The following is a 53075-nucleotide window of genomic DNA, read 5'->3' as shown; positions in this document are numbered from 1 at the left end:
GGTCGCGCTGGCCCTGGCGATGAACAGCATCATCTCCCTCAAGGTCCGCTCCACGTTCCAGTCCATCGTGTACCTCCCCCACTTCTTCTCGTGGGTCCTCGTCGTCACCGTGTTCGTGCAGGTTCTCGGCGCGGACGGCCTCGTCTCGAACTGGATCATGGACGGCGGCGGGGAACGGCTCGACTTCACGTCCAACCCCGACACCTTCACCTTCCTGGTGTGGATGCAGTGGGCGTGGAAGGACGCCGGCTGGGGCATGATCATCTTCCTGGCCGCCTTGGCGTCGATCAACCCGAGCCTCTACGAGGCCGCGGCCTCCGACGGCGCGAACCGCTGGCGCAGGATGTGGCACATCACCCTGCCCGGTATCCGGCCGGTCATCATCCTGCTGCTCATCCTCCAGATCGGCGGCATCCTCTCGGTCGGCTTCGAGCAGTACCAGCTGCAGCGCCAGGCCGTGGGCTACCAGGCCACGGAAGTGCTCGACACCTACGTGTACTACCAGTCGATCATCGGCAACCAGGGCGAGTCCTTCGGCACCGCCGCGGGCCTGTTCAAGGGCGTGATCGGACTGATCCTCATCCTCGTCGCCAACAACATCGCGCACCGCCTCGGAGAGCAAGGGATCTACCAGAAGTCATGACCGCCATCGACACCAAGCTCGAGCACAAGCCGCGCCGCAATAGCAACCGCCCCGTCTGGGACGAGGAGCCCTCCGCCGCCGGCAAAGCCGTCAAAGCCCTGTTCCTCATCTGCTACGGCGCAGCGATCGTCCTGCCGCTGTGGGCGGTCCTCGCCACCAGCCTGGCCAGCGAGGAGGCGCTGGCACGCGCCGGCGGCAACCTCCTGCTCCTGCCCACCGACGTCAGCTTCCAGGCCTACCAGGAGATCTTCTCCGGCGGCGCGCTCACCGACTCGCTGGTCCTGACCACGGTCCTCACCATCGGCGGCACCGCCATCAGCATGGTCCTCACCATCTGCGGGGCGTACGCGCTGTCGCGGACCGGCTCGCTGCTGCACCGCCCGATCCTGTGGACCATCCTGCTCACGTTCCTGTTCGGACCCGGCATGTACCCGAGCTTCCTGGTGGTGCAGAAACTCGGCCTGTTCAACTCGTACTGGTCGCTCATCCTGCCCGGGGCCGTGGGCACCTTCAACATCATCATCCTGCGCGCGTTCTTCATGAACTCGATCCCCGGCGAACTCATCGACGCCGCCAAGATCGACGGCGCCGGCGAGTTCCGGACCCTGCTCACCATCGTGCTGCCCATGTCCAAGGCCATCCTCGCCGTCATCGCCCTGTTCTACGCCGTCGGCAACTGGAACATCTACTTCTCGGCCGTGCTCTACACCCCGGGGCTGGACACCCAGCCGATCCAGGTCGTGCTCCAAAGAATGCTCATGTCCACACAAGGCCTTCCAGAGGGTGCACAGGCCGCCGCCCAGTACCAGAACCAGGGCGCGGCCGCCCCGACCGCCGCACTCAAGATGGCGGTCGTGGTCTGCACGATCATCCCGATCGTGATCATGTACCCGTTCATCCAGAAGCACTTCACGAAGGCCGTCATCACCGGCGCCATCAAGGGTTGACCCGGTCCGTGTGAGAGCGGATCGAGGGAACCGACATTTCCGCAGGCCCGACCAGGGGCAGGGACCGAGACCTGCCCACCCCGGGTCGGAGCCTTTGCAAACTCAGTACACGCGAATCTCCTCCACCCGGAGGTCCACGCGCCTGGACCGATAGCCGGCTCGCAGTGCCACCAGCTCTCGCGAGAAACAACCGGTCCCGAGTTTATTTATACATATATAACTATTTACATACTCAACTTGATTTTCACGGCGAAACACCTGCTGAGAGTTCCGGTGCAGACCCCCCGACCCTCGTACCACCACCAACCCTTTAGGAGTGACATGCAATTCATCCGACATCGAGCCCGACGGCGGATCGTCGCGATCACCGTCGCGGTCGCCACCCTGGCGGCCGGGCTCGGCGCCATCCTGCCGGCGGTCGCCCAATCGGCCGCGGGCTGCGAGGTCGACTACCAGGTCAAGAGCGAGTGGCCAGGCGGCTTCGTCGCCAACGTCGAAGTGACCAACCGAGGCGAGGCCCGCAGCGGTTGGGAGCTCAAGTGGGACTTCCCCTCCGGGCAGACCGTCACCCAGGCCTGGAACGCCGACGTCGCCTCCTCCGGCGACACGGTCACCGCCAAGCACGCGAGTTACAACAAGGCCCTCGGCGCCGACGAGTCGGTGGCCTTCGGATTCGTCGGCTCGTTCGGTGAGGCCAACGAGGCCCCGACCTCGTTCACCCTCAACGGAACCGCCTGCACCCTCCCCGGCGGCGAACCGACCGGAGAGCCGACCGAGGACCTGACGGCGATGGAGACCGTCGCCGCGATGCAGCCGGGCTTCAACCTCGGCAACTCGCTCGACGCGATCCCCGACGAGACCTCGTGGGGCAACTACCCGATCAACCAGGCTCTCGTCCAGGACGTCAAGGACGAGGGTTTCAACAGCCTCCGCCTCCCCGTCACATGGGACGAACACCAGGGCGAAGGCCCGGACTACGCCATTGACCCGGCATACCTCGACCGCGTCGAGGAAGTGGTGAACTGGGCGCTCGAAGCGGACCTGTACGTCATGCTGGACACCCACCACGACTCGTGGATCTGGTTGGCGGACATGAAGACCAACCGGGAGGAGATCCTCGCCCGCAATGAGGCCCTGTGGACCGCGATCGCCGAGCGCTTCAAGGACTACCCGGACGAGCTCCTGTTCGAGAGCATCAACGAGCCGCAGTTCAACGACACCACCGACGCCGAGAAGTACCAGTACCTCGACGAGCTGAACCAGCAGTTCCACGAGGTCGTGCGCGGCACGGGCGGCGGCAATGCCGACCGCGTGCTGGTCATGCCGACGCTGCACACCAGCGGCGACCAGACCCCCGTCGACGAGCTGGTCAGCACCTTCACCGATCTGAACGACCCGAACGTGGCCGCGACCATCCACTTCTACGGATACTGGCCGTTCGCGATGAACCTCGCCGGGAGCCCCACGTTCGACCAGGTCACGAAGGACAACATCACGGACTCGTTCGACAACGTGTACGACGCGTTCGTCGCCAACGACATCCCCGTGATCATCGGCGAGTACAGCCTGCTCGGCGGCAATGTCGAAGGCAAGGTCGAACGCGGCGAGATCCTGAAGTTCCTGGAGTTCGCGGGCAACTACGCCCGGGAGAAGAACCTCACGACCATGCTGTGGGACTGCGTCCCCGGCTACGACCGCGACAACCTGCAGTTCCGCGACGCCGAATACTGGGGCATGTACCAGGCGGCCTGGACCACGCGTTCGGGCGTCGCCGAGACCGACCAGCTGTTCATCCCGAAGGCCGAACCGATCTCGGACACGACGGTCACGCTCGAGCCGAACGACCTCGAATTCGAAGGCCTGCGACACGGCGACACGCAGCTGACCGAGGGCACCGACTACACGCTGTCCGGCAACGAACTCACCATCAAGGCCTCGCTGCTCACCCAGCTGCTCGGCGACCGGGAGTACGGCAAGAAGGCCGACCTGCACGCCGACTTCTCGGCGGGACAGCCGTGGCGGATCAGCCTGATCAGCTACGACAAGCCCACGATCGCCAACGCGACCGGGGCCGCGGACTCGTTCGCGATCCCGACTGAGTGGAAGGGCGACACGATGAAGACCATGCAGGCGGTCTACAGCGACGACGGCAGCAACGCCGGCCCGATCGAGTGGACCTCCTGGAAGGAGTGGGGCGAGGGCTTCAAGCCGGACTACGCGGCGAACGAGCTCGACCTCGGCAGCAAGTTCTTCAACGACGTCCAAGACGACCGAGAGGTCAAGCTCACGCTCTACTTCTGGAGCGGAGCGACCATGACCTACTACGTCACCGAATCCGGCGGCACCGTCACCGGCACCACCGGCTGACTACCAACACCATGAACGCGGTCCCGGCCCATCAGGGCCGGGACCGCTTCTAGAAGGGACAGATCCGTTGCGATATCAACCATCAAGGCTGCTGCTCGCAGTACCGCTCGCGCTCACCCTGCTCATCCCCACCACCGCCGCACAGGCCGAGCGGCCCGAACCGGCGTCGCTCACGGCGGTCGAGACCGTCGCGGCGATGCAGCCGGGATGGAACCTCGGCAACACCCTCGACTCCATGTGCTGCGGCGAGGACGAGACCAGCTGGGGCAACCCGATGGTCACCGAGGAACTGATGGAGGGCATCCGGGACCAGGGCTTCAACAGCATCCGCATCCCGGTCAGCTGGAGCTACAACACCGGACCGGCCCCCGACTACACCATCGAGCCGCAGGTTCTTGACCGCGTCGAGGAAGTCGTCCAAATGGCGCTGGACGAGGACATGTACGTCATGATCAACATCCACCACGACTCGTGGCAGTGGCTGCACGAGATGCCGACCGACCACGACAATGTGCTCGCCCGCTTCGACTCCATCTGGTCCCAGGTGGCCGATAGGTTCAAGGACTACCCGCCGGAGTTGGTGTTCGAGAGCATCAACGAGCCGTTCTTCGAAGGCGCCAGCGGCCCGGAACAGGAGAACGAGCTGATCGCCGAGCTGAACGCCTCCTTCCACGAGATCGTGCGCGGCTCCGGCGGCGGCAACGAGGACCGGCTGCTGGTCCTGCCGACACTCCACACCAGCAGCGACCAGGACCACTTGGACGCACTGGCCGCCGAGATCGAGGCGCTCGACGACCCGATGCTGGCGGCGACCACGCACAACTACTCATACTGGCCGTTCTCGGTGAACATCGCCGGCAAGACCACGTACGACGAAGAAGTCCAGGGCTACCTGGAAGGCGACTTCGCCCGCTTGCACGACACCTTCGTGTCGAAGGGCATCCCCATGATCATCGGCGAGTTCGGACTGCTGAACGGCGGCTTCGTCGCGGTGGAGTACGGGGAGGCGATGAAGTTCTTCGAGCACTTCGGCTACCTCGCGCGCACCAACGACATCACCACCATGTTCTGGGACAACGGGCAGTACTTCGACCGGAAGGAGTTCGACTGGCAGGTCGAGGGTCTGTACGACTACCTCTCGGAGAGCTGGACCAACCGATCGGGCACCGCGGAGTCCGACCTGCTCTTCGTCGATCCCTCAGAAGCCGGTGCCGACCAGGCGATCACGTTGAACCCCAACGGGCTGCAGTTCAAGAGCCTCTACCACGGGGACCGCAAATTGAAGCCCGGCCGCGACTACGTCGTGGAGGGCGACACGCTGACGCTCAAGGCGAGCCTGGTGGACCTCCTGCTCGGCGACGGCGCGCCCGGTACCCGGGAACAGCTCTCGGTGCGGTACTCCGACGGCGTCCCGTGGACCCTGAACGTGATCGCCTCCGACACGCCCGTGCTGGAGGACGCCACCGGCACCACCGACGCGTTCGCGATTCCGACGGAGTACAACGGCGACATGGTCGCGACCTTGGAGGCCACCTACGAGGACGGGACCGGTGCCGGTCCCCACGACTGGACCGTCTACAAGGAGTACGGGGTGGCCTACGATCCCGACTACGCGAACGGCGTCTTCAAGCTGACCCCGACGTTCTTCGACGCGGTCACCGACGGCGCCGCAGTGAACCTGACGGTCCACTTCCGCAGCGGCAAGACCGTCGCCTACACCGTGACCAAGAACGGCACCGCCGTGACCGGCACGGCCTGACCGGACGGCTTCGGCTGCATGACAAAGCGGTCCCGGCCCATCAGGGCCGGGACCGCTGTCGTTGTGCCGCCGGAGCGGTGTGGGGTCGAGGCCGGTGGCGGCGGGCCCCCCGGTCAGAGCCCGCCGCCGGTCGTCTACAGGGCCGTGCCGGTCAGACTCGAGCCGCTGCGGGTGATCTGGTAGGTGATCTCGCCACCGCCCCAGAAGTGGAAGGTCAACGTGGCGGTCCTGCCGTCCTCGATGCCGTTGAGCATGTCGGGCTTGAGGATGACGGAGCCTGCGTCGTAGTCGGGCTGGAAGGCCGTCCAGTACTCCTTGAAGGGCGTCCAGTCTCCCCCGGTCGGGGTCCCGTCGTCGCTGTAGACCGACTCCATGGTTGCGATCCGGTCTCCGGTGAACTGGGTCGGCACGGCGAACGACTCGATCGTGCCGGTGGTGTCGGACAGGACCGGGCGATCGTAGGTGATGATGTGAATCTGCCACGGCAGGCCCGCGGAGAAACGGGCCTCGATGGTGCTGTTCACCCCGTACGAGCGGTCGCCGGAGAGACGGGTCAGTGCCGACGCGGTGAGGGTGAGGGTATCGCCCTCGACGGTGTAGTCGGTGCCTTCGGCCAGCTCGGTGTCGCCGTCCCACAGCCCTTCGAATTCGAGGCCGTTGCGGTTGAGGGTGAGTGACTCGGCGCCGATGGCCTCGCTCTTGTCGAGGTAGATCGAGTCGAACGAAGTGGTGCCCGAGCGCGTAGTCCAACCGGACTTGAAGTAGTCGAAGATGGTCTGGTCGCGCCACTCCAGCGTTTCGCGGTTGAGGAACTGGCCCGCGTCCCAGATCTGCATGGCGATGCCGCCGGTGTCCCTGGCGTGCCACTCGACGGACTCGTAGAACTTCAGCAGCTCGCCGTACTGGTGGACGCCGGGCCGGTTGTGGTCGTAGTTGAGGACGCCCCACTCGCCGATGATGACCGGGATCTCGTTGTCCACGAAGGTGGCGCCGACCCGGTCGAAGGTGCCGACGATGTCGGCCTCCACATTCTCGTCGTAGGTGGTGCCGCCGGCGTTGTTGACGCTGAAGGGCCACCAGCCGTAGAAGTGGACGGTCGCGGCGATCATGTCATCGTCGAGCGCTGCGATCGTGGCGTCCAATGCGTCCAGTCGGGCCTGGTCGGCGTTGGTGTGGAGGGTGGGGAGCACCAGGAGCCGGTCGGCGTTCTTGCCTCCGGTCCCACGCACGATCTCGTGGAACAGACGGTTGAGCTCGTCGTTGTAGGCGTCGCCTTCCTCTACCGTGGTGCCTTCGAACTGCGGTTCGTTGTTGCTCTCGAGCACCAGCAGCTCGGAGTGGTCCTTGAAGTTCTCCGCGATCTGGGTCCAGACCGCGTCGAACTTGGCCACGACCCCGTCGTGGTCGGTGGGCATGTACCTGATCCACTGCCACGAGTCGTGGTGCACGTTCAGCAGGACGTAGAGGCCGCGCTCGATCGCCATGTCGACCACTTCGGTGACGCGGTCGAGCCGGGCCTGGTCGATCGTGTAGTCAGGTCCTTCGCCGATGTAGTCGGACCAGGAGACGGGGAGGCGGATCGACTTGTAGCCCTCGGCCTTGATGGTGTCGAGGAGTTCCGCGGAGATCAGCGGGTTGCCCCAAGAAGTCTCGTCGGGGATCGCGTCGAGGGTGTTGCCGACGTTCCAGCCCGGTTCCATCGCCTCGACGGTCTCGATCGCAGTGAGGTTCTCCGGGTCGCTGACGGTGCCGTCGCAGGTGACGCCGTTGAGCTTGAACGCCTCGGGTGCCTCGTTCGCACCGGACCAGGAGCCGGCGAACCCGAACGAGGTCTTCTTGTCGGTCCCGATCCTGGAGTTGTAGCTGTAGCTCTTCGCGGTGACGTCAGCACCGGAGGAGGTGATGTTCGCGAGCCAGCCGTGGCTGACCTTCTGGCCCGACGAGAAGGCCCATTCGAGCTCCCAGCCGTCGATGGGGGCGCCGAGGTTGGTCACTCTCACGTCGGCGACGAAGCCGCCGTTCCACTCGGACGTGACCTTATAGTCGACGAGGCAGCCCTGAGGGCTGGCGCTGGCGCCGACTGCGCCGATCACGCTGACAGTCAAGGCGGTGAGCAGCGCAGCGCCGATCGCCGCGAGACGGGCTCTGGTACTGCGCAGGGAAATCTGTCTCATGTGGTCTCTCTTGTTCGCAGGTAGGCGGGTCACCAGTGATATGCGGCGACCACGTGGGATCGACTGAGGCGCCAGCGTCGAGTCACAGCTGGCGCAGGGAGGCGATCTCCCACGGCCGCAAGGCGACCGTGAACTGCAGGCGCCCTTCGGCATCCGCCTTGCAGACCTCTTGCGGCCTGGCCGCGGCGCGCAGCGCTGCCGACTCTTCACGGCTCTGCGGTTCCGGTTCGCCGATCGAGCGCCATGCCGCGAGCGCGTCGCCCCGGGACAGACCCACCATCTCGGCCAGCAGTCGACAACCGGGTTCGCGGCCGCTGGGCTCGATCTCGAGAGTCCGCTGTCCGCCGACCGCGAGGGTCGCCTCGGCCCCGTACCGGGCAGCCCCCAACATCCGGTCGAGGACCTCGTCGATGTACTGGAAGTTGTGCTCCGGCCCGTCTTCGCCCGCCGTGCGCCCGGCTCCCACGACGAGGTCCCGGTGATGGTGCAGCGGTTCGCCATGTGAGCAGGCGTCCGCTTCAATGCGGACGGGCTTCGAGGGGTGACACGGTGCGGTCATACGCCGACCTTAGAAAACGATCCAGACGGGATGCTTGGCGAAATCCACGGACTTGTGGATCATTTCCACGATCATCATGAAACCAACCGGCAAATTCAGAACCATCACTGGACTATTTCGCCGAATCATGGTTGATTTCCAGGATGCGCGACGTGACCGTCTGCCTCGACGAACCGCCAGAGGTGGTGAACGCCGGCTTCGCCATCCACGGCATAAACGGCCCCGACGGCCCCTTCCGGCTCCCTGACCTGTGGCAGTTCCACCTCTACGAGTACGAGGCCGACCTGGTGGTCGACGGCACCGCTCATCGCATCAAACCCGGACGCGTCAGCCTCATCCCCGCCGGGACCAATGTCGAGTACCACCACCGCGGCCGCTCCGAGCACCTCTACGTGCACCTTCGACCCTCACCAAGGGGAACACCGCACACCCTGCCGCTCATCCAGGACGCCGGCCCCGCCGGCCCAGCCCTCGCCGAGATGCTGTGGCAGACCATCGCCACCGTCGCAGACTCCCCCACCCAGGCCGCTTCCGAGGTGTGGACCGCCTTGTGGCGGACGGTCCGACTGCAGTCGAAAGAACCTGGCAACAACGAACACCCCGCCGTGGCCGCGACCTTCGCCTACATCGAGCAGCGCCTGCCGCGATCAGTCAAGGTCCCCGAAGTAGCCGCCGCCGTGGGCATCTCACCCAACCACCTCACGAAACTCGTTAAGGACGCCACCGGATCCACACTGGTCGCCTACATTCGCCATCGCAGAATGGTGCGAGCCGAGCACTTGCTGCGCGAGTCGACCCTCTCCATCCCTGCAATTGCCGCGTCGGTCGGCATACCCGACCTCCAGACGTTCAACAAGGCCTGCCACCGCGAATTCGGCGCCTCACCCCGCACCCTCCGCGGCAGCTCCCGTCACTGACCATGCACATCGCACGGATTCGAACTTGCCCTCGCGTTCCCCGGACGATCTTCTGAAAACACCGGAAGCGCATCTTGAAGTCGGCGTTGGCTTTCTCGGGCAGAGCGCTAGACCGGCTCTCGCCCATCGAGGCTGGCATCGCCAGACACCGCCGAACCTCGTCCATCCGGTAGGCGATGTGCCCGGCGGTATCGAGCTCTGGGCTGTCGTCGCTGTGCACCGACGGAACCGATCCTAGGTGGCCGAGCAGAATCTTCCAATTCTGCCCGGCCACCGCCGTTCACATCTATTCACAACCGTTCACACGCGTTCACACGCGGTCACAAGTCGGGACGACAGGATTTGAACCTGCGACCCCCCGCTCCCAAAGCGGGTGCGCTACCAAGCTGCGCCACGTCCCGATGGCCGCTGAGCGGCCTCAGCCAGGGTACAGCACTACCGCCTCAGAACGCCGCCAGGTATTTCCGACGTTGAAGACCTCGCTCAAGGTTTGGACCGCCAACTGACCTGCGCGAACCTGATCATCCTGGCACTTGCTACGAGGAGGTGCAGGCAATGGACGAGGGCACTGCCCGCAGGTCGAGTCTTACTCCGTCGCAGCGTGGGCGGCGTCGTACTGAGGACCCGTCACGGGCCCTCCCGATCGTGGGCATCACCGAACAACCAGGCTCTTGAACAAGCCCTGTGCCGCGGGGGCTCGCAAGCATTCGGTCGATTCCGAGATAGCGGTGGCCGCCTCGGGACTGTGAGGTACGTCTCGGACGGTCGGGTCGTCAGAGGGGGCCCGATTGCGTGATTATCGAAAGGAAGTCATTTCGTTTCGATAGGAGGCCATCCGTGGAACGTCGTTCACGGCTCTCACCTGAGCGCGAGGCCGAGATATTCGCAACCGTCGAGCGCCTGGTCAGGGAGCACGGCTACGAGAAGATCACCATGCAGCAGGTCGCGACCGAGGCGCACACCAGCACCGCCACCCTGTACCGGCACTGGAACGGCAAGCCGCGACTCGTCGTCGAGGCCATCCGGCACCGCAAGCCCCACCCGCTCGACACCGTCGACACCGGCTCTCTTCGCGGAGACCTCCTCGCCGGCGTCGGTCCGATGGCCTCGACCGCGCCCGGCGACCACGAGCTCATGGCCGGTATCCACAATGCCGCCCGCAACGACGAGGAACTGGCCCAGGCCCTGCGCGAGGTCCTCGCCGCGCCACTGGAACAGGCCGTCCAAGCGATCATCGACCGCGCCGCTGCTCGCGGCGAGATCGACTCCGACGCGCCCGGCCGCCGCTTCATCCACGAACTGCTCCTCGCACCCATCGCCGTGCGCCCCATGATCACCGGGGTCCACCCCGACGAGGCGTACCTGACCGCCTACATCGACGCCGTGATCCTGCCCTCCCTGGGAGTCCGCCGATGACCACCGAAACCCTCGAGCCTCCGACTGCACCCGCCGGGTCGAAGCTCCCGTCCCACTTCGGGTGGATCTACGCCGCCCTCATGGTCTCGATGCTCCTGTCGGCACTCGACCAGACCATCGTCTCGACCGCGCTCCCGACGATCGTCGGCGAGCTCGACGGCCTGTCCCACATGGCATGGGTGACCACCGCATACATCCTCGCCGCGACCGTCGGCATGCCCGTCTACGGCAAGCTCGGCGACCTCATCGGACGCCGCCGGCTCTTCCTCGCCGCCCTCGCCGTCTTCGTCCTCGGCTCCGGCCTCGCCGGATTCGCGCAGGACATGCCGCAGCTCATCGCCTTCCGCGCCCTCCAGGGCCTGGGCGGCGGCGGGCTCATGATCATGTCCCAGGCGATCATCGCCGACCTCGTCCCCGTCCGCCAGCGCGCCAAGTTCATGGGCCCCATGGGCGCCGTGTTCGGCCTGGCCGCCGTCGCCGGGCCGCTCCTGGGCGGCTGGATCACCGACAACACCGACTGGCGCTGGGCGTTCTGGATCAACCTGCCGCTCGGCGCCCTCGCCATCGCCATCTCGGCCGCCGCGATCAAGCTCCCCCGCAAGCGGGTCAAGGTCCGATTCGACTACCTCGGCACCGCGCTCATGGCCGTCGCCGTGACCTCGCTGATCCTGGTGTGCACGTGGGGCGGCACCGAATACGACTGGACCTCGCCTCAGATCCTTTGGCTCGGCGCCCTCACGATCGTGTCCGCGGTCCTGTTCTGCATTGTGGAGCGCCGCGTCGCCGAACCGCTCATCCCGCTGCGGATGCTGCGCAACCCGGTCTTCAGCATCGCCACGCTCATCGGCATGATCGCGATCGGCCTGGGCATGTTCGCCGTCATCTCCTACCTGCCGACGTACCTCCAGATGGTGTACGGCTACTCGGCGACCGAGTCGGGGCTGCTGCTCATCCCGATGGTCGCGGGGATGATGCTCACCGCCGTGACCTCGGGTGCGCTGGTGTCGAAGCTGGGCCGCTACAAGGGCTTCGTGATCGCCGGCATGGTCGTGATGCCCGCGGGCATCTGGCTCATGTCCACACTCGAACCTTCGACTCCCGTATGGCGGCTGTGCACCTATATCGCGGTCCTCGGCGCGGGCATGGGCCTGGTCATGCAGAACCTCGTGCTCGCAGTCCAGAACGCGTTCCCGCAGAACGAGGTCGGCACCGCGACCTCGTCGAACAACTTCTTCCGCGAGATCGGCGCGACCGTCGGCGTCGCGGTGGTCGGCGCGATCTTCACCAACCGGCTCACCGACGCCCTCGCCGGGATCGGCACCGACTTCGGCGGCGCCGGGGCCGAGTCGATCACGCCCGCAATCGTCAGGTCCCTGCCCGATACCTTGCGCGACCAGGTCATCGACGCCTACGCAAACTCGCTCACCCCGATCTTCCTCGGACTCGTTCCAGTGATCTTGCTGGGAACAGCACTCGCGGTCTTCCTGCCCAACCGGAAGCTCCGCGACAACGACGATCAGGCCCGCGGCGACGAAACGCTCGCGGCCGGAGCCGCGTAGCTCGGCTTCGCAACGGGCGCTCTCGGAGCAGTACGGCTACATCGTCATCTACCCGTCGATGACGGGCGACTACAAGTGCTTCGACGTCGACGGCACCCCGCTCGTCCTGTGGGCCTGCAGCGGCACCACCAACCAGAACTGGAGCCTGCGCTAACAGCCCGTGAGCGACTGGGGCGCCGATCCAACGGTTCGGCGCCCCAGTTCTCGACCTTCGCCATACGCGGACCTGTGGACGAATTGATTCCATCATGTAACGAACTGAAGCTCAGACTCGCCATGATCGGCCAACCAGCTGGGAGGCAACTGCCTCGCTGCAGCGGATTTCATAGGTCATTTGCGACAAATTTGGCGTAACGACGATTGTGCAGAGCTAGTTAATTTCTTTATTTGACAAACACGAGGCGGTTGCATACTGTGCTGCACAGGCGTGCAGAGATCTGCATTCCTCGATGCATTGACCTCTCTGTCTCCAACAGCACCAAGGAAGTGGACCTGCGGGGCCGCACCGCCTCGCCGGGCGAATTCAACCTCTCGTATTCATGGCATAAGGAGCACCCGTGCGACGACGCACCTTCACCGCCACCGCTTCGATCGGCGCGGCAGCGGCCGCCGCTGCGGTCGCGGCCGGTCCACTGCCCGCTTGGGCGGCCGGCGACGACAAGTCGAGGCAGAACGACACCTATAGCTGGAAGAACGTCGTGGTCAACTGCGGCGGCTTCGTGCCCGGGATCATCTTCAACGAGACCGAGCCGAATCTCATATTCGCCCGCACGGACGTCGGCGGTGCCTACCGCTGGCAGGAGGAGACGCGGACTTGGAAATCGTTGACCGACTGGGTGCCGCTCGCGAAGTGGGGTTACCAGTACGTGGTCTCGATGGCCTCGGACCCGGTCGAGACGAACCGCGTCTACGCGGCGGTCGGCGCGTACACGATCTCGTGGGACGGGAACAACGGCGCGATCCTGTACTCCGACGACAAGGGCGAGACCTGGGGCATCGCCGAGCTGCCGTTCAAGCAGGGCGGCAACATGCCCGGCCGCGGCATGGGCGAGCGCCTCGCGGTCAACCCGGCCGACAACGCCGAAATCTACTTGGGCGCCCCCAGCGGGAACGGCCTGTGGCGCTCGAAGGACTACGGCCGCACCTGGGCCGAGGTCGAGAACTTCCCCAACCCGGGGAACTTCGTCGTCAACCCCGACAACGAGTACCTCTCTGACAACCAGGGCATCATCTGGATCGACTTCGACCAGATCGGCGGCAAGATCTATGTGGGCGTGGCCGACCCGGACGACCCGCTCTACGTCTCCGCAGACGGCGGGGCGACCTGGCAACCGGTGCCTGGCGCGGCGGCGGCGCTCGGCGATGCCGACGGCAACCGCACCATCCCCAAGCAGTCCGCTGTGGACAACGCGAACGGGTACCTGTACGTCATCACCAGCCACGACCCCGGCCCGTACAACGGCGGTCCCGCCTCGGGTCGCGGCGGCAAGCTCATGAGGCTGTCGACCCAGACCGGCGAGTGGACCGATGTCACGCCGCCCTACAACCCGGGCCGCCCGATCCCCGGCTTCGGCGGGCTCACGGTCGACCTCCAGAACCCCGGCACTCTGATGGCGTCCACGTGCAACAACTGGGGTCCCGACGAGATCCTGTTCCGCTCCACCGACTCCGGCGCGACCTGGTCGATCAGTTGGGACCTGGTGAGCGAGAACGTGCGCACCGACCGGTTCGTCATGGACAGCACCGGCTCCCCGTGGCTCTCCTGGCTCGGCACCGACAACGGCGCCTCGTACGCGGTCAAGCACGGGTGGATGATCGAAGCGCTCGCCATCGACCCGCACAACTCCGACCGGATCATGTGGGGCACCGGCGCGACCGTCTGGGGCACCGAGAACCTGACGCAGTGGGACTCCCAGGGCGAGCTTATCGGTGAGAACGAGGCCGGGGAGCGCGTCGCGCTGCCGATCGAGAAATTCACTGTGGGCGTGCGGGCCGAAGGCATCGAGATGACCGCGGTGCGCGACCTCGCCGCGCTCGGCGGCACCCTCGTGTCGGCCAAGGGCGACGTCAACGGCTTCGTCCACACCGACCTCGGCCGAGCCGAGCCGATGTTCCGCAAGGACTGGAGCGGCTTCAGCCTCGACTACGCCGCCACCAACCGGAACATCGTCGTCGGCACCGGCGACGTGGGCAGCGAGACCGCCGGCCACGTCACCTACTCCACCGACCGGGGACAGACCTGGCAGGACACGACCCGGCTCGCAGGCACCCCGAACGGGTCCGGCGGCATCGTCACGATAACCGCCGACGCCGGAGCGATCGTGTGGTCCCCGAACGCCACCATCACCCCGGTCTACAGCACCGACCTCGGCAAGACCTGGAACCCGGTCCAGGGACTCCCCGCACGGGCGAGGGTCCGGTCCGACCGCGTCGACGGCTCGGTCGTGTACGCCTACTCCGGCGGGAAGTTCTATCGCAGCACCGACGCGGGCAAGACCTTCACCGACACGGGAGCGACCGGCCTGCCCGCCGAAGGCGTCGACGACTTCCGGGTCGCCCCCGGCAAGAAGGGCCACGTCTGGCTCTGCGGCCGCAGCGACAAGGCCGCGGTCGCGAAGGGCCTGTGGCGTTCCAAGGACGGTGGCACGACCTGGGAGCGCATCGCCTCGATCGACCTGGCGATCGGTGTGGGCTTCGGCAAGGCCGCCAAGCGGAACGGCTATCCCGCGATCTACATCACGGCCACCGTCGGCGGTCAGGAGGGCTTCTTCCGCTCGACCGACGGCGGCAGCTCGTGGTACCGCATCAACGACGACGCCCACCAGTGGGGCTTCGCCGGGTCCGTGATCACCGGCGACCCGGAGATCTACGGCCGCGTCTACATCAGCGCACGCGGCATCGTCTACGGCGACATCGCCTGAGCGAGCGGGCCGCCCCGCTCGGCGGGGCGGCCCGCGCAGGTTCGCCACCTGCACCGCGTTCCCCTCCAGAGTTAGGATCAAGCCTTTGTCCACAGTCATGCAATGGCGCCGCAACGCAGCGGCGGTCTTCGCGATCACGCTCGCGATCGCGTCCGCTCTCGCGGTCTTCACGGCCCCGAAAGCGGCCCACGCCGCGGCGCAGTTCACGCAGATCACCGAGTTCGGGGACAACCCCGGCGGCCTCGAGATGTACGTGTACGTGCCCGACAACCTCGCGCCGAACCCGCCGATCGTCGTCGCCAACCACTGGTGCACCGGGTCCGCGACCAACCTCTACGACTGGCTCCAGTTCGACGAACTCGCCGAGCAGTACGGCTACATCGTCGTCTACCCGAACGTGGCCCGCGAGTACAAGTGCTTCGACGTCTCCTCGCCGGAGTCGCTCTCGGGCACCGGCGGCGACTCGGTCAGCATCAAGTCCATGGTGGACTACGCCATCGCCGAATTCGGCGCCGACCCGGACCGGGTCTTCGCCACCGGCATCTCCTCGGGCGCGATGATGACCAACGTCCTGCTCGGGGTCTACCCCGAGGTCTTCAAGGCCGGATCGGTCTACGCCGGCGTGCCGTACACCTGCTTCGCGACCGACGACGGCTCGATGTGGAACAGCACCTGCGCGACCGGGATGATCGACCGCACCCCGCAGGAATGGGGCGACGCGGTCCGCACTGTCAACTCCGGCTACGACGGGCCGTGGCCGCGCATGCAGATCTTCCACGGCACCGAGGACCAGGCGCTCTACTACCCGAACTTCGGGGAGCAGATCGAGCAGTGGACCAACGTCAACGGCACCGACCTGACACCGGAGTTCACCGACCACCCGGAGCCGAACTGGACCCGCACCCGCTACGGCGCCACCGACGGCCAGGCCCTGGTCGAAGCGGTCAGCATGGAAGGCGTCGACCACGGCGTCCCGCACCAGCCCCTGGAGACGCTCCGCTTCTTCGGCATCGCGTCCACCGACCAGGCCGCCGGCGAGATCGTCGGAGCGGCCTCGAACCGCTGCGTGAACATCCCCGGCTCGGGGACCGCGAACGGGACACGAGCGGTGCTGGCGGACTGCAACGCCAGCGCCGCCCAGTCGTTCACCCACACCGCGGAGGGCGAGCTGCGCGTGAACGGCAAATGCCTCGGAGCGGCGAACGCGGGCACGGCAGACGGCACGAAAGCGGTGATCGGGGACTGCGCCGGCGGCGCCAACCAGCGCTGGAACGTCAACACCGACGGCACCATCACCAACGTCCACAACGGCCTCTGCCTGGGCACCCCCGGCGGCCGCACCGCGAACGGCACCAAGATCGCGCTCTGGACCTGCAGCGGCACCTCGAGCCAGCAATGGACCATCCAATAACCGATTCTCATGAGTGGGAGGAGCGCCGGACCGAAGGCTCGGCGCTCCAACCGGTTATGGACGGTCCAAAGGAACCAGCCGAGGAGAGCGCAATGGATCAGACATCGGCGGCCAAGGGGCGGGCGCCCGCGGTCCCGCTGAGCGGGCTGGAGCGCAGCACCCTGCGGGAGCTGCTGATTCACGGGCCGAAGTCGCGCGCGGAGATAGCCCGGGAGCTCGGCATGTCGCGCGCGAGCCTTACTCGCGTCACGCGCGCGCTCATCGAGCAGGGCCTGGTCGCCGACGGCCCCGTCAAGTTGCGCGGGGCCACCGGCCGGCCCAGCGAGGTCCTGCGCATCAGGCCCGAAGGACGACAATTCCTCGGCGTCAAGCTGACCGGCGACCGGCTCTACGCCGTCGTCACCGACCTCGCCGCGCAGGCCCTGGTCGAGTACGACGAACCCCTCACCTCACGATCGGTGGAGGACGCCGTCGCGCAGATCGGCGGCGTCTGCGAGCGCCTGTCTGCCGAGTACCCCGGGATCGAAGGGGCGGGTATCGGCCTCGCCGGGGACGTGGTGTCCAAGGGCGACCGCCAGATCGTGCTCGAATCGCCGTTCCTCGGCTGGAGCGAGGTGCCGCTGGCCGATCTCGTCGGCGAGCGGCTGGGGCTGCGCGCCGCCGCCGAGAACGACGTGCGCGCCCTGACCGCGGCCGAGCACTGGTTCGGCGTCGGCGCCGGGTACGAGTCGATGGTGCTCATCGCCATCGGTTCCGGCATCGGCGTGGGGATCGTCGTGGACGGGAAGGTCGTGACCGGCGCCAACGGGCGGGCCGGGAACCTGGAGCACCTGCCGGTCGACCCGAGCGGTCCGCGGTGCGAGCGCGGGCACCGCGGCTGCTTGGTCTCGTACCTCGCGAACGCGGCGATCGTCGGCGCGCTGCGCGCCCCAGGCCTGGACTACGCCGGCGTCGTCGAGCTCGCGCGCGGCGGCGACCCCGCCGCCCGGCAGGCCTTCCGCGACGCCGGGCACGCGCTCGGCGTCCTGGTCGCGACACTGGCGAACACTATGAACCCCGAGAAGATCGTCATCACCGGCGACGGCATCGCGGTGACCGAGCTGGCCCGCGACGAATTCGACGCCGCGATCGCAGCCGGCCGCCAGCCCGGCGAAGCGCCGATCGCCCTCGACATCCAGCCGTTCGAGTTCTCGGAATGGGCCCGGGCCGGGGCCGTGCTCGCCATCCGGGACTTCCTCCGGTTCTAACTCGGGACCCATCGACTCGGGCACGAATGAAGATTCACATTTGAGGCTGACTTCGACGATGCCCAGGACCGCGAACGGTCAGGCCGCCGAGAAGACGGTGGCGGTCAGGCGCTCCGATGCCTCCCAGACGCGCGCGGCCTCCTCGGTGCTGCGCAGCGGTGCGTACAAGCGCTGCTCGGCGGGCGGCCCGCCGAGGTTGCCGGGACCCTTCGGGCCGTAGAGCGCCCCGGGCCTGCCGCTGGCGGCAGCCGTGAGCGCGGGGAGTTTCGCGGACTCGACGGTGCCGAGGAGGATGCCGCGGGCCGAGAGCGCGCGGATGACGCGCACGCCCACGGTGTCCCTGCTGCGGCCGAGCTCGGGGCGGGCCGCGAGGAGGCTCGTGGGGGCGACCCCGGGGTGGGAGAGGTTGCTGGTGATCCCCCAGCCGTGCGCTCTGCTGCGGCGGTCGAGTTCGAGGCCGAAGAGGCCGAACGCGATCTTCGACTGCTCGTACGCGCGCATGCCGTCGTAGCTCCGCTCCCAGTTCAGGTCGTCCCAGTTGATGCGGCCGCGGCGCGCGGCGATGCTGACCTGTGACGTCACGCGGGCGCGCCCGGCGCGCAGGAGCGGGAGCAGCCGGCCGACGAGCGCGAAGTGGCCGAGGTGGTTGGTGCCGAACTGGAGCTCGAAGCCGTCCGCGGTCGTCTGGCGGTCGGGCGGGGTCATCACCCCGGCGTTGTTGATGAGGAGGTCGATCGGGCGGCCCTCAGACAGGAGGGTGTCGGCGAGCGCGGCGACGGATTCGAGCGAGGACAGGTCGAGGACGCGCAGCGACACGTCGGCTCCCGGCACGCGCTCGCGGATGCTCAGGACCGCGGCCTCGCCCTTGCGGGAGTTGCGCACCGGCATGACGACCTCGGCGCCGGCCGCGGCGAGGCGCTCGGCCATGCCCAGGCCCATCCCGTCGCTTGCGCCGGTGACGAGGGCGCGCTTGCCGGCCAGGTCGGGGAGGGTGATGTCGATCGGTCGACGTGCCATGGCGGTGCTCCTTGCTTCGGGTCTCGCCTTGGACCGTAGATCGGTGCCGGGGCCGTATCCAGGACTTCCCGATCCCCGGCTCCCGCGGGCGCCCCGTGCGGGCGTGAGGGTGGGATCGACGATCCGTGGATGCGGCCGGGCGGAGGCGGTAGAAACGAGGCAGCACCGAGAGAAGAGGGCACACCGTGATCGACCGCGCCGGACTGGCCGAGTTCCTCCGCAGGCGCCGCGAGGCGCTCCAACCCGAGGACGTCGGCCTCCCCCGCGGTCCGCGCCGCCGCACGAACGGGCTCCGCCGCGAGGAGGTCGCGGCCCTGTGCCACATGTCGACCGACTACTACTCGCGGCTCGAACGCGAGCGCGGCCCGCAGCCGTCGGCGCAGATGCTCGCCTCGATCGCGCAGGGCCTGCACCTGTCACTGGACGAACGCGACCACCTGTTCCGCCTCGCCGGCCAGAACCCGCCCGCCCGCAGCGGATCGGGCGAGCACATCGGCCCCGGGCTCCTGCGCGTCCTCGACCGCCTCGGCGACACGCCCGCCGAGATCGTGACGGAACTCGGGGAGACGCTGCGGCAGAACGCACTCGGCGTCGCGTTGCACGGCGATCTGACCCGCTACACCGGGCCCTCCCGCAGCCTGGGCTACCGCTGGTTCACCGACCCGGCGACCCGGGCCCGGTACGCGAAGGAGGAGCACGCGTTCATGACCCGCATGTACGCCTCGGGCCTCCGCGAGATCGCGACCCTCCGCGGGCCCGGCTCGCGCGCCGCCGGGATGGTCGAACTGCTCCTGGACGAGAGCGAGGAGTTCGCGCGCGCCTGGAACGCGCACGAGATCGGGATCAAGCCGCACGACACCAAGCACTTCGTGCACCCCGAGGTCGGGGCCCTGGAGCTGGCGTGCCAGCGCCTGGTCGACCCCGGCCAGGCGCACGCGCTCCTGGTCTACACCGCGACGCCCGGCACGGAGAGCGCCGAGAAGCTGCACCTGCTGTCGGTCATCGGCGCGACGGGACGCCGAGTAGCGTCCACGACCGGCCGGGACGCCAGGGAGCGCTCGCCCGAGGCCGCTAGCCAGCCTGGGGTGAGGGCGGCGTTAGAGGTCGAGCGGCCATCCTTCCGGGCCACTGGGGTGCAGCTGTACAACCTCATCGCCCGCCTTCACCGCGGCACCGATGACGAGCGCTTCCGGGCCGATCTCGATCTCCGTGTCCCCGTGCAGCAACGTCAAGGTCATACCGCCGGCGTTGACGGTCGTCGCTTGTTCTTGTGTGAGGGGTTCCGTGTGAAATTCGGCGCCCTGATCGTTCGGAATGCGGAAGTGCACTCGCCCGTCGATCGGGTGTTCGCCGTCCACGTGAAGCGTGCCGGCGTCAAGGTGTGCGTAGTCGCTGAGCATGGCGCTGATCGTATGGCGCGGTGAGAGGCCGCGATGCGAAATCGCGAACGAGGACTGAACGGTCCGCAGCGGACTGCTACCTAGGCGCACGGCGAAAGGCCCCCTGCCGGTCCCGGCAGGGGGCCTTTCGTGCGGCGGCGTTGGCGGCCTCCGCGGCTTACGCTGTACGGTACGTTCGCCGGGAGGGGGTGGCGATGGCTGCGGAGGCCGGGTTGAGCCGGGAGCGGGTGCTGCGGGCCGCGGTGGCGATCGCGGACGAGCGCGGGACGGCGGGCCTGACGATGCGGAGCCTGGCGGCGTCGCTCGGGGTGGAGGCGATGTCGCTCTACCACCATGTGGCGAACAAGGAGGCGGTGCTCGACGGGCTGGTCGAGGTCGTCATGGGCGAGATCGAGGAGGCCGTGGCCGGTCTCGATGCGCCTGCGCCGGAAGAGGACTGGCGCACGGCCATGCGGATGCGGGTGCTGGCGGCGCGGGAGGTGCTGGTGCGGCATCCGTGGGCGCCGGGGGTGTTCGAGTCGCGGACCGGGACGAGCCTGGCGGTGGCGCGGTACTACGACGGGGTGCTGGGCCTGATGGTGCGCGGCGGGTTCAGCTACGAGCTGGGCCATCGCGCTTTGCACGCCTTGGGAAGTCGGGCGCTGGGGTTCTCGCAGGAGCTGTTCGAGCCGGACGGGATGGAGGCTCCCGAGGAGGCGTTGGCGGCGATGGCCGAGGCGGTGCCGCATCTGGTGGCGATGATCGCGGACGCCTCGCACGGCGGGGCGCTGCTCGGCTGGTGCGACTACCAGGCCGAGTTCGAGTTCGGGCTGGATCTGATCCTGGACGGCCTGGAGCGGTTGCGGGGCAAGGTCTAAGACCTGTTTGATCCCTGTTTGCGCTGGTGGGGACACTCGCGTGCTTGACAGACTTACAATGTAAGCCTATGGTGTCTTACAAGGTAAGGTTACTGAGGAGGATCCATGAGAGCCATCGTCCAGGAGCGCTACGGGCCGCCCGAGGAAGTGCTCGCGCTCAAGGAGATCGACCGGCCGGCGCCCGGTCCGGACCAGGTGCTCGTCCGCGTGCGGGCCAGCAGCGTCAACACCCCCGACTGGATCGCGATCGCCGGCGTCCCGTACGTGCTGCGGCTCCAGGGCGGCGTGCGGCGGCACCCGAACGTGGTGCGCGGCAGCGATGTCGCCGGGGTCGTCGCCGAAGTCGGCAGCGGGGTGACGGGGCTGAGCGTCGGCGACGCCGTGTTCGGATCGCTGTGGACGAGTTCGATGGTGACGGCGGGCGCATTCGCCGAGTACACGGCCGTACCCGCGGATCAGCTCGTGCCGATTCCGGCCGGAGTCGGATTCGAGGACGCGGCCGCTTCGGTCATGTCGGGCGTGACCGCGCTGTGCGCGATGCGGGACACCGCGAATATCCGAAAAGGAATGAAGGTGCTCGTGAACGGCGCTTCCGGCGGCGTCGGGACTTTCGCCGTGCAGATCGCCGCGAACCTCGGCGCGGAGGTCACCGGAGTGTGCGGGAACGCGAATGCCGATCTGGTGCGCGGGCTCGGTGCGCAGCACGTCATCGATTACACGCGAACCGATTTCACCCGGGAGGGTGAACGGTACGACGTCATTCTCGACAACGTCCTGAATCATCCGCCGAGCCGCACGGCCCGGGCGCTCGCGCCCGGCGGGGTGCTCATCCCCAACAGCGTCGGGAACTCGGGGGGCCTGCTCGCCGGACTGGGCCGCATGGCCCGCGCCAAGCTCCTCGGGCTGACCAGACGGGCCGATGTGCGCTTCTCCCCCTCGATCGCGGACCGCGAGAACCTCACGGCCGTCGGCGGGATGCTCGCCTCGGGCGAGATCAGGGCGGTCGTGGACCGGACCTACCCCTTGGAGGAGACGCCGCAGGCGGTGGCGCACATGCTGGGCCACCACGCCCGCGGCAACATCGTGATCTCCGTGGCCGAATGACCCCCGGACACCATGAAAGCCGCTGTCCTTCGATGAAGGGCAGCGGCTTCGTGTTTAAGAGCTGTGGAGGCTAGAGCGCGCGCAGGTTAGCGGCCTGCGGACCCTTGTTGCCCTGCTCGATGTCGAACTCAACGCGCTGGTTCTCTTCGAGCGACTTGTAGCCGTTGCCGGTGATCGCGGAGAAGTGAACGAAGATGTCGGGGCCGTCGCCCTCCGGAGCGATGAAGCCGAAGCCCTTCTCCGAGTTGAACCACTTAACGGTGCCTTGCGCCATGCTGAAATATCCTTGGTGTTGATGCTCAGACCGACGGCCGTGAAACCGGGATTCGCATCCCTTCGCACTTCGCCGTCACGCGGTCTGATATTGCCGCCATTGCTGGCGCTTCACCACTCCGGTTCGCATTGCTTTGAACCGAGGTGGCCTCTGGACCTTACAGCACTCCCGCCCCATTGCACCCGGCCAGCGCGGAAATTATTCTCGCATCTGACTGTTTGTCCGAGAATGTCCCAGGTTTTTGTGCAGATTGGTGCCGAAGGTCATGTGAGGCGGGGCCGGTTCGAGGTCCCGGCGGAGGCCGCTGTCAGGCGGCCAGTATCGCCTCGATCGCGCGGGCCACGCCGTCGTCGTCGCACGGGCCGCAGCGGTCCGAGGCGGCCGCGGCCGCTTCGGGGTGGGCGCCGGCGACGGCGAAGGAGCGGCCGGCCCAGCGCAGCATCGGCACGTCGTTCGGCATGTCCCCGAACGCCACCACCTCGGCGGCGGCGATGCCGCGCGCGGCGCACCACGCGGCGAGCGTGGTGGCCTTGGAGACGTCGGCGGCCGTGATCTCCAGCAGGCCTTCGCCTCCCGCGTGGGTGAGGTGCACGCCGGGGAGGGCGGTGGCGCGGGCGGCGGCGAGCATCGCGTCGGCGCTGCCGCGGGCGTCGTGGACGAGGAGTTTGACGATCGGGTCGGCGGTGAAGACCTCGTCGAAGGTGCCCGTGAAGAGGCGCCTGTCGCCGACCGTGTCCACTTTGGCGTATCCGGGTTCGGCGACGACGGTGAAGCCGGTCTCGACGGCGATCCTGACCCCGGGGAGGGCGGCGCGGAGCGTCTTCGCCACGGCCGCAGCGGTTTCGGGGGCGAGGGTGCGGGAGGTCTCGATCTCCCGGCGGGCCGGGGCGTAGACGAGGGCGCCGTTGGAGCAGATCGCGGCGTCGATCGAGGCGGCGAGGGCGGGCCATTCGTCGAAGACGCGGGGCGGGCGGGCGGTGACCGCGATGACGGCGATGCCGTGGGCGCGGGCGGCCTGCAGCGCGAGGCGGGAGCGTTCGGTGAGGACGCGGCCGGGGGCGAGGAGGGTGCCGTCGAGGTCCGTGGCGATCGCGCGGGTGTTCACGGGGCCAGTCTCGCAGGGGGCGTGCGGGGGCCGGGCCCGATCGCCTGCGGCGGCGATCGGGCCCACTCGCGGCTACGGGCGGTTGTCGTCCGGGCGGGCGCGGTCGTTGTCGCGAGGCGCCTTGAGCGGCAAGGGCTCTGACGTGCCGAGGCGCTGGCGGAGCTCGGCGAGGCCCTTGAGGGTGATGCGCAGCTGCGGGGCGTCCAGGAGGAGCTCGCCGGTGCGCGGGTGGTGGTGGGACTGCGGGATCTCGGTGAGCCAGCCGGCGTCGACGGCGGACTGGCGGGCGCGCCAGGCCCGGTCGCGCCGTTGGCGGTACGCCCAGTGGAGGTCCTCGAGCGTCCTGAAGAGACGGTTCTGGCCGAGGGCGATGGCCGGGTCGCGGGAGAGGATCTTCGCCGCGTCCGCGGCGGAGAACGTGCCGCGCGCGGACGCGAGGCGGTGCCAGGACTCGGCGGCGGGCGCGAGCGCCTCGACGTGCGATTCGGCGGTGTCGGCCCGGTCGGCCTCCTCCAGCACCATCAGGGCGAGGTCGCGGTTGGTGAGGCCGCGGGGGTAGCGGCGGTCGGTGCGCGGGTTTGGGGTGACGTTCATGCATCCACTCCGTTCGTCGTGCTCTACAACGACTCTACGCCCGGGGTACGACATTCTCTCCGCTGCGAGAACCCGCGGATGCACTGGTCAACGGCGGAATTTTCGCTCCGTCAGAGGGTGGCCAGATAGGACTCCAGGGTCGCTTCGTAGCGGTCCGGGTCCTCGTTCCAGGACGCGGTGTGGCCCGACGCGGTCTCCATGACGGTGGTCTGCGCGGGGTCGAGCATTCCGGCGAAGTCGAGGGTCGCGGTGTGATCGACCGTGGCGTCCGCGGTGTCGACGTACAGGAGGATCGGCAGGTCGAAGTCGGCGGCGAAGTTGCGCTGGTCGAGGTCGTCGAAGTCGATGTCCGCGCGGAACTCGACGATCCGCTTGGCGGCCCACGTGATCGGGTCGATGACGTCGCGGTCGGCGGCCTGCATGTCGAGGGTCGAGTTCCAGTCCATGACGGGCGAGTCGAAGACGAGGCCCTTGACGACGGACGGGTCATCCATGTGGCGGTAGGCGGTGGCGATGATCGCGCCGCCCATGGACCAGCCGTGGAGGATCACGTCCTTGGCGCCGTTGGCCAGCGCGTAGTCGACGGCGGCGAGCACGTCGTCGCTCTCGTACTCGCCGAGGCTGTGCCTGCCGCTGGGGGCCTTGGGGGCGCCTTCGTCGTTGCGGTAGGTGACGGCGAGGACGGGGTAGCCGCGCTCGGCGTAGAGGCCGACGCCGCGCAGGGTCTCGCGCGGAGCGGCGTTGCGGCCGTGGACGGTGATGACCCAGGTGTCCGCGTTCTCGTTCACCACGGTGCTCGGGACGAACCAGGCGGGCATGTCGCCGAGGCCGGTCGGGACGTCGACGTCGGTGAAGTCGAGGCCGAGGCCGGTCTTCGGGTCCTCGCCGTAGGTCCACTTGTCGATGCGGGCGGCGGTGCCTTCGGCGAGGTCGCCGTAGAGGACCTGGACTTCGCGGGTCACGGTCTCGGCGTCCTCGCTGACGGTGTCGCCGAGGACGGCCCGGCCGTCCTCCCAGGCGAGGCCCCAGGTGCCGGGGAGCGCGCTGGCCTTCGTGTTCGGGAGGGTGACGGTGGCGTCGTCCGCGGCCACGACGGTGAGGTCGTACGGGTCGTCGTCGTGGTTGACATCGATGACCTCGCCGGAGAAGTACCAGCCGGCCGCGCCGAGGCCGCCGAGGGCGAGCACGAGGAGCACGCTGAGGGTGATGACGACCGGGCGCAGCCAGCGCCGCCGCGAGCGGGCCGGGGCCTCGGTATCCACGGGAGTCTGCAAAGCGCGTCCTTGGGGATCGGCACGGAGGGGGTGACGGCTCGATCTTAATGCGGGGCGTCGCGGGCCGCCTGGGTTGAGGGGGCTGGGTCGAGGGACTCGGTCGAGGGGGCTGGGTCGAGGGAGCTCTGCCAAGGGAGCTAAGTCCCCCAGGGCGAGAAGGCGTTCGCGGGCGTCGGCGGCGGAGGCGGCGTGATCGTCGATGCCGGTCCAGGGGTCGGTCTTGCGGGCGAGGCGCCGGCGCACGGACGCGGGGCTGAAGCCGTTCGGGGTGGCGCGGCCGAGCTCGGCCCAGTCGAGGGGCGTGGCGACGGACGCGCCGGGGCGGGCGCGCATCGAGTACGGGCAGACGAACGTCTGGCCGTAGGCGTTCCGGTTGCAGTCCAGGAAGATCCGGTCGCCGCGCCGCTGCTTGCGCTGCGCCGTCGTCAGGTGGTCGGGGTCGGCGGCGGCGAGGCGGTCGGCGAGGTCGGTGGCGAAGTCGCGCACGAAGTCGAAGTCGGCGGAGCGGTCGAGCGGGGCGACGACGTGGAAGCCGCGGCCGCCCGTGGCCTGCAGGAACGGCGTCAGGCCGACCTCGGTGTAGAGGTCGCGGGCGCGGCGGGCGACGTCGCGCAGAACCGCGACCGGGGTGCCGTCGGGCGGGTCGAGGTCGATCACGAGCCGGTCCGGGTGATCCGGTTTGTCGATAGTGGACAGCCAGACGTGGAACTCGATGGCGGCCTGGTTCGCGAGGTAGACGAGGGTCGCCTCGTCGTCGCACACGGTGTAGTCCACCGTGCCCTCGTCGGCGCGCATGGTCTCGGTGCGGACCCAGTCGGGGAAGTAGTCCGAGGCGTGCTTCTGGAAGAACCCGGACTCGTCGATCCCGTCCGGGAAGCGGCGCAGCGTGAGCGGCCGGTCGGCCAGGTGCGGGAGCATCGCGGACGCGACCGCCCGGTAGTGCCCGACGATGTCGCCCTTGCTCACGTGGTCGCGCGGGAACAGCTCCTTCTCGACCTTGGAGAGTTTGAGATCGTGCCCGTTGATGTGCATCGTCTGCGTCGACATGCGCGGGAGGTACCCGACCCGGCGGGCCTGGAAACCGGTCAGACCGGGAGGGTGAGGGTGTTGCGCCAGCCGCCGTCGGGGGTCGCGACCCAGGTCAGGGTGCCACCGAGGAGAGCGGCGCGCTGGTGGAGGCCGAGGAGGCCGTGCTTGGAGCTCGGCAGCGGCACGGTGGGGCGGGTGGGCGCGGTGCTGGTGATCGTGACGGTGACGGCCCCGCCGTCGTGGGCGAGCACGACCTCGGCGCCGGCGCCCGGCGCGTGCTTGCGGACGTTCGTCAGCGACTCCTGCACGGTGCGGTAGATCGCGCGCTCGGCGGGCGGGTCGAGCGCGGGGTGCGGGCCGATGCGCAGGGTCGCCTCGATGCCGCTGCCCGCCACGAGGTCGGCGAGTTGCGCGAGGGTCGGCTGCGGGGCGAGGTCGGTCGGGCCGGAGCCGCCCGCGCGCAGCACGTTCACCATGTGCCGCAACTCGTCCAGGGTGCGCACGCTCAGCATCCGGATCGTCGCGGCCGCCTCCTTCGCCTCCGCGTCCGGGGTGCTCACCTGCAGCGCGCCCGCGCGGACCGCGATCAGGCTGACCTGGTGCGACACCACGTCGTGCATCTCGCGGGCCAGTTGCGCGCGCTCCTCGGACAGGACCTTCTGCGTCGTCATCAACTGCTCGTGCTCGCGCGCCTCGGTGATCTCCACGAGCCGCGCCGAGAGCTCGCGGCGGGCCTGCACGAACTGGCCGAGGAACGCCGCCGCGGCGGCCGGGGCCAGCGCGTACGCGGCGTACGCGAGCCACCAGGAGTCGATCACGATCTCGCCGGCGCCCTCGACCGGCCAGATCATGCAGACCGCGAGAACGACGGCGCAGACCGAGATGAGCCGGCGGCGGTGCGATATCGCCGCGAACGTGAACAGCGCGACGAGCGCGGCCGCGGACTGGCCGACCAGCCACGCGCCCGGGAGGGTCAGCGCGAAGACGACGAGCGGCCAGCGCCGGCGCAGGAACAGGGCCGCGACCCCGAGCGCGGTGAGCGCCATCTGCCACGACGTGACCGTCCACCAGTACGTGAACCAGAGGTCGGCGGCGGCGACCGCGACGATCGCCGTGTCCGTCATCCACGGGCGCCACCAGCGCTGCAGCCGGTTCACCGCCGGTCCCGCAGCAGCCCGGCGCGCTCGGCCGCGAGTGCGGCCTGGACGCGGCCGGAGACCTCGAGCTTCGTGAGGATCGCGCTCACATGGTCTTTGACGGTGCCCACGCCGAGGTAGAGCCGGGCGGCGATCTCGCCGTTCGAGAGGCCGTCCGCGAGGAGGACGAGGATCTCGCGCTCGCGGGCGCTCAGGCGCCCGATGAGGCCCCCGTCCGGGGCGCGCCCGGCGAGGTAGCCGTCCACCACAGTGGAAGTGACCTTCGGGGAGAGGACGACGCCGTCCGCCGCGAGCGTGCGCACCTGGAGGGCCAGGTGCTCGGGGTCGGTGTCCTTGAGGAGGAACCCGGCCGCGCCCATGCGCAGCGCGGCGGCCACGTACTCGTCCGTGTCGAACGTGGTGAGCATGGCGACGATCGGCGGGCTGGGGAGCGCGCGGATCCGCTCGAGCACGGTGAGGCCGTCCACGTCCGGCATGCGGATGTCGAGCAGCACGACGTCCGGGTGGAGCCGCCCGACCTCGCCGAGGGCCTGGCGGCCCGAGACGGCGGCGACCACCTCGATGTCCCCGGCGGCGTTGAGGATGTGCTGGAAGCCGGTGCGGATGAGGGCCTCGTCGTCGACGACCAGTACCCGGATCATGCGGCCTCCTCGGTGACGCGCTTCGAGAGCGCTGATGCGCTGTGACGATTGGTAGCACGTCTGCGCCACCGTTCGCCCCTTTCGGCGGCCGCGGTCCCCCCGAAACCCGCCGATCGGCGGGGGCGATCCGGCCGGGCGGCGGATCGGTTGCCTCCCCGGCGGCGGGCAGGGTCCCGCGCATCGCCGGATGGGAACTCCCCTCCGGCCGCCGCACGCTGGCGTCATGTCCAACATCATCGACTTCAAGCCGCGCGTGCCCGCGGCGGCGGAGCGCGAGGAGCCGCCCGCGCGGGACGCCTCGCTCGGCCGCATCATCGGCCTCGACGCCGCCCGCGCCCTCGCCGTCTTCGGCATGTACTACTCGCACGTCGGGCCGTGGGCCGAGGAGACGGGCACGTGGAAGAGCTTCCTCATGGAGATCCCCCACGGCCGGTCCTCCGCGCTGTTCGCGACCCTCGCCGGGCTCTCGCTCGTCCTCATCGCGGGCGGGCACCGCCCGAAGACCGGCCGCCCGATGCGTCAGGCGGTGGTGCGCATCGCGATCCGCTCGGTGCTGCTGCTCGCGCTCGGCTCGTGGCTGGTCGCCATGGGCACCTCGATCGTGGTGATCCTCGCGTACTACGGCCTGTTCTTCCTGCTCGCGCTGCCGTTCATCAAGTTGCGGACGCGGACGCTCGCGATCCTCGCCGTGGTCTTCGGCATCGGCGGGCCGCTCGTCATCCAGTGGGCTTGGACGAGCGACACGTCGTGGATGGAGGCGTTCAACGCGAAGGACCCGCTCGCGATGTGGAGCGGCGAGGGCCTGTTCGCGCTGCTCATCAACGGCACGTACCCGGGCATCGCGTGGATGGCGTACATGTTCGCGGGCATGGCGATCGGCAAGCTCGACCTCACGAAGCTCGCGATCCAGTTGCGGCTCTTGATCATCGGCCCGGCGCTGGCCCTGCTCGGCTACGGCGGGGCGTGGCTCATCGGCAAGTTCCTGCCCGGCCCGGACACGTCCGCGAAGGACGCGAGCTGGAAGGCCTTCGACGAGGCCTGGTCGAAGGCGATGGAGGGCCAGGACTCCGCGAACTGGACCAAGGAGGAGTGGAAGTCCTTCGACGCCGAGCACGCCTCACTGTGGGAGCTCGCGCCCGACGACAAGGGCATGAGCGGCGGCTTCGACTGGACCAGCCTCGTCGCCGCGAGCCCGCACTCGAACATGCCGTTCGAACTGGCCGGGAACATCGGCGTCGCGTTCACGATCATCGCCGGACTCGTGTTCCTGCTGGGCCGCTTCGGAAAGCTGCGGTTCTGGCTCGCGCCGCTCATCGCGGTCGGCTCGATGTCGCTCACGGCGTACGTCGCGCACATCGCGGCCGTCTGGTACCTCATCGACCACCCGCTCAACGAGACCGGCTACCCGACCGGGTGGCGCATGTGGGCGGCGTTCGTCGTGGTCATGCTCGCGTTCGCGCTCCTCTGGAAGCGGTTCTTCAAGCGCGGCCCGCTCGAATACCTCATGCACTGGGCGACCCTGCCCGCGAAGCTCGTCAAATAAGGGATTCCCATTGAGCCGGGAACCGCGGACCGATCCACGCTGGGGGCGAAGGCCGGTCCGCGGTTCCCTCCAGCCGCAGCGCGATAGCGTTGCGGCTGTGAACACTCCCGGCCCGACGAGCGGCCTCCTGCACCACGTCGAGCTGTGGGTCCCCGACCTCGACCGGGCCGTGCGCTCCTTCGGATGGCTGCTCGAAACGCTCGGGTACGAACGCTTCCAGGACTGGGAGGCCGGCCGCAGCTGGAAGCTCGGACCGACCTATGTGGTCGTCGAACGCTCCCCCGCCCTGACCGGCGACCGCCACGACCGCCGCGCACCCGGCCTCAACCACCTGGCCTTCCACGTCGGCGACCCCGCCGAGGTCGAACGCCTCGCCGCCGACGGCACGGCCCACGGCTGGCGCCTGATGTTCCCCGACCGCCACCCTTTCGCCGGCGGCGACGCCCACTACGCCGCCTACCTCGAGAACGAGGACGCCTTCGAAGTCGAACTCGTCGCCGCGAACTTCGACGCCGGCCGCTAAAGCAGATCGCGCAAGCGCCCCAGACGCCGCACCGGCCGCTCGCGCTCGCGGCACCTCGGCAGCCGACTTCCCCACTCCCCATTCACGACTCGGCCCGCTCGCGCGACGCGGCGATGAAGTCGGCCAGCGCGGGCGTGGGTTCCGCCCGTCGCGGCCAGGCCAGGGCCACGGTGCTCGGGGCGACGCCGTCGACGTCCCGGTAGGCGATGTCGGGCCGGGCGTAGTAGCGGGCGGCCGAGGCCGGCGCCAGGGCGATGCCGTCGCCGTTCGCGATCGCGGTCAGCCAGTCGTCCGGGTGCTCGGTCACCGCGCCGACCTTCACCGGGCGGCCGTCGCGCGACTCTGCGCCGATCCAGTGGTCGCGGAACGCCCCGGTCGCGGCCGGGGCCGCGATGAACGGTTCGTCCCAGAGGTCCGCGAAGGCCAGGGTCTCCCGTTGTGCGAGTGGATGGTTCGCGGCCATCGCCACGCAGCGCGACTCGGTCAGCAGCTCCAGCAGCCGGTACTCCTCCTGGCCGGGGAACGGCAGCCGCATGAACGCCGCCTCGACCTCGCCCGAGACGAGCGCCTCGGTCGGCGCGCCCCAGCTCGCCTGGCGAAGCTCGACGCGCCAGTCGGGGCGGCGGTCGCGGAACGCGGCGATGATCGGCTGGGTCCGCTCGTTCGCGGCGCTGGCAAGGAAACCGATTTTGAGCACTTTGGACGCCGCGGCCTCGGCGGCGCGCACGGCGCGTTCGGCCCGGCCCCAGGCGTCGAGGACCGATTCGATCGATTCGGCAAGGGCCGCACCGGGTCCGGTGAGGGCCATGCCGGACTTGGAGCGTACGAAAAGGGTCGCGCCGAGTTGGTCCTCGAGTTGGCGGATCTGCTTCGTGAGCGCGGGCTGGGAGATGTAGAGGCGCGCGGCGGCCCTGGTGAGGTTGCCTTCCTCTGCGACGGCCTGGAAGTAGCGGAGGAGCCTGGTGTCCACATCCATAACCGGAGGTTATCGATGCATGTATTGGACGGGATCCGCGGGGCGTCCGAGACTGGTGGGGATCCGGCGGAACGGCCGCCGGGCGCTCGTCGGAAAGCCGCGCCTCATGTTCATCGCGTTTGTCGTCGTCACCCTGATCACCATCGCCGCCAACGCGATCGAGTCGGTCGCGAACTTCATGAAGGCCGACTGGGTGAAGCGGAACTCGCACGCGGTCGGCGTGCCGGACTCGTTGCTGCCGTTCCTGGGATTCGTCAAGGGCGCGGCGGCGGGCGGCCTCGCGGCCGGGTTCTTCTGGCGGCCCTTGGGGATCGCCGCAGCGGTCGGGCTGGTGTTGTTCTTCGTGCTGGCGCTGGTGCTCCACGTGCGGGAGCGGGTCTTCCACAACATCGCCGGGCCGATCGCGTTCCTGGCGTTGAGCGTCGCGACGCTGTGGCTCATGCTCGCCGCTTAGTTCCGAAGAGAGCGGTCGGCGGGACCCGGGGTCCCGCCGACCTGGCGGGTCAGGCTGGTGTGCAGATGGAATCAGTCGAGGCCGGCGGCGATGGCGTTCACGAGCGCGCCGTTGCTCGTGTCGCCGGAGAGCTCCCAGGCGAAGGCGCCGCCGAGGCCCTGGGCGTTGGCCCAGGCCGTCTTGGTCGCGATCGTGGCCGGGGTGTCGTAGCTCCACCATTCGCCGTTGCAGTAGGCGTAAGCGGTGCCGCCGACGGTTCCCGTTGCGGGGCACTTGTTCACGAGGACCTTGTAGTCCTCGATCCCGGCCTCGTAGGTGCCCGGTGCGGCGCCCGTGGCGGATCCTCCCGGCGTCGCTTGCGTGACGCCGGTCCAGCCTCTGCCGTAGTAGCCGAAGCCGAGCAGGAGCTTCGATGAAGGGACGCCGACGGACTTCAGCTTCGCGATGGCCGTGGCGCCGTCGAAGCCGGCGATCGGCTGCCCGCTGAAGCTGTTCAGCGGCGAGTGGGGGGCGGTCGGCCCGTCCTTGTCCCAGGCGCCGAAGTAGTCGTAGGTCATGACCTGGTAGTAGTCGACGTACTGGGCCGCCGTGCCGTAGCCGCCGAGGTCGATCTTGCCGCCCGAGGTGCCGTCGGCGGTGATCGCGGCGGTCACGAGCTCGTTCCCGAACTTGGAACGCAGCGCGCTCATGAGGTTCGTGAACGCTTGCGTCCCACTGGTGTCGCAGGTGAGGCCGCAGGCGTTCGGGTACTCCCAGTCGATGTCGATGCCGTCGAACAGTCCGTTCCAGCGGGCGTCGTGCAGCAGGTTGTAGCAGGACTCGGCGAACGCGGCCGGGTTCTGCGCGGCCTGGCCGAAGCCGCCGGAGTAGGTCCAGCCGCCGAAGGACCAGACGACCTTGATGTCCGGGTACATCTGCTTGAGCTTCAGGAGCTGGTTGAAGTTGCCGCGCAGGGGCTGGTCCCAGGTGTCGGCCTTGCCGTCCACGGACTGGTCGGCCGTGTAGGCCTTGTCGATCGCGGCGTACGAGTCGTCCAGTGTGCACTGGCCGTTCTTGACGTTGCCGAACGCGTAGTTGATGTGGGTGAGGTCCTCGGCCGAGCCGGAGGAGACGATGTTCTTGACGTGGTAGTTGCGTCCGTATACGCCCCACTCGGTGAAGTAGGCCGCGTTGATCTTGCCGCCCTGGCCGGGGTTGCCGGTGGGCTCTTCGGTGGGGGTCTCGGTGGGGCCGGCGGTCTGCGTGGGTTCGCCGCCGCCTCCGCAGGCGCCCTTGGACTCCCAGACGCCCCATTCGCCGGTGGTGCCGGGTTCTTCGCCCTGGGTCCACCACTTGGCGCGGTACTCGGTGCCGTTGTGGGCGGCAGTGTCGCCGCCGACGTACACCTTGGACGCGGACCAGGCGGCGGAGCAGGTGGTGGCGGCGGAGGCGGTGAAGGGGTTGGCGACGGTGTAGAAGACGCCGGCGGTCATCACGGCCAGGGCCGCGGTGAGCGCTGCGATCATCCGTCTCGTTTTCAGTCGTCTCAATGTTCCTCCCAAAAGTAAAGAGACTTAACTGATAGGTATCTTTATTTTTACGGGAACACGGAATGAAGTCAAGGATTTGCATTGAAAAATTTCAATGGCGTAGATGGTCGGAAATGGGAGCGTTCATTCGCGACGGAGCGCGACCACCGCCTCCACACTTTCGTTTTGCGCGCCCCCGCTACAGTGGTCGGCGAAGGCAGGCAGGGCCAGAGGGGCGGCACCTTCGCGGCGGACTCGCGAGTCGGGGACGGGCGCGACGGCACCGCCCCTCACTCGTTCCCAAGGGCCGCAACGGTTTTCAGAAGCTTGGAATTCAGAGCCAGCCGTTGCGGCGGAAGCCGCGGTACAGCAGGACGCAGACCAGGGCCATGAGCAGCAGCGAGAGCGGGTAGCCCACGGCCCAGTGCAGTTCGGGCATGTGGTCGAAGTTCATGCCGTAGATCCCCGCGATGATCGTGGGCGCGATGGCGATTCCCGCCCAGGCCGAGATCTTCTTCGTGTCCTCGTTCTGCCAGGTGCCGATCTGGCCCTGATGGGCCGTGAGCACTGTCGTCAGCAGGCTCATGCAGATCTCGATCGCGGCGTCCACCCGGATCAGGTGCGCGGCGACCGACCCGAAGCCCGTGTGCCGCAGGAAATCCGTTTCGCCGTTCCGCCGCTTGAGCGAGCGCGCGAACGGCACGAGCGGGTGCACCGCGTTCTGGAACTCGAGCGTCTCGCGGATGAGGAAGTAGATCTCCTGGTTGCGGTCGACGCGCTCGCCCGAGAAGATCGCGCGCTCGAGGTCGTTCACGTCGTCGGCGAGGTCCTCGACCGCGCCGTCGTACTGCTCGACGATCGCGTCGAAGAGGGCGTGGACGACGCCGGGCAGGCCCTCGGCGCGGAAGGCGTTGTCGTCGGCGAGGCGCCGGCGCACAGCGGGAACGGGATCCACGACGCCGCGGCGCACGGTCACGAGCGAGCGGCCGTCGGTGTAGAAGGTGAGGTCGCCGGTCTCGACCTGCCGAGTCGCCTCGATGTACCAGACGGTCTTGACGAGCACGAAGATCGCGCCTTCGACGGTCTCGACCTTCGGGCGGCGGTGGATGGTGTGCGCGGGGTCGACGGTGAAGCGGTCGAGGCCCAGCGCTTTGAGGGCTGAGGTGACGAGTTCAGGGTCGGACGGCGCGTCGAGTTCGACCCACACGAAGGAGGATTCGGCGGCGGCGGCCGCGCGGAGCTCATCGGCACTGCCGCGCCGGTCCTCGGCCCCATCGGGCCCGACCACGGTGTAGTCGATCATCCGCGCCCCCGTTCGCTTCAGACCAGAGTCTAGTGCGGCACCCGATGCGCGGGGCCGGACTGGGTCGGCACGGCCGGCACCCGGTTCGCGGGGCGGCTCTCGTTTCGTTTGACTTACGGCGAATAGCCGTCCACAAACCCCCACCCGCCACAAGAGGGGAAAGAACAGCGCGCCGCCGCCATCTTGGCGCGCCCGGCCGACAAGAAACCCCGCCGATCGAGCCCGGGCGGCCGAAGGTCACCGAAACGAGTGAAACTTCAGCTCTCGTAGACGATCCGCTGCGCCGCGTCGTGAGCGCGCCTCGTGAGTTTGCGGTAGTGGTTGAGGAACCGCTCGGTGTCCTCGCCGAAGCCGAGCGTCTGCGCGAGCGCCGCGAGCTCGGGCCCCGAGCGCGGCAGGTCGTCGCGCGGGACGCCGCGCGCCAGCGTCATGTCGTTGCGCACCCGCGACACGAACTCCCACGCCTCGCGCAGCGCCGCGAGGTCGTCGCGGCGCAGATACCCGGCCACCGCCGCGGCCTCCAGCGCGGGCACCGTGCGGGTCGTGTGCAGCGTCGCGTCCTCGCCGTGCTCGAGCTGCAGCAACTGCGCGGTCCACTCGATGTCGACCAGTCCCCCACGCCCGAGTTTGGTGTGGCCGTTGGGATCCGCGCCGCGCGGCAGCCGCTCCGAGTCGACGCGGGCCTTCACCCGCCGGAACTCGATCCGCTCGGCCTCGCTCAGCCCGCCGGCCCGGTACCGCACCTTGTCCGCGAACGCCGTCCACGCCTCGCACAGCTCCGGGTCCCCCGCCACCGGCCGGGCCCGCAGCAGCGCCTGGCGCTCCCACAGCCGCGCCCGGTCGGCGTAATACCGCTGGTACGCAGCGAAACTCGGCGTGATCGGCCCGCCCTTGCCCTCGGGCCGCAGATCGAGATCGATCTGGAGTGGAGGGTCGGCGGTCGGCGCCGCGAGAAGCGTGCGCACCGACTCGACGATCCGGTTGGCGGCCTTGCGACCCGCGTCGTCCTCCGCGGCGTTCACGAACACGACGTCCGCGTCCGAGCCGAACCCGGTCTCGCGCCCTCCCAAGCGGCCCATGGCGATCACGGCGATCGGAGGCGGCTCGGGGACGTCGCGCGACGCGATGTGCAGGGCCGCTTCGAGCACCGCGTCCGTGAGATCGGAGAGGGCCAGGCCCACGGCCTGGTCGTCAAGGAGCCCAAGAAGATCCGCAGCGGCAACCCGGATGAGTTCGCGGCGGCGGATCGCGCGCACCGCGCCGATCGCGGCGAGGGCCTCGGCGTGCCGCGCCGCGGCCTGGCTCATGCCCATCGCGAGTTCGGCGCGCGAGCGCGGCGTCAGGTCGGCGTTGTCCGAGAGGTACCGGAGCGACTGCGGCACATGCAGCAGCAGGCTCGTGAAGTACCGGGACGTGCCGAGGAGGCGCGCGAGGCGCACCGCCGCCGGGCCGCCGTCGCGCAGCAGCCGCAGGTACCAGGGGGTCGAGCCGAGCTTGTCCGAGACCTGCCGGTACGCGAGGAGCCCGCGGTCGGGCTCGGGCGAGTCGGCGAGCTCGTGGAGCACGACCGGCAGCAGGGCCTTCTGCACTGTGGCCGTGCGGGAGACGCCGGCCGTGAGCCGCCTGATGTGCGTCAGCGCGCTCGCGGGGTCGGCGAAGCCGAGCACGGCCAGGCGCGAGGCGGCCTCGGACTCGGTCATGCGCAGCTCGTGCGTGGGCACGCGCGTCACGGCGTCGAGCAGCGGCTTGTACAGCAGCTTCTCGTGCAGGCGGCGCGCGGTGGCCGCGTGCGCGCGCCACGCCGCGAGGAACGCCTCGTCGGTCTTGTACCCGAGCGTCCGGGCGAGGTGGTGGAGCGGTTCGCCGCCTTCGGGAACGCGGTGGGTGCGCAACAGCCGCTGGAGCTGCAGCCGGTGCTCGACCGTGCGCAGGAAGACGTAGGTGTCGGCGAGCTCGTCGCCGTCGCGTCGGGACAGGAAGCCTGCGGCCACAAGGACTTCAAGCGCTTCCAATGTGGACCGCACTCGCAGGGTCGCGTCGCCGCGGCCGTGCACGAGCTGCAGCAGCTGCACCGCGAACTCGATGTCCCGCAGGCCGCCCGGGCCGAGCTTGATCTCGAACCGCCGCTCGGCGCGCGGCACCGAGTCGGCGACCTTGCGGCGCATGTCGCGGATGTCGGCCACGACGCCGGGCCGGTCGGCCGCGCCCCAGATGAACGGCTGCACGGCCGCGAGCCAGTCGAGCCCGAGCTGCAGGTCCCCCGCGGCGGGCCGGGCCTTCAAGAGCGCCTGGAACTCCCAGGTGCGGGCCCAGTCCTTGAGGTACGCGAGGTACGAGTCGACCGAGCGCACGAGCGCGCCGTGGCGGCCCTCGGGCCGCAGCCCCGCGTCGACCGGCCACGTCGCGGGCCCCACGATCTGGATCATGCGGGCGGCCTGGCGCGTGGCGAGGTCGAGGTCGCCCTCGGCGACGAACACGACGTCCACATCGGAGACGTAGTTGAGTTCCTCGGCGCCGGTCTTGCCCATGGCGACCACGGCGAGGCGGGTCTCTCCTGGGATCTCTTTGCGCGCCAGTTCAAGGCCGCGCGCGAGGACCGCGTCCGCCAAGCGGGACAAGGCGGCCGAGGTCGCGCGCAGGTCCGCGCGCCCGGTGAGGTCCTGCGCGGCGATCCGCAGCAGGTTGGCCTTCCACGCCGCGTTCAGCTCGAACGCGCCCGCGTCCCGGATCCGGGTGAGCCCGGCGTCCTCGTCCTCGACGAGGGCGGCCTCGGTCTCGGGGTGGGCGCGCAGGAAGTCGCCCAGCGCGTTGCTGGCCTCGACTACGGCGAGGCGGGCCTCGTCGACCCCGGTGCTCTTCTCGGACTCAGGCATCGATGACCGGCAGCGCCTTCCGCTCGCCCGCGGCGACGCGTGCGAAGCGCTGCAGGATCGGCTTCCACGTGAACACGATGTGCTCGTCCACCTCGGCGGCCTTGGCCAGCGCGGCCTCGTCGAAGACGCCGAACCCGGCCAGCTGCTCGGGGGTGAACTCGAAGTGGGACTGCACGCCCCACGCGGTGTCGCGGATGCGGAAGACCTCGAGCGCGCCCTGCGGGGAGGCCGCGAGGAGCGTGGCCTCTTCGGGGAGCGCGACGAGTTCCTGGCGGCGCCAGCGGATCACGTCGAGGGTCATCGGCGCGGGGCCGAAGATGAGGTCGCGTCCGGCGGCGTCGCGCTTGGCGAGCATCCGGGGCCCGAACGGCTCGTCGCGGTCCTCGACGGCGCCGCCGAAGGCGACGGCGAGCATCCGCGCGGAGGAGCAGATCGCGAAGACGGGGGTGGTGTCGGCGACGGCGGTCTCCATGAGCCCGCTGAGGTCGTCGCTCCAGTCCTTGCCGCGCCCGCCTCCGAGGGCGATGAGGGCGTCGTGCCCTCCGGCGGAGTTCGGTACGGCCTCACCGAGGTGGGGCCGTACCGTGTCGAGTTCCATTCCGGCTTCGGCGAGCCATGCGGCGGCCCGGCCGATGCCCTGCGCGGGGTCGTTCTCGATGACGAGTGCAGTGCTCACCCGTCCATGCTAATCGGTTACAGATTGATGTACCGCTTGCGTTCGAACGCCGTCACCTGGGTGCGGTAGTCCTCCCACTCCTGGCGCTTGTTCTTCAGGAAGTAGTCGAAGACGTGCTCGCCCAGGACCTCGGCGACGAGCTCGGAGGACTCCATGGCGTCGAGGGCCTCGGCGAGGTTGCCCGGGAGCGGCTGGTAGCCGGCGGCGGTGCGCTCCTTGTTGGTGAGCGCCGAGACGTCGTCCTCGGTGCCCGGGGGCAGCTCGTAGCCCTCTTCGATGCCCTTGAGTCCGGCGCCGAGGAGCACGGCGTACGCGAGGTACGGGTTGGTCGCGGAGTCGAGCGAGCGGATCTCGACGCGGGCCGAGTTCGGCTTGCCGTAGGCCGGGACGCGCACGAGCGCGGAGCGGTTGGCCTTGCCCCAGGAGACGTACGAGGGGGCCTCGGAGATCTGGCCGGGCTGCGGGCTGGTGAAGAGCCGCTTGTAGGAGTTGACCCACTGGTTGGTGATCGCGGTGAACTCGGGCGCGTGGCGCAGGAGCCCGGCGATGAAGGCCTTGGCGGTCTTGGAGAGGCGCTGCTCGTCGCTCGGGTCGTGGAAGGCGTTGTCCTCGCCTTCGAAGAGCGAGAGGTGGCTGTGCATGCCGGAGCCGGGCTGGGTGTTGTACGGCTTGGGCATGAAGGAGGCGGTGACGCCGGAGGTGAGCGCGACCTCCTTGATGGTGTGCCGGAACGTCATGATGTTGTCGGCGGTGGTGAGCGCGTCCGCGTAGCGGAGGTCGATCTCCTGCTGGCCGGGGGCGACCTCGTGGTGGGAGAACTCGACGGAGATGCCGATGCGCTCGAGGGCGAGGATCGCCTGGCGGCGGAAGTCGCGGGCCACGGAGTGGGTGGTGTGGTCGAAGTAGCCGCCGTCGTCCACGGGCTCGGGCTTGTCGCCGGTCTCCGGGAAGATGTCCTTGAAGAGGAAGAACTCGATCTCGGGGTGCACGTAGAACGTGAAGCCGCGGTCGGCCGCCTTGGAGAGGGCGCGGCGCAGCACGTGGCGCGGGTCGGCCCAGGACGGTGCGCCTTCGGGGGTCAGGATGTCGCAGAACATGCGGGCGGACTCGCCGATGCCGCGGCCTTCGAACGGGAAGACCTGGAACGTGGTCGGGTCGGGCATGGCGACCATGTCCGACTCGTAGACGCGCGCGAAGCCCTCGATGGCGGAGCCGTCGAAGCCGATGCCCTCGTCGAAGGCGGATTCGAGCTCGGCCGGGGCGACGCTCACGGACTTGAGCGTGCCGAGGACGTCCGTGAACCAGAGCCGCACGAAGCGGATGTCGCGTTCTTCGAGCGTGCGAAGCACGAACTCCTTCTGGCGTTCCATGGGTGTCCTCCTAGGTCCTGGGGCCGCAATTGTCTCACCTGTTTATGTCACTGACGTTAACCCAGGCAGATAGACGTTAAAACGTGAGATGGGTACCTTGGTGAGCATGTTCGCAGGCGATGTCAAAGAGTTGTGGCGCTATCCCGTCAAGGGCCTCCGGGGCGAGTCGCTTCGTTCCGCCGTGGTCGATTTCGACGGATTGGCCGGGGACCGTTTGTTCGGTTTGTTCGAGCCGGGCTCGGATAAGGCGGTCTGGGGTGGGAGCCATCCCAAGATGATGGGATGGGAGGCGGCGTGGCCGGCGCAGTGCGGCTGCGCCGACGCGGTGTCGGGCGAGCCGGTGCTGTACGAGCCGGGCGGGGCCGCGTGGGGCGCGGACGAGGCCGAGCTGCCGGCGCGGCTGGCCGAGACGATCGACGCCGAGAAGGGCGTCGAGATCCGGAAGGTCAAGCGCGACTACGGGCGCATCCTGGTGATCTTCGAGGCCAGCGTGCGCAGGCTGAGCGAGCAGATGGGCCGCGAGATCGAGGCGGCGCGGTTCCGCCCGAACGTGGTCGTGGACGCGGACCTGGCGCCGTACGCGGAGTACGAGCTCGAGCGCGGGATGTCGATCCGCTTGGGCGACAACGAGTTCACGCTGCAGAAGCCGTGCGAGCGGTGCGTGCTGCCGAGCTGGGACCCCACCGGTGAGAACGTGCGCGACAAGGAGCTCCACAAGTTCATCATCAACGAGCTCGACAACCACTTCGGGATCTACCTGCGGGTCAACGACCCGGTGACGATCAAAGTGGGCGACGGCATCAGCGGCTGAGCAGCCGCCGGATACTAGGACGCCCTGAGCCGGGGATCGGTCGGCTCAGGGCGCATCCCCAGCATAAGGGCTGGGTGCGACAAGCTGGGTTCACGCCGTGCGTTCCGTGACCCAGCGGTGGATGAAGGGGTACAGCTCCTCAAGGGACGCGGCCGAGGCGGTCGCGCGCGGCCACGGGCGGCCGTAGTGGTCGATGTACGCGGTCGCGCAGCCGCGGTCGGCGGCGGGCACGAGGTCGTTGCGCGGGATGTCCCCGATGCTCAGCAGCGCCGCGGCCGGGCGCTCCTCCAGGAGCTCGTCGAGGATCGAATCCATGCTCTCGGGCTTGCCCGCGTCGCCGATCACGTGGTCGAACAGGCCGTCCAGCCCGAGGCGTTCGAGCGCCGGCCCGAGGGTCGCCGCGGGGGCGTTGGTCGCGAGCGCCACTTCGATGTTGCGCGGCAGGCTCCAGATGAACTCCTGGAAGCCCTTCGGCGCCCAGATGTCGAACTCGCCGGCGGCCATGCGCTTGCGGGTCTCGGCGTACGCCTCGGCGCGGACCAGGTCGTCGACGCCGTATTCGCCCGCGAGGCGGCGCACGGCGTTGTCGGCGTCGTAGGCGTCGAACGTGGAGGCGGTCGTGGGCTTGCCGGCGACGAAGGCGGCGTGCGCGGCGAGGAAGGCGCGTTCGTCCACGGCGTCGAGGTGGGCGGCCACGAGACGGGCGTAATGGGTCGCGTGCTCGGAGCCGAGCCGCACGGTGCCGTCGTAGTCGAACAGCAGGATGGCGTCGTTCACGTACGGAGACGCTACGCGAAAGGTCGCCTGCCCCAAAGGGGAAGGCGACCAGACTCACGGGTTATTCGAAACTGTGCGCTTTCGTGGGGAACTCCCCTGCCCGGACTTCATCGGCGAAGGCCTTCGCGGCGCCTTGCAGGACGTCGGCGATCTCGGCGTAGCGCTTGACGAACCGCTGCGGGCGGCCGCGGCGGAGGCCGGCCATGTCCTGCCAGACGAGGACCTGCGCGTCCGTGTCCGGCCCGGCGCCGATCCCCACGGTGGGGATCGGGAGCTGCTTCGTGATCTCGGCGGCCACCGAGGCGGTGACCATCTCGAGGACCACGGCGAACGCCCCGGCCTCGGCGACGGCGTGCGCGTCGGCCTCGACCTCGGCGGCCTGGGCGTCGCGGCCCTGGACGCGGTAGCCGCCCACGGCGTGCTCGCTCTGGGGCGTGAATCCGATGTGGCCCATGACGGGGATGCCCGCGTTGGTGAGGGCCCGGATCTGCGCCGCCATGCGGCGGCCGCCTTCGAGTTTGACGGCGTGGGCGCCGGCCTTCATGAACCGCACGGCGGTCTCGAGGGCCTGCGCGGGGCCGGACTCGTAGGAGCCGAACGGCAGGTCGGCGACGACGAGGGTCCGCTGGGTCGAGCGGGCGACGGCCGCGACCAGCGGTACGAGTTCGTCGACCGAGACCTGGAGGGTCGTCTCGTAGCCGTAGACGTTGTTGGCGGCGGAGTCGCCCACGAGCAGCGCCGGGATGCCGGCCTCGTCGAAGAGGGCCGCCGTGTACTGGTCGTAGGAGGTCAGCATCGCCCACTTCTCGCCGCGCTCTTTGGCTTCGATGAGGTGGCGGGTGCGGACGCGTTTGACGTTCTTGCCCGGCCCGTACAGGCTCGGGATCTCGTCAGGGGAACTTGATGCGGACGTCATCGTCGGAACTCCAGAATCTCCTCGTGGCCGGCCTCGCCGGTCCCCGGGCATGACTGATCCAAACTAACGCTCATCGATGTCCTTGTCATCCGGCGAAGCGTTTGCTGTGACAAATCACCTCCACGGCGACGCTTGCGAGCCGTAAATTGGCACCGCCGGAAGACCAGGCTTACTTTCCGCGGAAGTGGTTCGTGATCGGCAGGCGCCGATCACGGCCGAACGACTTCACGGTGATCTTCGTGCCGGGAGCGGACTGGCGGCGCTTGTACTCGGCGCGGTCGACCAGGCCGGCGATGCGCTCGACGACGTCGGCCGGGTAGCCCTGCTCGACGAGGTCCTCGCGTCCGGCGTCGCCGTCGACGTAGCCGACGAGGATGCCGTCGAGGACGGCGTAGTCGGGCAGCGAGTCGGAGTCGAGCTGGTCGGGGCGCAGCTCGGCGCTCGGCGGCTTCATGATGATGTTCTCGGGGATCGGCTCGGTCTCGCCGAGGCTGCGCGCCTTCTCGTTGCGCCAGTTCGCGAGTTCGTAGACGAGGGTCTTGAGCACGTCCTTGATGGGCGCGAAGCCGCCGCACGAGTCGCCGTACAGCGTCGAGTAGCCCACGGCGTACTCGCTCTTGTTGCCTGCCGCGAGCACGAGGTGGCCGTGCTGGTTCGAGAGGGACATCCAGATGACGCCGCGCACGCGGGCCTGCAGGTTCTCCAGGGCGAGGCCGGAGACGGCGATCTCGGCGAGGTAGGCGTCGACGATCGGCTGGATCGGCTCGACGACGTGGTGGAGGCCGCAGCGCTCGGCCAGGTCGGCGGCGTCGTCGAGCGAGTGCTGCGAGGAGTACTGGCTCGGGTTGGCGACGGTGTGGACGCGGTCCGCGCCGATGGCGTCCCGGGCGAGGACGGCGGTGACCGCCGAGTCGATGCCGCCGGAGAGGCCGAGTAGGACCGAGGGGAAGCCGTTCTTGTTCACGTAGTCGGCCAGGCCGAGGCGCAGGGCCTCCCAGACCTCTTCGTGGCGGCCGAGCTCGGGCGCGAACGTGGGCTCGATGCGGGTCTCGATCGCCGCGGGCTCCTCGGAGAGGACGTGGAGCGAGGTGCTCATGAGCGACGACGAGTGGTTGGCGATGGCGCGGCTCGCAGCGGGGCATTCGACGTCGGTGACGAGCAGTTCGGAGGCGAAGCGGCGGGCGCTGGAGATGATCGAGCCGTCGGCGGCGACGATCATCGAGCCACCGTCGAAGACCAGGTCGTCCTGGCCGCCGACCGTGTTCAGGTAGGCGACCGGGGCGCCGACCCCGGCGGCGCGCTCCTTGACGACGGCGAGGCGGCGCTCGTGCTTGCCCTGCTCGTAGGGGGAGGCGTTGATGTTGATCACGAGGCCCGCGCCGGCCTCCTCGGCGACGGTGAACGGCACGCCGCCCCATACGTCCTCGCACACGGTGAAGGCCACGTCGACCCCGCCGATGCGCGCGAGGTGCAGTTCGTGGCCCGCGACGAACCACCGGTCCTCGTCGAAGACCCCGTAGTTCGGGAGGTGGTGCTTGTAGTAGCGGAACAGGACCTTGCCGTCCTGAAGCAGCGCCAGGGCATTGCGGATGCCGTGACCTGTGGTGGAGCCGACGGGTCCGTCCGCGTCCAGGTATCCGACGGCGACGGGCAGCGATCCGTTCCCGTCGGCGGCGATCTCCTCGGCGAGGCGGACGAGGCGGTCGCGGCTGGCCTCCACGAAGGAGTGGCGCAGCGCGAGGTCTTCGACCGGGTAGCCGGTGAGGGACTGCTCGCCGGTCGCGAGCAGGTGCGCCCCGGCGACCGTGGCCGCGGAGGCGGCCCGGCGGATGAGGTCGGCGTTGTGGTCGAGGTCGCCCACGATGGGGTTGTCCTGGGCGAGTGCGATTCGGAGCGTCGGCATGAGCCTATTCTTCCGCGCCCGCGGCGCTCCCGTCACCGGAGTTCCGGGAAGTGGTCTGGATCAGAGCGAGCGGGCCAGGAGGACCCCGGAGAGCACGAGGCCGTAGACGACGATCGCGATCCGCAGGGGCCGTTCGGGAATCCGCTGGAAGACCCGCGCGCCGACGTACCCGCCGATGAACGTGGCGGGCACGAGCACGCCGATCGCCCACCACGCCACATCGGCCCAGATGCCGTACATGATGCTGGTGACGACGCCCACGAGCATCGTGCAGAAGTTCTTCAGCGCGCCCACCCGGCCCAGGGTCTCGGAGACGCCCATCGCGATGACGGCCATGAGGATCAGGCCGAGTGCGGCGTTGAAGTACGAGCCGTAGAGGCACCCGGCGAACACGCCGATGTGCAGGACCACGGGGTGGAGCGCGCGGCCGCCGTTGAGCTTCGTCACCTTCCGGTTCACCCACGGGCCGATCGCCATGAGCACGGTCGCCGCGAGCACCAGGAACGGCACGATCGCCTCGAACACCGAGTGCGGGGTGTTGAGGAGCAGGAGCGCGCCGCAGACCGACGCGACGAGCGCCGTGGGGACGAGCAGGAGCGCGCGGCGCTTCTGGCCGCGCAGGTTCTCGCGCGAGCCGACCGCGGCGGCCGCGTACGCGGGCGCGACGGCGATGCCGTTGGTGGCGTTCGCCAGGAGCGGCGGCACGCCCACGGCCATCAGCGTCGGGTACGTGATGAGCGAGCCGCCTCCGGCCACGGCGTTGAGCCCGCCGCCGACGAGGCCGGCGAGCAGCAGAGCGGAGACCTGGAGCAGATTCATGGCTCAGGCAGCGTACGCTTGACCGCTGGAACGAGTCGGCCAGGCGGTCGCGGCGGATGCGGGAGACCACATCCGGCGAGGAACGTCCGGGCTCCACAGGGCAGGGTGGTTGCTAACGGCAACCCGGGGCGACCCGCGGGACAGTGCCACAGAAAGTAGACCGCCGGCCTCGGCCGGTAAGGGTGAAACGGTGGTGTAAGAGACCACCAGCGCCGCCGGTGACGGCGACGGCTCGGTAAACCCCACCCGGAGCAAGGTCAAGAGGAGCCGCGAGGCTCTGCGTGAAGGTTCGAGGGCGGCCCGCCCGAGTTCGCAAGAACGCCTTCACGGGTAGACCGCTCGAGCGCGCCAGCAATGGCGCGCCTAGATGGATGGCCGCTCAATGACAGAACCCGGCGTATCGGTCGGCTCGTTCCCCAGGTTTCAGTGAGGACTCCCCCGTTGTGATCGAGGTCGTGGCGGCGTCGCGCCCGGGAGGGGTGGCGCCGAATGAGGATTTTCATCTGGTCGGCGACGGCTGGGCGCTGGTGCTGGACGGCATCACGCGGTATCCCGGCGATGGATGCGTGCATGACGTCCCCTGGTACGTGCGGCTGCTCGGGGAGGCCGTTGCGGCGCGGATCGGCGCGGCCGATCTTCGATGGGCGCTCGCTCGCGCGATCGAGGCGGTGAACTCGCTTCACGCCGACAGCTGCGACCTCGCGAGTGCAGTGACGCCCGGTGCGACCGTGGCGGTCGTGCGGCTGGTCGCGGACCGGGTCGAGTGGCTGATCCTCGGGGACTGCGCGATCGCGGTGCGGGACCGGGACGGCGGGGTGGTCGTCGAGTCGGACGGGCGGCTCGCCGCGCTGCCGGGGGTGGCGGCCGTGGACGTGGCGGGAGTGCGGCGCTGGCCCGTCGAGTACGTCGCTGAGGTCCGCAACCGCGAAGGCGGGTATTGGGTCGCCGCAAGCGATCCGGGGGCCGCTGAGGAGGCGCTCACGGGTTCGTGGCCCGTGGAGCGGATCGGCGAGCTGCTGCTCTGTACCGACGGGCTCACGCGGTTGGTCGAGCGGTACGCGTACGAGTGGCCCGCGCTGTTCGAGGCGGGCGTCGACCGCCTCATCGACTCGGTTCGGGAGCTGGAGGCGGCCGACTCCCGGTTCGGGCCGCTGTCGAAGCGGCATGACGACGCGACGGGCGTCCTGATGCGCTGGCGTTAAGCGAGCGGGCCGAGCTTGTAGTGGGCCAGGAGCTTCGCGGTCGCGCGGGTCATCTCCGGGAGGTCGTGCACGGAGTGCCAGCCGGCGTCCCAGACCTCGTGGCCGTCCACGAGGATCTGCGTGGTCTCGGGGTCGCGTTCGAGGTGGAAGACGTTGTCGACCCAGCGGCCCGAGGTGTGGACGACCGCGCACGGGTTCGCGGGGACCAGTTCCTCGAGCTCGGCTTCGATGCCGGTCTCCTCGGCGAGTTCGCGGCGGGCTCCTTCGACGGGCTGCTCGCGGCGGTTGAGGAGGCCCGCCGGGAGCGACCAGCGCTTCCCCGGGGGCTGGCGCAGCATCAGCAGGCGCTCGCGGTCGGCGTCCATGACGAGGACGACCGAGCCGAGCGTGTAGGTGGGGGTGGCGAGCCGCACGATCCTGCGCCGCATCGGGTGCGGGAGGTTGTAGAACACCACTCCGACCAGGCGCCGCAGCATCGGCGCCTTTCGGCGCTGCACAGAGGGAGTCACCGCCACACCCTAACCTTTTCCACTGTCGCAATGGAAAAGGCCCGGAGCGGGCGCTCCGGGCCTTTCGACGTGTGATCCCTACTGCGGGCCGAGCTTGCGCGTGCCCGTGTAGTACTCGAAGACCAGGCCGCCCACGGCGAACAGGATCGCGACGACGGCGGCGGTGATGAGCCACGGGAGCCAGAACACGACGCCCAGGCCGGCGAGCAGGGCCGTGAGGGCCAGGCCGAGCGGCCAGTACGAGCCGGGGCTGAAGAAGCCGACCTCGCCCGAGACGTCGGAGATCTCGCCGTCAGGGCGGTCCTCCGGGCGCGGGTCGATGCGGCGCGAGATGACCCAGAACACGAGCCACACCATGCCGGTCAGGAGACCGGAGAAGATGAGGGCGATCGTGCCGACCCATTCGACGTGGTTCGGCACGCCGTAGGCCGGGTTCTCGTTGTACCAGGTGGCCCATCCGTAGAGGGCCGCGAAGATGAACATCGAGACCATCACGATGAGGAAAAGGCGGTTCTCAGTCTTCACGGTTCTCCCCTAGCTCGCTTCGCCAGTGGCCTGGTCGGTGTCGAACGGGTGCGTCGTGGTCGCGTACGGCTCCTGGCCGATGAGCTCCAGCGCCTCCGGCGTCGTCATGCCCTCGACGCGGGCGTTCACGAAGGTCTCGTAGTCCTCCGGCGAGACCACGCGCATCTCGAAGTTCATGAAGGCGTGGTAGGCGCCGCAGAGCTCGGCGCAGCGGCCCACGAAGGTGCCCTCGGAGTTGAAGTCGACCTCCCAGCGGGTGGTCTGCGCGTCCGAGCCCGGGATGAGGTCGCGCTTGAAGAGCAGGTCGGGGACCCAGAAGGAGTGGATGACGTCCTCGGCGGTGCCGACGAAGCGCACGTCCTCCTCGTTCGGGACCACGATGATCGGGATGTAGCCCGAGTCGCCGGTCTCGGTGACGGGCTGGCCGTTGGCGCCGACCAGCGGCTCGCACTCGTCGTCGGAGTACGTGAACTGCCAGTTCCACTTGAACGCGGTCACGTTGGTGCAGGACTGCGGTTCGTCACTCATCTCCGTGACGTTGTCCTGCACGATGACCGTGTAGTAGAAGAGGATGCCGATGAGCACGAACGGCAGCGCCGTGAAGGTGAGCTCGGCCGGCAGGTTGTACTTGGTCTGGCGGGGCAGCTCGGTGTCGCTGTCCTTCTTCTTGTAGGCGGCGATGCACCAGAAGGTCAGACCCCACACGATGAGGCCGACCGCGAGCGCGGCGACCGTGGATCCGATCCACAGGTCGAACATCTGCTCGGACTGGGTCGTGGGGCGCGTGCGCGGCCAGCCCAGGTAGAACGCGTCGTCAAGGCTGCACCCCGCGAGCACGATCGGGAGCAGCGCGGCGATCCCGGTGAGACCTATCGCGCGGCGGGCTCGGCCGCGACGTTCTCGGGACGGTTTTCCGACCACCTGTCTCATGCCTTTCTCAGCGCTCGGCTCCGCGTCCGCCGCCGGGCGGGCGGCAAGGCGCAGATCTTGACGGCAAGAGCCTACTGCTTGGCCCGGGCCCGGGAGTGCAAGGGGTTGGGTTCGCGCCGGGAAGTCTTCTACATTTGACAGGTGACCGACACGTACTTCGACGGCGCGACCGCGCAGCCGCCCCATCCGGCGGCCCGCGACGCCTATGCTGCGGCTTTGTCGGAGGGCTGGGCCGGCCCCGGCCGACTGTACACATTGGGCCGGCGGTCGCGGATGCTGCTCGAGGCCGCTCGCCAGTCGGCGGCCGCGTCCCTGGGCGTGACCCCTGATGAGGTCACTTTCACATCGAGTGGGACACAGGCCGTGCACGCGGGCGTACTCGGCGTCATCGCCGCCCGGAGCCGACCGGGCCCGCTCGTGCACAGCGCCGTGGAGCACTCCTCCGTGCTGCACGCCGCCGAATGGCACGAGCGTTCGGGCGGGACCGCGATCTCGGTCCCGGTGGACCGGCTCGGCCGCGTCGACGCCGACCCTCTGGCAGGGATCGAGGACGCCTCGGTGCTCGTCGTGCAGAGCGCGAACCACGAAGTCGGCACCCGGCAGCCGATCGCCCAGATCGCGGCGAACGCGGACGGCGTGCCGCTCGTGTGCGACGCCGCCGCGAGCCTGCCGTGGGAGCCCGTGCCCGAGGGGTGGTCGGTGCTCGCCGCCAGCGCCCGCAAGTGGGGCGGGCTGGCCGGGGCGGGGATCCTGGTGGTGCGCAAGGGGACGCGCTGGCGCAATCCGTTCCCCGGGGAGGACTCCTCGATCCGGGAGGCGATCGGCGAGGTGGACGTGCCGGCCGCGGTGGCCGCGGCGGCGTCGCTGCGCGCGGTGGTCGCCGAGCGCGAGGAGCTGTCGAAGCGGGTGCGGGCGATGACCGAGCGGATCCGGGATCACATCGCGGAAACCGTCCCGGAAGTGGAACTGCCGGGCGATCCGGTGGACCGGCTGCCGAACATCGTCACGTTCTCGTGCCTCGGGGTGGACGGCGAGGTGCTGCTGACGGAGTTGAACCGGGCGGGCTTCGCGGTGTCGTCGGGCTCGGCGTGCGCGTCGACGCGGCTGCGGCCTTCGCATGTGCTGCAGGCGATGGGCGTCCTCAGCCACGGGAACGTGCGGGTGTCGCTGCACCGGGAGACCACCGAGGACGAGGTGGACCGGTTCCTGGAGGTGCTGCCGGGCATCGTGGAGGGCATCCGGCGGCTGTCGCGGTAGCGCACTGGCCTGGCGCTCGGGGCTCTATCGGGCTTGCCGAGGCGCGCCGGGCCCTGGCAGGATCCGGCTATGACGATCCCCTCGCGGCAGATCCGCGCCGCCTTCGACGACGACACGATCACCGTCTACCAGGCCTATGACCCCGCTATCGCCGAGCCGGCGCTGGCCGCGCAGACGTTCGTGCCGCCGTTCAAGCGCGAGCGGATGACGTGGATCAAGCCGTCGTTCCTGTGGATGATGTACCGCTGCGGGTGGGCGGCGAAGCCGGGCCAGACGCGGGTCCTGGCGATCCGGATCAGCCGGGAGGGGTTCGCTTGGGCGCTGGCGCATTCGTGCGGGAGCCGCCCGGCGGAAGGCGAGACGGAGGAGGCGTGGAAGGCGCGCCTCGCGGGGTCGCCGGTGCGGGTGCAGTGGGATCCGGAGCGGGACGTGCGCTTGGAGCGGCTGGAGCACCGGTCGATCCAGATCGGGCTTTCGGGCGAGGCCGTGGACTTGTATGCGGGCCAGTGGATCGCGGGCATCGAGGAGGTCACGGGCCTGGCGCGGCAGATCGGGGCGGCGGTGGCGGCCGGGCGTCTCGGGGAGGCCCGGGAGCTGCTGCCGATCGAGCGGCCGTTCCCGCTGGACGCGGCGACGGCCGCGTTCGTGGGCGCGGATCAGGCGAGGCCGTAGGCGGCGAGCATGGTGTCGAGTACGGCCTCTTGGGCTGCGGCGCTGTAGGTCTCGGGGTCGAAGCAGGCGAGTTGGGCGGCGCCTTCGGTGGCGGCGACGAGCGCGAAGACGGCGGTGGCGCGGCGGTCCTCGTCCCAGTCGGGGGCGGCGGCTTCGACGAGTCTGGCGACGCGGTCGCGCCAGACGCGGTTGTTCTTGCGGTGCAAAGCGATCAGTTCGTCGTCCCCCACTGAGGCGGCGAGGAAGCCCATCCAGACGAGCGCTTCCTGCGCCGAGTCCTCGGTGAGGGCCATGCCTTGGGCGAGGATCGCGCGGAGGGCCGCGCGCGGGGTCGCGGCCTCGGCTTCGAGGCGTTCGACGCGCACGCGCGTGCGGGCGTGCAGGAGGTCCCGGGCGTGGACGAGGAGGGCCTTGCGGCCGGGGAAGCGGTGCATGACGAGGCCGGTGGTGCACCCGGCCTCGGCGGCGACGGCGCGGATCGTCAGGTGCTCGATGCCCTTGCCGGCCAGGATGCTCCAGACCGCCTTCGAGATCCGTTCCTGCTGCGCCTCGTGGTCCACTCGGCGTGCGATGGCCCGCTCCCCTCGTTGTCGTAACAAGTGTTACCGTAACATCTGTTACGACGATTCCGCCGAGGAGGACCCCATGCCCGCGACCGCCGCCTGGACCATCGAAGCCCGCGCCTGGGACGACCCCGAGGGCGCCGCGCTGCGCGCCGGCCAGCGCGCCGAGCTCGACGAGCGGTACGGCTGCGACGACCACGAGCCGGGGCCGCTGCCGTCCGCCGAGGACGTCGCGGTGTTCCTCATGGCCTTCGGGCCGGACGGGAAGGCCGTGGGCTGCGGCGCGCTCCGCGCTCTCGACGCCGTGTCGGCCGAGGTCAAGCGCATGTACGTGGTCCCCGGTTCGCGCGGCTCGGGCGTCGCCGCGGCGCTGCTGGCCGCGCTGGAGGACGCCGCCCGTGATCGCGGCTGGACCACCGTGAAGCTCGAGACGGGCGACGCCCAGCCGGACGCGATCCGCTTCTACGAGCGCGAGGGCTACCACCGGATCCCCCGCTTCGGGCACTATGTCGACTGGGACATCTCGGTCTGCTACGAGAAGTCGCTCGCTTAGGGAGCCTTGCGGTCGAGGGCGACCCGGCCGCGTTGTGTCGCGAAGCCTGAGTGCACGCCTGCCCGAGCGCCTAGGCTCGGCGGTGGACCGCGCGACACGGCCGTTCGCGCCTCGCAGGGAGGCGGCGCGGTCCACCGGAGGGAGGCCGACCATGGGTGCACCTGACAAGCCGAGGCCCGAGGACGCCCCGAACCGACTCGACGACGAGGGCCGCAAGACCGGGCAATGGGCCGAAGAGGACGCCCACGGCGGCTTCGTCGTGGGCGATTACGTCGCGGGCCAGCGCGAGGGCATGTGGCGCCACTACGCGGACGACGGGCGGCTCCGCTCCGAGGGCGGGTACGCGGACGGGCTCCTCCACGGCCAGTGGACCTGGTGGCGGGCCAACGGGCAGCCCCTGCAGCGCGGCGACTTCGACCACGAGAAGCGCGAAGGCCTCTGGGAGCGGTGGACGAAGGACGGCGCGCTCATCGACAGCGGCAGGTACGAGCAGGACAAGAAGGTCGGCGAGTGGCATTACTACAACCCCGACGGGACCATCAAGAGGACCACGGTCCACAAGCCCCGCAAGTGAGCTCGCGTTCGGGCGGGCCGGTGGCGGGCGGTTCCTACACTTAGGGCGTTTCTTCGTCAGTGCCCGGCAAGAAAGCGAATCGCCCGAACATGAAGCTCAGAGCAGCGCTGTGCTGCCTCGCCGCCTCGGGACTGCTCCTGAGCGGCTGCAGCGACGACAGCGGCACGATCACCGACTCAGAGGAGTCCGCCACCGCGGCCGAATCCTCGGCCGCCCCCGAGGAGATCGACGCCGAGGCGTTCGAACCGCCGATGCAGTTCGACACCGGTGCGAGCGTGCCGCTCCCGGAGGAGGCCAGCGCCGGGAACATCAACCTGGCCGGCAACGCGGTCAGCCCGCTGCCGACGCTCCTCGCGGGCACCAAGGCGTTCATCGCCTCCGCGAACCAGCTCCAGATCATCGACACGCGCACCGCCGAGGCACTGCCCGCGATCACCCCGCAGTCCGGCACGCCGATGGACCCGGCGCTCACCGTGTTCGCGGGCGACAACCCGATCCAGGCCCCGATCGCCGTGGAACTGGGCGGCAAGCAGCTCGTGATCGTGCCGTTCCTGACCATGGGCACGGCCGAGGGCACCGCCGTCGCGCACCAGAGCCTGGAGGTGATCGCGGTCGACGTCGCCACCGGCGAGCAGGCGTTCAGCGTCGTGACGGAACTGCCGGTCGCCGGCGACGACGTGGACGGCCAGTACGCGAACGCCGTGGCCAAGGGCGAGTCCGGCGGCATCGCCGTGATCGACCTCGACGTCTACCCGGCCTACACCGTCGCGGTCGACCTGAACGCGCAGGCGGTCGCGTGGCAGACGGTCTTCGCGACCGAGGCGGTCGCGGGCGACACCGTGGTCGGCTTCCCCGGCGAACGCGACTACAACCGGCACCACGGCGGCCTCTCCATCACCGACGGCTCGGTCGTCTGGGACGACCCGGACTTCGGCTATGAATCGCTCGGCCCGGCCGGGTCGAAGTACCTGTACGGCTTCGGCGGCTTCGACCACGTCGACGGCGGCCTCTACCTCGTCGAGGCCGCGACCGGGAAGGTCACGAGCCTCGAGACCGAGGAGCGCGACTCGGGCCTGTGCCGCTTCGACGGCCAGACGACGCTGGTCTGCACCGACACCTGGGGCTGGCTCGGCGCGGTGAACACCGAGACCGGCGAATGGCTCTGGCAGTTCGATCCCTCTCCCGAACGCGCCTCCATCGGCATCACCGCCGTCTGGCACGGCGCGATCTACGGCAACACCGCCAACGGGCCGGTAGTCCTGGACGCCCTCACCGGAGCCGACGCCGAAACGGCCCCCGGCGTGGCGCCGTATGTCGTCAACGAATACGGGGCGGTCGCCATGCTCGACGGCGGGTCAGTCTCCGCGTTCCCGGCGATCGCTTAGGAGGAGGGAAGCGGGGGCCCGGCGGGGGGGGGGGCCCCCGGGGGCGGAGACGCGTGGGGAAAACGGGGGTTGTAAGGGCTT

The 53075-nt window shown here is 69.3% G+C and carries 45 protein-coding genes, 1 tRNA gene, 1 other RNA gene and 1 pseudogene; 24 read left to right on the top strand and 24 right to left on the bottom strand.

What is annotated here, in order from left to right:
* From O2L01_RS08810 to O2L01_RS08795, 4 genes are all read left to right on the top strand, one after another.
* Nucleotides 1-643 (top strand): ABC transporter permease subunit (locus tag O2L01_RS08810; RefSeq protein ID WP_270121536.1); only part of this gene is annotated, 643 nt, incomplete at its 5' end.
* Entirely contained in the window at nucleotides 640-1590 is a 951-nt protein-coding gene (locus O2L01_RS08805) for a carbohydrate ABC transporter permease (protein ID WP_270121535.1), read from the top strand. The genes O2L01_RS08810 and O2L01_RS08805, both read left to right, overlap by 4 nt.
* Nucleotides 1591-1911: 321 nt before the next feature.
* On the top strand, nucleotides 1912-3957 hold the full coding sequence (locus O2L01_RS08800) for a cellulase family glycosylhydrolase (RefSeq protein ID WP_270121534.1): 2046 nt from the start codon (nucleotides 1912-1914) through the stop codon (nucleotides 3955-3957).
* 67 nt (nucleotides 3958-4024) lie between these two features.
* Nucleotides 4025-5716: a cellulase family glycosylhydrolase gene (locus O2L01_RS08795; protein ID WP_270121533.1), complete on the top strand. Its 1692-nt coding sequence runs from the start codon at nucleotides 4025-4027 to the stop codon at nucleotides 5714-5716.
* A gap of 134 nt (nucleotides 5717-5850) precedes the next feature.
* Here O2L01_RS08795 and O2L01_RS08790 read toward each other — a convergent pair whose 3' ends face one another.
* Both O2L01_RS08790 and O2L01_RS08785 read right to left on the bottom strand, forming a co-directional pair.
* The gene (locus O2L01_RS08790; RefSeq protein WP_270121532.1) at nucleotides 5851-7890 is read right to left on the bottom strand and encodes a cellulase family glycosylhydrolase; all 2040 of its coding nucleotides are present in this window, start codon (nucleotides 7888-7890) and stop codon (nucleotides 5851-5853) included.
* 82 nt (nucleotides 7891-7972) lie between these two features.
* Nucleotides 7973-8449 carry a hypothetical protein gene (locus O2L01_RS08785; protein ID WP_270121531.1) on the bottom strand — a complete coding sequence of 159 codons (477 nt, stop codon included), beginning with the start codon at nucleotides 8447-8449 and terminating at the stop codon, nucleotides 7973-7975.
* A 143-nt stretch (nucleotides 8450-8592) separates the two neighbouring features.
* On the opposite strand from O2L01_RS08785, the gene O2L01_RS08780 reads away from it, so the two are divergent.
* Nucleotides 8593-9366 carry a helix-turn-helix transcriptional regulator gene (locus O2L01_RS08780; protein WP_270121530.1) on the top strand — a complete coding sequence of 258 codons (774 nt, stop codon included), beginning with the start codon at nucleotides 8593-8595 and terminating at the stop codon, nucleotides 9364-9366.
* A gap of 327 nt (nucleotides 9367-9693) precedes the next feature.
* On the opposite strand, the gene O2L01_RS08775 is transcribed toward O2L01_RS08780, so the two are convergent.
* Nucleotides 9694-9767: transfer RNA gene (locus O2L01_RS08775), tRNA-Pro, on the bottom strand.
* Nucleotides 9768-10203: 436 nt separating this feature from the next.
* Between O2L01_RS08775 and O2L01_RS08770 the strand changes: the two genes are divergently transcribed.
* The 5 genes from O2L01_RS08770 to O2L01_RS08750 all read left to right on the top strand — a co-directional run bounded on the left by O2L01_RS08770 (nucleotide 10204) and on the right by O2L01_RS08750 (nucleotide 17920).
* A complete protein-coding gene (locus O2L01_RS08770) occupies nucleotides 10204-10782 on the top strand; it encodes a TetR/AcrR family transcriptional regulator (protein ID WP_270121529.1) in 579 nt (192 codons plus the stop codon).
* A complete protein-coding gene (locus O2L01_RS08765; protein WP_270121528.1) occupies nucleotides 10779-12341 on the top strand; it encodes an MDR family MFS transporter in 1563 nt (520 codons plus the stop codon). Before O2L01_RS08770 ends, O2L01_RS08765 begins: the two co-directional genes overlap by 4 nt.
* 557 nt (nucleotides 12342-12898) lie before the next feature.
* Nucleotides 12899-15262: a WD40/YVTN/BNR-like repeat-containing protein gene (locus tag O2L01_RS08760; protein WP_270121527.1), complete on the top strand. Its 2364-nt coding sequence runs from the start codon at nucleotides 12899-12901 to the stop codon at nucleotides 15260-15262.
* Nucleotides 15263-15347: 85 nt separating this feature from the next.
* On the top strand, nucleotides 15348-16673 hold the full coding sequence (locus O2L01_RS08755) for an extracellular catalytic domain type 1 short-chain-length polyhydroxyalkanoate depolymerase (protein WP_270121525.1): 1326 nt from the start codon (nucleotides 15348-15350) through the stop codon (nucleotides 16671-16673).
* 92 nt (nucleotides 16674-16765) lie between these two features.
* On the top strand, nucleotides 16766-17920 hold the full coding sequence (locus O2L01_RS08750) for an ROK family transcriptional regulator (protein WP_270121524.1): 1155 nt from the start codon (nucleotides 16766-16768) through the stop codon (nucleotides 17918-17920).
* Nucleotides 17921-17998: 78 nt separating this feature from the next.
* Here the strand turns inward: O2L01_RS08750 and O2L01_RS08745 are convergent, their stop codons facing one another.
* Complete coding sequence (locus tag O2L01_RS08745; protein ID WP_270121523.1) at nucleotides 17999-18937, bottom strand: SDR family oxidoreductase; 939 nt, start codon at nucleotides 18935-18937, stop codon at nucleotides 17999-18001.
* A gap of 185 nt (nucleotides 18938-19122) precedes the next feature.
* Between O2L01_RS08745 and O2L01_RS08740 the strand changes: the two are divergent.
* From O2L01_RS08740 to O2L01_RS08730, 3 genes and pseudogenes are all read left to right on the top strand, one after another.
* Nucleotides 19123-19947 (top strand): annotated as a pseudogene (locus O2L01_RS08740) (helix-turn-helix transcriptional regulator); the annotation flags it as partial.
* Between the two features lie 584 nt (nucleotides 19948-20531).
* Nucleotides 20532-21194: a TetR/AcrR family transcriptional regulator C-terminal domain-containing protein gene (locus O2L01_RS08735; protein WP_270121521.1), complete on the top strand. Its 663-nt coding sequence runs from the start codon at nucleotides 20532-20534 to the stop codon at nucleotides 21192-21194.
* 105 nt (nucleotides 21195-21299) lie between these two features.
* Nucleotides 21300-22298 carry an NAD(P)-dependent alcohol dehydrogenase gene (locus O2L01_RS08730; RefSeq protein ID WP_270121520.1) on the top strand — a complete coding sequence of 333 codons (999 nt, stop codon included), beginning with the start codon at nucleotides 21300-21302 and terminating at the stop codon, nucleotides 22296-22298.
* A 70-nt stretch (nucleotides 22299-22368) separates the two neighbouring features.
* Here the strand turns inward: O2L01_RS08730 and O2L01_RS08725 are convergent, their stop codons facing one another.
* The 6 genes from O2L01_RS08725 to O2L01_RS08700 form a co-directional block, all read right to left on the bottom strand.
* On the bottom strand, nucleotides 22369-22572 hold the full coding sequence (locus O2L01_RS08725) for a cold-shock protein (protein ID WP_205324737.1): 204 nt from the start codon (nucleotides 22570-22572) through the stop codon (nucleotides 22369-22371).
* Between the two features lie 307 nt (nucleotides 22573-22879).
* Nucleotides 22880-23677, bottom strand: coding sequence for an HAD family hydrolase (locus tag O2L01_RS08720; RefSeq protein WP_270121519.1), 798 nt, complete (start codon nucleotides 23675-23677; stop codon nucleotides 22880-22882).
* Nucleotides 23678-23749: 72 nt separating this feature from the next.
* The gene (locus tag O2L01_RS08715; protein ID WP_270121518.1) at nucleotides 23750-24271 is read right to left on the bottom strand and encodes a phage antirepressor KilAC domain-containing protein; all 522 of its coding nucleotides are present in this window, start codon (nucleotides 24269-24271) and stop codon (nucleotides 23750-23752) included.
* Nucleotides 24272-24381: 110 nt separating this feature from the next.
* Nucleotides 24382-26592 (bottom strand): non-homologous end-joining DNA ligase, encoded by a 2211-nt coding sequence (gene ligD, locus O2L01_RS08710; protein ID WP_270121517.1) that lies wholly within the window; start codon nucleotides 26590-26592, stop codon nucleotides 24382-24384.
* A 38-nt stretch (nucleotides 26593-26630) separates the two neighbouring features.
* Nucleotides 26631-27731 (bottom strand): sensor histidine kinase, encoded by a 1101-nt coding sequence (locus tag O2L01_RS08705; protein ID WP_270121516.1) that lies wholly within the window; start codon nucleotides 27729-27731, stop codon nucleotides 26631-26633.
* Nucleotides 27728-28372 (bottom strand): response regulator, encoded by a 645-nt coding sequence (locus O2L01_RS08700; RefSeq protein WP_270121515.1) that lies wholly within the window; start codon nucleotides 28370-28372, stop codon nucleotides 27728-27730. Before O2L01_RS08700 ends, O2L01_RS08705 begins: the two co-directional genes overlap by 4 nt.
* 223 nt (nucleotides 28373-28595) lie before the next feature.
* On the opposite strand from O2L01_RS08700, the gene O2L01_RS08695 reads away from it, so the two are divergent.
* Both O2L01_RS08695 and O2L01_RS08690 read left to right on the top strand, forming a co-directional pair.
* Complete coding sequence (locus O2L01_RS08695; RefSeq protein WP_270121514.1) at nucleotides 28596-29915, top strand: DUF418 domain-containing protein; 1320 nt, start codon at nucleotides 28596-28598, stop codon at nucleotides 29913-29915.
* 97 nt (nucleotides 29916-30012) lie between these two features.
* Complete coding sequence (locus O2L01_RS08690; protein ID WP_270121513.1) at nucleotides 30013-30438, top strand: VOC family protein; 426 nt, start codon at nucleotides 30013-30015, stop codon at nucleotides 30436-30438.
* An 82-nt stretch (nucleotides 30439-30520) separates the two neighbouring features.
* On the opposite strand, the gene O2L01_RS08685 is transcribed toward O2L01_RS08690, so the two are convergent.
* A complete protein-coding gene (locus O2L01_RS08685; protein ID WP_270121512.1) occupies nucleotides 30521-31414 on the bottom strand; it encodes a LysR family transcriptional regulator in 894 nt (297 codons plus the stop codon).
* Nucleotides 31415-31520: 106 nt separating this feature from the next.
* On the opposite strand from O2L01_RS08685, the gene O2L01_RS08680 reads away from it, so the two are divergent.
* Nucleotides 31521-31868 (top strand): DoxX family protein, encoded by a 348-nt coding sequence (locus O2L01_RS08680; protein ID WP_270121511.1) that lies wholly within the window; start codon nucleotides 31521-31523, stop codon nucleotides 31866-31868.
* 71 nt (nucleotides 31869-31939) lie between these two features.
* Here O2L01_RS08680 and O2L01_RS08675 read toward each other — a convergent pair whose 3' ends face one another.
* From O2L01_RS08675 to glnA, 5 genes are all read right to left on the bottom strand, one after another.
* Nucleotides 31940-33373, bottom strand: coding sequence for a glycosyl hydrolase family 18 protein (locus O2L01_RS08675; protein WP_270121510.1), 1434 nt, complete (start codon nucleotides 33371-33373; stop codon nucleotides 31940-31942).
* A 337-nt stretch (nucleotides 33374-33710) separates the two neighbouring features.
* Entirely contained in the window at nucleotides 33711-34679 is a 969-nt protein-coding gene (locus O2L01_RS08670; protein ID WP_270121509.1) for a magnesium and cobalt transport protein CorA, read from the bottom strand.
* 257 nt (nucleotides 34680-34936) lie between these two features.
* Entirely contained in the window at nucleotides 34937-37552 is a 2616-nt protein-coding gene (locus O2L01_RS08665; RefSeq protein ID WP_270121508.1) for a bifunctional [glutamine synthetase] adenylyltransferase/[glutamine synthetase]-adenylyl-L-tyrosine phosphorylase, read from the bottom strand.
* Entirely contained in the window at nucleotides 37545-38228 is a 684-nt protein-coding gene (locus tag O2L01_RS08660) for a type 1 glutamine amidotransferase (protein WP_270121507.1), read from the bottom strand. Before O2L01_RS08660 ends, O2L01_RS08665 begins: the two co-directional genes overlap by 8 nt.
* A gap of 17 nt (nucleotides 38229-38245) precedes the next feature.
* The gene (gene glnA, locus O2L01_RS08655) at nucleotides 38246-39598 is read right to left on the bottom strand and encodes a type I glutamate--ammonia ligase (protein ID WP_270121506.1); all 1353 of its coding nucleotides are present in this window, start codon (nucleotides 39596-39598) and stop codon (nucleotides 38246-38248) included.
* Between the two features lie 88 nt (nucleotides 39599-39686).
* Here glnA and O2L01_RS08650 point away from each other — a divergent pair, with 88 nt between their 5' ends.
* Nucleotides 39687-40409 (top strand): MOSC domain-containing protein, encoded by a 723-nt coding sequence (locus tag O2L01_RS08650; protein WP_333490289.1) that lies wholly within the window; start codon nucleotides 39687-39689, stop codon nucleotides 40407-40409.
* A gap of 90 nt (nucleotides 40410-40499) precedes the next feature.
* On the opposite strand, the gene O2L01_RS08645 is transcribed toward O2L01_RS08650, so the two are convergent.
* The 4 genes from O2L01_RS08645 to O2L01_RS08630 all read right to left on the bottom strand — a co-directional run bounded on the left by O2L01_RS08645 (nucleotide 40500) and on the right by O2L01_RS08630 (nucleotide 44824).
* A complete protein-coding gene (locus O2L01_RS08645; RefSeq protein WP_270121505.1) occupies nucleotides 40500-41186 on the bottom strand; it encodes an HAD family hydrolase in 687 nt (228 codons plus the stop codon).
* Between the two features lie 61 nt (nucleotides 41187-41247).
* Nucleotides 41248-42102: a 3-methyl-2-oxobutanoate hydroxymethyltransferase gene (gene panB, locus O2L01_RS08640; protein ID WP_270121504.1), complete on the bottom strand. Its 855-nt coding sequence runs from the start codon at nucleotides 42100-42102 to the stop codon at nucleotides 41248-41250.
* 169 nt (nucleotides 42103-42271) lie between these two features.
* Nucleotides 42272-44005 (bottom strand): NAD+ synthase, encoded by a 1734-nt coding sequence (locus O2L01_RS08635; protein ID WP_270121503.1) that lies wholly within the window; start codon nucleotides 44003-44005, stop codon nucleotides 42272-42274.
* A 60-nt stretch (nucleotides 44006-44065) separates the two neighbouring features.
* Complete coding sequence (locus tag O2L01_RS08630) at nucleotides 44066-44824, bottom strand: sulfite exporter TauE/SafE family protein (protein WP_270121502.1); 759 nt, start codon at nucleotides 44822-44824, stop codon at nucleotides 44066-44068.
* Between the two features lie 31 nt (nucleotides 44825-44855).
* Between O2L01_RS08630 and rnpB the strand changes: the two genes are divergently transcribed.
* Nucleotides 44856-45240, top strand: an RNA gene (gene rnpB / locus O2L01_RS08625) — RNase P RNA component class A.
* A gap of 63 nt (nucleotides 45241-45303) precedes the next feature.
* Complete coding sequence (locus O2L01_RS08620) at nucleotides 45304-46026, top strand: protein phosphatase 2C domain-containing protein (RefSeq protein WP_270121501.1); 723 nt, start codon at nucleotides 45304-45306, stop codon at nucleotides 46024-46026.
* On the opposite strand, the gene O2L01_RS08615 is transcribed toward O2L01_RS08620, so the two are convergent.
* The 3 genes from O2L01_RS08615 to ctaC all read right to left on the bottom strand — a co-directional run bounded on the left by O2L01_RS08615 (nucleotide 46023) and on the right by ctaC (nucleotide 47990).
* The gene (locus O2L01_RS08615; protein ID WP_344469135.1) at nucleotides 46023-46502 is read right to left on the bottom strand and encodes an NUDIX hydrolase; all 480 of its coding nucleotides are present in this window, start codon (nucleotides 46500-46502) and stop codon (nucleotides 46023-46025) included. The genes O2L01_RS08620 and O2L01_RS08615 overlap by 4 nt on opposite strands.
* Before the next feature lie 111 nt (nucleotides 46503-46613).
* A complete protein-coding gene (locus O2L01_RS08610) occupies nucleotides 46614-47060 on the bottom strand; it encodes a cytochrome c oxidase subunit 4 (RefSeq protein WP_270121499.1) in 447 nt (148 codons plus the stop codon).
* 9 nt (nucleotides 47061-47069) lie between these two features.
* Nucleotides 47070-47990 carry an aa3-type cytochrome oxidase subunit II gene (gene ctaC / locus O2L01_RS08605; RefSeq protein WP_270121498.1) on the bottom strand — a complete coding sequence of 307 codons (921 nt, stop codon included), beginning with the start codon at nucleotides 47988-47990 and terminating at the stop codon, nucleotides 47070-47072.
* Between the two features lie 141 nt (nucleotides 47991-48131).
* Here ctaC and O2L01_RS08600 point away from each other — a divergent pair, with 141 nt between their 5' ends.
* Both O2L01_RS08600 and O2L01_RS08595 read left to right on the top strand, forming a co-directional pair.
* Nucleotides 48132-49247, top strand: a complete 1116-nt coding sequence (locus O2L01_RS08600) for a cysteine desulfurase family protein (RefSeq protein ID WP_270121497.1) — start codon at nucleotides 48132-48134, stop codon at nucleotides 49245-49247.
* Nucleotides 49248-49316: 69 nt separating this feature from the next.
* Nucleotides 49317-49919 carry a DUF4291 domain-containing protein gene (locus O2L01_RS08595; protein ID WP_270121496.1) on the top strand — a complete coding sequence of 201 codons (603 nt, stop codon included), beginning with the start codon at nucleotides 49317-49319 and terminating at the stop codon, nucleotides 49917-49919.
* On the opposite strand, the gene O2L01_RS08590 is transcribed toward O2L01_RS08595, so the two are convergent.
* Nucleotides 49904-50479, bottom strand: a complete 576-nt coding sequence (locus O2L01_RS08590; RefSeq protein ID WP_270121495.1) for a TetR/AcrR family transcriptional regulator — start codon at nucleotides 50477-50479, stop codon at nucleotides 49904-49906. The two genes, O2L01_RS08595 and O2L01_RS08590, sit on opposite strands and share 16 nt — an antisense overlap.
* Before the next feature lie 85 nt (nucleotides 50480-50564).
* Between O2L01_RS08590 and O2L01_RS08585 the strand changes: the two genes are divergently transcribed.
* From O2L01_RS08585 to O2L01_RS08575, 3 genes are all read left to right on the top strand, one after another.
* Nucleotides 50565-51035 carry a GNAT family N-acetyltransferase gene (locus O2L01_RS08585; protein WP_270121494.1) on the top strand — a complete coding sequence of 157 codons (471 nt, stop codon included), beginning with the start codon at nucleotides 50565-50567 and terminating at the stop codon, nucleotides 51033-51035.
* Between the two features lie 151 nt (nucleotides 51036-51186).
* Nucleotides 51187-51609 carry a toxin-antitoxin system YwqK family antitoxin gene (locus tag O2L01_RS08580; protein ID WP_270121493.1) on the top strand — a complete coding sequence of 141 codons (423 nt, stop codon included), beginning with the start codon at nucleotides 51187-51189 and terminating at the stop codon, nucleotides 51607-51609.
* 89 nt (nucleotides 51610-51698) lie between these two features.
* Nucleotides 51699-52994 (top strand): hypothetical protein, encoded by a 1296-nt coding sequence (locus O2L01_RS08575; protein WP_270121492.1) that lies wholly within the window; start codon nucleotides 51699-51701, stop codon nucleotides 52992-52994.
* Nucleotides 52995-53075: the final 81 nt, after the last annotated feature.

It is taken from the genome of Glycomyces lechevalierae, from assembly GCF_027622945.1.
Lineage (GTDB): Bacteria > Actinomycetota > Actinomycetes > Mycobacteriales > Micromonosporaceae > Glycomyces > Glycomyces rutgersensis.
The sequence above is the reverse complement of the archived record's forward strand: the minus strand, read 5'-3'. Positions and strand labels throughout refer to the sequence as shown.

Bases quoted from the DNA above. Each gene is read 5' to 3' on its own strand.
- O2L01_RS08630 (WP_270121502.1), bottom strand. From the start codon at position 44,824: ATGAATCTGCTCCAGGTCTCCGCTCTGCTGCTCGCCGGCCTCGTCGGC.
- ligD (WP_270121517.1), bottom strand. From the start codon at position 26,592: ATGTCGACGCAGACGATGCACATCAACGGGCACGATCTCAAACTCTCC.
- glnA (WP_270121506.1), bottom strand. From the start codon at position 39,598: ATGGAACGCCAGAAGGAGTTCGTGCTTCGCACGCTCGAAGAACGCGAC.
- O2L01_RS08585 (WP_270121494.1), top strand. From the start codon at position 50,565: ATGCCCGCGACCGCCGCCTGGACCATCGAAGCCCGCGCCTGGGACGAC.
- O2L01_RS08750 (WP_270121524.1), top strand. From the start codon at position 16,766: ATGGATCAGACATCGGCGGCCAAGGGGCGGGCGCCCGCGGTCCCGCTG.
- O2L01_RS08665 (WP_270121508.1), bottom strand. From the start codon at position 37,552: ATGCCTGAGTCCGAGAAGAGCACCGGGGTCGACGAGGCCCGCCTCGCC.
- ctaC (WP_270121498.1), bottom strand. From the start codon at position 47,990: ATGAGACAGGTGGTCGGAAAACCGTCCCGAGAACGTCGCGGCCGAGCC.
- O2L01_RS08780 (WP_270121530.1), top strand. From the start codon at position 8,593: ATGCGCGACGTGACCGTCTGCCTCGACGAACCGCCAGAGGTGGTGAAC.
- O2L01_RS08785 (WP_270121531.1), bottom strand. From the start codon at position 8,449: ATGACCGCACCGTGTCACCCCTCGAAGCCCGTCCGCATTGAAGCGGAC.
- O2L01_RS08765 (WP_270121528.1), top strand. From the start codon at position 10,779: ATGACCACCGAAACCCTCGAGCCTCCGACTGCACCCGCCGGGTCGAAG.
- O2L01_RS08805 (WP_270121535.1), top strand. From the start codon at position 640: ATGACCGCCATCGACACCAAGCTCGAGCACAAGCCGCGCCGCAATAGC.
- O2L01_RS08635 (WP_270121503.1), bottom strand. From the start codon at position 44,005: ATGCCGACGCTCCGAATCGCACTCGCCCAGGACAACCCCATCGTGGGC.
- O2L01_RS08670 (WP_270121509.1), bottom strand. From the start codon at position 34,679: ATGATCGACTACACCGTGGTCGGGCCCGATGGGGCCGAGGACCGGCGC.
- O2L01_RS08700 (WP_270121515.1), bottom strand. From the start codon at position 28,372: ATGATCCGGGTACTGGTCGTCGACGACGAGGCCCTCATCCGCACCGGC.
- O2L01_RS08650 (WP_333490289.1), top strand. From the start codon at position 39,687: ATGGGTACCTTGGTGAGCATGTTCGCAGGCGATGTCAAAGAGTTGTGG.
- O2L01_RS08735 (WP_270121521.1), top strand. From the start codon at position 20,532: ATGGCTGCGGAGGCCGGGTTGAGCCGGGAGCGGGTGCTGCGGGCCGCG.
- O2L01_RS08695 (WP_270121514.1), top strand. From the start codon at position 28,596: ATGTCCAACATCATCGACTTCAAGCCGCGCGTGCCCGCGGCGGCGGAG.
- O2L01_RS08595 (WP_270121496.1), top strand. From the start codon at position 49,317: ATGACGATCCCCTCGCGGCAGATCCGCGCCGCCTTCGACGACGACACG.
- O2L01_RS08730 (WP_270121520.1), top strand. From the start codon at position 21,300: ATGAGAGCCATCGTCCAGGAGCGCTACGGGCCGCCCGAGGAAGTGCTC.
- O2L01_RS08715 (WP_270121518.1), bottom strand. From the start codon at position 24,271: ATGAACGTCACCCCAAACCCGCGCACCGACCGCCGCTACCCCCGCGGC.
- O2L01_RS08680 (WP_270121511.1), top strand. From the start codon at position 31,521: ATGTTCATCGCGTTTGTCGTCGTCACCCTGATCACCATCGCCGCCAAC.
- O2L01_RS08745 (WP_270121523.1), bottom strand. From the start codon at position 18,937: ATGGCACGTCGACCGATCGACATCACCCTCCCCGACCTGGCCGGCAAG.
- O2L01_RS08725 (WP_205324737.1), bottom strand. From the start codon at position 22,572: ATGGCGCAAGGCACCGTTAAGTGGTTCAACTCGGAGAAGGGCTTCGGC.
- O2L01_RS08675 (WP_270121510.1), bottom strand. From the start codon at position 33,373: ATGATCGCAGCGCTCACCGCGGCCCTGGCCGTGATGACCGCCGGCGTC.
- O2L01_RS08575 (WP_270121492.1), top strand. From the start codon at position 51,699: ATGAAGCTCAGAGCAGCGCTGTGCTGCCTCGCCGCCTCGGGACTGCTC.
- panB (WP_270121504.1), bottom strand. From the start codon at position 42,102: ATGACGTCCGCATCAAGTTCCCCTGACGAGATCCCGAGCCTGTACGGG.
- O2L01_RS08790 (WP_270121532.1), bottom strand. From the start codon at position 7,890: ATGAGACAGATTTCCCTGCGCAGTACCAGAGCCCGTCTCGCGGCGATC.
- O2L01_RS08685 (WP_270121512.1), bottom strand. From the start codon at position 31,414: ATGGATGTGGACACCAGGCTCCTCCGCTACTTCCAGGCCGTCGCAGAG.
- O2L01_RS08615 (WP_344469135.1), bottom strand. From the start codon at position 46,502: ATGCTGCGGCGCCTGGTCGGAGTGGTGTTCTACAACCTCCCGCACCCG.
- O2L01_RS08800 (WP_270121534.1), top strand. From the start codon at position 1,912: ATGCAATTCATCCGACATCGAGCCCGACGGCGGATCGTCGCGATCACC.
- O2L01_RS08580 (WP_270121493.1), top strand. From the start codon at position 51,187: ATGGGTGCACCTGACAAGCCGAGGCCCGAGGACGCCCCGAACCGACTC.